Below are 54,430 nucleotides of genomic sequence, written 5' to 3'. Positions count from 1 at the left end.
GGCGGGGAAGGACACGGTCACGATATGCGGCGCGCGCAGGCTGCGCTTCGGCAGAACCGCGCCGGCCGACGCCAGGCCTTCCTCCAGCCGCGCCGTCAGCATCGCGCAGCGCTGCCCGATCGCGGCGTGTCCCCAGGACGCCATCAACTCCATTCCGACAGCGGCCATTTCCAGCCCGACGAAATGGTCGCGCTCGCCCATGTCGAAGCGGCGCGCGGTGGGTGCATAGGACAGGTCGGACAGGTACGGCACGCGGTCGTTCAGCACGCCCTTGCGGCCGAAGCCGGTCTGCTCGAGCGGCACCCCGTTCTGATGGCGCTTCGCAATATAGATGAAGGCGCGGCCATACGGACCGAGCACCCATTTGTAGGTCGGGAAGATCAGGAAGTCGGGGTCGATGCGTGCGACGTCGAGGTCCATCATCCCCGCGCCATGCGTCGCGTCGATCAGCAGCGCGGCGCCCTTCGCCTTCAGAGCCGCGGCGATGCGGTCCATGTCGAGCACCGCGCCATCGGCCCAATGCAGGTTCGAGATCGACGCGATGGCGATCGGTGCGCCGGGCTTCGCGACCGCCTCCTCCACGGCCGCGGTCCAGTCCCCGTCGGCGGGGCGCTTCACGGTCTCGACGGTGAAGCCCTGCGCCGGGGCGCGATGCAGCCATTCGAGAACAGGCGAGGAATGGTCATCCTCGAAGACCAGCACGCGGGACCCGGCCGGTGGGGCGAAGATCTTGCCGGCCACGGCCACGCCATACGAGACGGAGGAGATCACCGCCACATCCTCCGCGGCCGCGCCGATCAGGGCCGCCGCGGCGGCGCGGGCGCGCTCGATGACCTGTCCGGGCAGCGCCGCATCGACATTCCAGGGGTGGGTCTTGCGCGCGGCGCCCATCTGGCCGGCCTGCTGCACCGCCAGCGGCAGCGGCGACCAGGCGGCAGCGTTGAGGTAGGCGACCTCCCGCGGGATGTCGAACAGGTGGCGCTGCGATGCGAGCATGGCTGGTGTCCTTGGAACGCTGCGCGGCAGCCTAGCCGGACTCGGAGGCCGGCGCGAACTGGCGGGCGTGCCCGCATGGCGCTGCGGCTGGCCTGGACGCAACACGGAAATGCTCGCCCGCCCCGCCACGGCTCGAACGACCTGCATGGACAGCAGACGCTTGTGCGGGCTGGCCGGTCGATGTCCGCTCGCGGCATGATGCCGCCGCCATCAGGAGTTCTGCCGCATGTCGCAGCCCGTCCTCATCGCCGGCGCCGGTCCCGTCGGGCTGACGCTCGCGGCCGAACTGGCCCGGTACGGCGTGCCGGTGCGCATTGTCGACCGCGCCGCCGAACGGACCGACAAATCCAAGGCGCTCGTGCTCTGGAGCCGCAGCCTGGAACTGATGGACCGGCTGAACTGCACCCCGGCATTCCTTGACGCCGGCCGGCGCGTGACGGGGGCCAGCATTCTCACCGCCGACCGCACCATCGGCCATCTGAGCTTCTCCGACGAGCCAACGCCCTATCCCTTCGCATTGATGATCCCGCAGAGCGACACCGAACGCCTGCTGGAGGAGCATTGCGCCGGCCGTGGCATCCGGGTGGAACGGAGCGTGGACCTGCTGAGCTTCAAGGATGAGGGCGCCACCGTCACGGCAATGCTGCGCCACCCCGACGGCGCCGAGGAGACGCTGACCACCCCTTGGCTGATCGGCTGCGACGGCGCGCACAGCACGGTCCGCAAGGGCCTCGGCATGACCTTCGAGGGTGACACGCTGCCGAGCCAGTGGGTATTGGCGGATGTGCACCTCGCCGGCGCGACGAGGCCGGAGGACGAGATCTCCATCTTCTGGCATGCCGACGGCGTGCTGGCGCTGTTCCCCATCACGCCTGGCCGCTACCGCGTCATCGCCGATATCGGGGAGACAACGGACGCCGCGGCACGCCACGATCCGACGATGGCGGAGGTGCAGGCGCTGCTCGATCGCCGCGGCCCCGGCGGCATCCGCGCGTCCGATCCGGTCTGGCTCGCCGGCTTCCGCATCAATGAGCGGAAGGTGAAGGCGTACGGCGCGGGGCGCGTCTTCCTCACCGGCGACGCCGCCCACATCCACAGCCCGGCCGGCGGCCAGGGCATGAACACCGGGATGCAGGATGCGTTCAACCTTGCCTGGAAGCTGGCGCTGGTGATGCAGGGTAGGGCGGCGGAATCGCTGCTGCGCAGTTACGGCCCGGAGCGCAGCGCCGTGGGCGACATGGTGCTCGCCAATGCCGGGCGACTGACGGCGGCGGCGACGCTGCGTGGCGATGTGAAGCAGGCGGTGCGGAACGCCTTCGTCTCGCTGGTTCTGCATGTACCCGCTGTGCGCCGCACCATGGGGCAGACGATGACGGAACTCAGCATCGCCTATCCCGACAGCCCGCTGACGGCGCCGGGCGGCCGCCACAGCGGTGGGCCGGCGGCGGGTGAGCGCATGCCGCCGCGTGCCGGGGAACCGCCGGTCGGCGCGGGTGACTCGCCGCGCTTCGCGCTGTTCGCCGCGCCCTCGCCCGAGGCGGATGCCCTTGCCGCGCGTCATGCCGCCCTGCTGGAGCCGACGCCGCGCGCGCCGGTCACGCCCGGTGCGATGTGGCTGGTGCGGCCGGACGGCTATGTCGGGCTGGTCGCCCGCGCCGGGGACTGCGCGGCCGTCGAGGATTACTTCACCAGGCTCACCTGACATCGGCGCTCGCGTTCGTCGACGGCCGGGACCGCCCCCGATGTCCTGAGATGCCGGCCGCGAGGCTACGGTTTGCCTGGCAGGGTGCCGCCGGTGCTATCCCACCGCGCGCTTCACCGCCGCACCGAGCCGCCGCGCCGCCGTCATCAGCGCGGCGTCGTCATGGCCCGAATAGCCGATGACGAACCCGTCCGGCCCGTCCGGTACGAGCCGCGTCTCGGACAGCAGCCAGCCTTCGACCTTCGCCGCTGCCTGGATTTCCCGCGCTGCCCCTGGTCGCAGGCCCTCCGGCAGCGTCGCGAGCAGATGCAGCCCGTGGTCCGGCACGGTGATAGCGAGCCGCCCGGACGATTCCCGCAGCAGGGTGGTCACGACGAGGTCCCTCGCTGCGCGATACTGTGTACGCATCCGGCGCAGATGCGCCGCGAAGTCGCCGCTTTCCATCACCTCGGCGAGCGCCCCGCCGATGAGCGGGGAGGGGAAGCGGTCCAGCACCGCCCGCGCTGCGACCACGCGGTCCATCAGCGCGGCCGGCACCACGACGAAGCCGATGCGTAGCCCGGGAAACAGCGTCTTGGAGAAGGTGCCGAGGTAGATCACGCGACCCTGTCCATCGATGCCCGCCAGCGCCGTCAGCGGCGCGCCGGCGAAGCGGAATTCACTGTCGTAGTCGTCCTCGATGACCCAGGCGCCTTCCGCCTGCGCCCAGTCGAGCAGGGCGAGTCGCCGCGCCATCGACATCGTCACGCCGGTCGGGAACTGGTGGGACGGCGTGACATAGGCCAGGCGTGCGCCCGGCTCCCTCGCACGACCCGCCGCGACGTCGATGCCCGCTGCATCGACCGGCACCGGCACCAGTCGCGCACCGAGGGCTTCCAGCGTGCGGCGTGCTGTCGGGTAGCCGGGATCCTCCATCCACACGGCGTCGCCGGCGTGCAGCAGAACCTCGGCGCAGAAGCGCAACCCCTGCTGCGTGCCGCTGGTCACGATGATCCGGCTGGGGTCGCAGGCGAAGCCGCGCGTCGCGGCCAGATGCGCAGCGATCGCCCGCCGTAGCGCCGGATGCCCGCGTGGGTCGCCGTAGCCGAGATCGGCAGGATCAGCGCGCACCACGCGGTTTCGCAACGCGCGGCCCAACTGGCGCAGCACGATCGGGTCCGCTGTCGTGCATCCCACGGCGAACGGCCCGCGGCCGGAGGGCGGTGGCGGCGCCGGCACCGGGTCCGGCGCCGCCGGTCCGCGCGGCACCTGGGCTGCGACATAGGTGCCGTCACCCACCCGCGCCTCCGCCAGCCCGTCGCTAAGCAGCTGTTCATAGGCGACGACGACCGCGTTGCGCCGGACCCCGAGCTGGTCCGCCAGCCCGCGGCTGGACGGCAGACGCAACCCCGCGGCGAGCCTGCCCTCCAGGATCGCCGCACGCAGACCGGCATGGACGCGGGCCGACTGGCTGCCCGGCCCGTCGAGCCGCAGGGGCACATCCAGCACCGCGGCGCGGCTTTCACGATTGGTCGGCATGGGGCGCTCCGAATTGGCCCTCGCGGCGACCAATGTTGCGTCGCAAGACTGCAACGTCAACGGAGGGTGCAGCCATGCCCGATACAGCCATCCCGCCCAGCTATCCCGTCACGCCGATGAACCGGGTGAAGCGCCGCCACGACCGCGGCCACTACGACCACGAGACGGTGCACGCGATCCTCGATTCCTCGGCGATGTGCAACGTCTCCTACGTCATCGATGGCCAGCCCTACTGCACGCCGACGCTGTTCTGGCGGGAAGGGACGACGCTGTATTGGCATGGGTCCAGCGCCAGCCGCATGCTGCGCAACCTTTCGAAGGGCGAGCCTGCCTGCCTGACGGTGTCGCACCTCGACAGCCTGGTCATGGCGCGCTGCGGCTTCAATCATTCGGCGGACTACCGCGCCGCGATGTGCTTCGGGCACGCCACGCTGGTCACCGACCTCGAGGAGAAGAAGCGCGCGCTGGTGATGATGGTCGACCGCTTCTTCCCCAACCGCACCGCCGGGTTGCGTCAGAGCACGGCCAAGGAGATCAAGGCGACCTCCGTCATCACGATGGAGATCGAGCGCGCCTCCGCGAAGATCCGCGCCAAGGGCGTCGGCGACGACGAGGAGGACTACGCCCTGCCGATCTACGCCGAGCGGCTGCCGGTGCGCAGCGTGATCGGCGAACCGGAAGCCTGCCCGCGGCTCATGCCGGGTGTTTCGCGCGGCGAGGACCTGAAGGCGTACCAGCCCGGGCGCACGCTGGATGAGGCGCTGCGCGAGGCTTATGCAGAGGCGTATGGCGGGTAGGGGCTGGTGGCGGAACCGGGCGGGGCTCTGCCCCTCCCGGACCCTCCCCGCCAAAGGCCGAAGGGCCTTTGGAAACCTCGACCTAGCGCAGTGCGGGGCAGGCAGGCGGGGCGTCGAAGGGGGTTCTTTGCCCGGCGTCCTGAGCATTTCAGGTGCGGGGCAGAGCGCACGCTCCTCCCCGGCAAGAGGCCGCTCGGCCCGGCGCCAAAGATTGGTTTCCAAAGGCCCTTCGGCCTTTGGTGGGGTGAGGTCCGGAGAGGGGCAAAGCCCCTCTCCGAGGCCCCTCACGCCGCCACAGCGCGCTCGATGCGCGCCGCCAGCCCTGCCGTCACCGCGGTCATTGGCAGCCGCACCTCGGGGCTGTCGATCAGCCCGTCCCGCCATAGCCAGTGCTTGATCGGCGCCGGGCTCGGCTCGGCGAAGAGCAGCGGTGGCAACTCGGACAGCGCATGCCATGCCGCCAGCGCCTTTGCCGCATCGCCAGCGCGCACCAGGTCCCGCACCGCGGCGAAGTCCCGCGTCCGGATGTGGGCCGAGGCGGTTATGCCGCCTTCGGCGCCCTGGTTCAGCATCGGGTGGAAGAATGCGTCCTCGCCGGTCAGCACGGCAAAATCCGCGGGCTTGCGGCGCAGCAGGTCGAATGATTGCGCCATGTCGGCCGAGCAATCCTTCACCCCCGCGATGGTCGGCAATGCGGCGAGCTCCAGCATCGCCGCATTGCCGAGGTTCACGCCGGTCCGATACGGGATGTTGTAGATGACGATCGGTCGCGCCGTGGCGCCCGCCAGCGCCGTGAAGTGCCGCACCATCCCGTCCTGCGATGGCCGCGTGTAGTACGGGCAGGCGATGAGGTAACCGTCGACCGGCCAGCCTGCGGTCGTGTCGAGTGCCTTCGCCATCTTGCGCGTGTCGCTGCCCGACAGGCCCAGGAACACCGGCAGTCGACGACCGGCGGCGGCCAGCGTGTCGGCAGTGATCGCGACCAGCCGTTCGGTTTCGTCGTCGTCGAGGGTCAGGCCCTCGCCCGTCGTCGCCGCCAGGATCAGCCCGTCCAGTGGCTCGGCCGCATAGTGCCGCACCAGCCGGCGCAGCGATGCCTCATCGAGCGCGCCGTCGCGGAAGGGCGTGATCAGCGGCAGCCAGAGGCCGCCGAGGCTGGGGTGAGGGGTCTGCATCATCGTCTCCTTGGTGTGCCGGAGACGGGGAACCGTTGCTGCCCCGTCCGAACCGGCGGGGTGCAACCTGATCCTGGGGCGCAGTGGCTACCGCGCGCGACGATCCGTTGTGCCCCTGACGGGGCACTTCTTCGACGCGACGGGCTTGGCGTTGCGGAGGATCACGGCGGCGACAGCATCGGCTGGCGCGATGCGGGCCGTCAAGCGGCCGCCCAGGCCAAATGCGCCTCCCGCAGACGCGGCGCTTGCCAGATCCTTCCGGCCATGGCCTATCTGGCGCTGCATCAAGAGTTGGGCCGGTCCCAACGCCAACCTGCCTTCCCGGGCAAGGTGGCGCCTCCGCAAGGGGGGATGCGGCCGCTCCGGCAACCAAACGGGAAGCGTCGCCGCGTCGGTTCCGGTCCGAGACACCAGGAGGACCCGATGCTGGACGCGACGCCTGCCCCCGATCTCGATTTGCTGCTCGCCCCGGGCGACCAAGCCGAATTCGTCGCCCTCTGTGCCTGGACGACGCGGCTGGGGCGGGTCGAGACGTCGTGGCTCTATGTCGTCCTGCACCAGGGGCAGGGGGCCTGGACGCATGCCTATCGCGTGGTGCCGGACCGGCGGCCCGGGCACCTTGCCGTCTTCCTTGAGCGGGCCGAGCCCGGCGACTGCCGCGCCGCGCTGCGGGATTGGCTGCGCGGGCGGGCCGTCGGGGCTGATGGCCGCCGGTAGACCCGGCCTGCCATGCGCGGTGGCGGGTTGCTCTTGCAGTGCGAGGCGGGGCAGAACAACCGCCATCGCAATCGTCGGAACGGCGACTCCATGCTCCTTCTCATCCCCGGCCCCGTGCAGACCCGTCCCGAGGTCAAGGCCGCCATGGCCCAGGACATCGCCCCCTGGGACCGCGACTTCCAGAAGGTCTACGCCCGCATCCGCGAGCGCGTCGTCGGCGTTGCCGGCGGCACGCCGGGCGTCCACGCCACCCTGCCGATCCAGGGCGCCGGGCATTTCGTGACCGAGGCCGCGCTGCGCACCTTCGTCGCCCCGGGTGCCAAGGTGCTGATCCCGATGAACGGCGCCTATGCCCAGCGCATGGCGCGCCTGGCGCGTGAGGCCGGCCGCATCGTCGTCGAGCTGCCGCTGACCGACACGCGCGGCGCCACCGCAGCCGACATCATGCCGGCGCTGGAAGCCGACCCGTCCATCGGCACGGTCGCAATGGTCTACAACGAGACAGGCTCGGGCATCGTCAACGACGCCCAGGGCATCGGGCGCGCCCTGCATGCCGCCGGCAAGCGGCTGGTGCTCGACGCCGTCTCCGCCTTCGGCGCACTGCCCTTCCCGCTGGACGACCACCCGGAATGCGATGTGCTGGTCTTCACCTCGGGCAAGTGCCTGGAAGGCATGCCGGGGGTGGGTTTCGCCGTCGCGCGGATCGATCGCGCGGAGGCCTGCGCGGGCAATGCCGGCTCCTGGTCGCTCGACCTGTCGGACGTGCTGGCGCATGCGAAGCGGTCCGGCTGGGGCTCGATCCGCTTCACCCCGCCGGTGCAGACCATCGCTGCCTTCGACGTGGCGCTCGACCTGTATGAGGCGGAAGGCGGCCAGGCCTCCCGCCTCGCGCGCTACCGCACGAATACCGGCATCCTCTACGACGGCATCGTAGCCCTCGGCCTCAAGCCCTATCTGGAACGGGACCAGCAGGGCCCGGTCATCGTCACCATCCATCAGCCTTCCGACCCGCGCTTCGACCTGCTGGCTTTCGTCGAGGCGCTGAAGCACCGCGGCGTGTTGATCAGCAACTTCTATAACACCCAAGCGCCAACGATGCGCATCGGCGCGATCGGCGCCATCACGCCTGAGGACATGCGCCGTGCCGTGGCCGCGATCGGCGCGGCGCTGGAGGATGTGCTGCCGAAGGCAGCGTAACGCCTGGCGATAGCGTCCGGGGCATCGGTGCGATGGTGGATACCGAGGCGAGCGCGCGGGAGTTTGCTCGCGAGCGGATGCCGGCCATGTCCACCCTGCAACGCGACCGGCAGGCCGACTACAAACGAGGCCAAACTTCGTACAGTAGGACTCCCGTTCACGCTGGAGCCCGCCATTGTCCCGGCGCATTCCGCCCCTCAATCCGCTCCATGCCTTCGAGGCTGCCGCTCGCCTTGGCAGCTTCACCCGTGCAGCCCAAGAGCTGCAGGTCACCCAATCGGCCGTCAGCCGCCAGGTCGCGGTGCTTGAAGGCTACCTCAAGCGCCGCTTGTTCAACCGGGACCACCACGGCATCACCCTGACCACGGACGGCGAAAGCTACCGCCGCGAAGTTGCCCCGGCTTTCGCACGTATCGGGACCGCCACCCGCCGCCTGCTGGACGCGGCAGAGGTGCATCCGCTGCGGATCCGATCCTACAGCACGTTCGCCACACGCTGGCTCCTCCCGCGCCTGCCGCGATTCCACCAGCATCATCCGGGCATCGAGGTGCGCCTAAGCACGGGCATTGCGCCGGTGGACTTCATGCGGGAGGAGCTGGACGTCGCCATCCAGTTCGGCGCCGGCGACTGGCCGGGGCTCGACCAGCAGAAGCTCATCGCGGACGTCATCCAGCCGGTGTGCAGCCCCAAGCTTCTGCGTCGGCGCAATGCACCGAGGACCATCGAGGATCTTCGGCACTGCACCTTGCTCCACACGAAGTACCGCAGGAACGACTGGCAGGATTGGCTTGCCGCAGTCGGCGGCCCCGAGATCGCAGATGGCGGCATGGTCCTGCCGGGCTCCGTGCTGGCCTACCAGGCCGCGATGGAAGGGCTGGGCATCGCCATGGGCCAGGTTCCGCTGCTGCGGTCGGAGATCACGACGGGGGTGCTGGTGCCGCTGTTCGACCGGCCGGTTGAACGGAAGCTGGCCCATTACGCCGTCTGGCCCGCGAGACATCCGCCCGACCAACGCCTTCGCCTGTTCCTTGCGTGGTTGGAACGGGAAGTCGGTATCGACTGACGCGCCATCGGAGGGGTGAAGCATTCCATTTTGGAATGCCCATGTGCGGAGAAGGAAGTTGCCCGCGCGCGCCGGCGCGCCGATGAAGCCGTCCCCATGCCCCAGCGGCGTATCGGGGCCGGAGGAAATGGAATGGACACAGCGGGCACTTCCGACATTCGCGTGGAGATGGACGGGCACGTCGCGACGGTGCTGCTCTGCCGGCCGCCGAACAACTTCATCGACCTTCACCTGACGGCGGAGATCGCCGGCGCGCTCGAGGCGCTGGACGCCGATCCGGCCTGCCGTGCCGTCGTGCTCGCCTCCGAAGGGAAGCATTTCTGTGCCGGCGCTGATTTTTCCCGCCACGATCGCCGCGCGGGCGATGCCGAAGCCGGTACCGGGCGGACCATCTACACCGAGGGCGCGCGCCTGCTGCGCACGAAGAAGCCGATCATCGCGGCGGTGCACGGCGCGGCGGTCGGTGCAGGGCTCGGCCTGGCGGTGGTCGCGGACTTCCGCGTGACATGCGCCGAAGCGCGCTTCGCCGCGAACTTCACCCGCCTGGGTTATCATCCCGGCTTCGGCCTGACCGCGACGCTGCCGCGGCTGATCGGCGCGCAGAAGGCGACATTGCTGTTCTTCACGGGGCGCCGCATTCCGGGCGATGAAGCCGTGGCCATGGGCCTTGCCGACGTGCTGGTGCCGCAGGCCGAGGTGCGTTCCGCCGCGCTGGCGCTGGCCCGCGAGATCGCGGAAGCCGCACCGCTCGCCATCGCCGCCACGCGCGTGACGATGCGCAACGGACTGGCCGATGTCTATGAACGCACCACCGCCCACGAGCTCGCCGAACAGGCCAAGCTGCGCGAGACGAACGATTTCCAGGAAGGCGTGAAGGCGATGGCCGAGCGTCGCACGCCGAACTTCACCGGGACCTGATCGGGCAGCAACATGACGGATACTGATCTCTCGCGGGCGCTGTTCGCGCCGCGCGGCGTCGCGCTGATCGGCGCTTCGGCGGATCCCACGAAGAACAATTCGCGCGCGCAGCGCCTGCTGCAGCGCGAAGGCTTCGCCGGCCGCATCGTCCCGGTGAATCCCGGCCGTGCGGAGATCATGGGCCTGCCCGCCGTCGCCGATATCCGCGATGCGGAAGGCCCCATCGACCATGCCTTCATCATGGTGCCCTCGGCCGCCGTGCTTCCCGCGATCGAAGGCTGCTGCGCCATCGGCGTGAAGGTCGCCACCATCTTCAGCGCCGGCTTCGCCGAGGCGGGGGATGAAGGCGCCGCGCTGCAACATCAGATCGTCGCGACGGCGCGTGCCGGCGGCATGCGGCTGATCGGTCCGAACTGCCTCGGGCTGCTCAGCGTTCCCGACCGCCTGACGCTCACGCTCAATGCGGCGATCGAAGCAGAGACCCTCCGTCCAGGCTGGCTCGGCATGGTTTCGCAGAGCGGCAGCATGATGGGGGCGGTCTTCTCGCGCGCCGTGGCGCGCGGGCTGGACTTTTCCCGCATGGCTTCGGTCGGCAATGAGTGCGACCTCGGCGTCGGAGAGCTTGCCGAGATGATGGTGGAGGATCCGCATACCAAGGCGGTGCTCCTGTTCCTGGAAACCTTCCGCGATGCGGATCGCCTGGCGGCGGCGGCGCGGCGGGCGCATGTGCTCGGCAAGCACGTCATCGCCTACAAGCTGGGGCGCTCCGAACTCGGGCGACGCGTCGCGTTGTCGCACACGGGCGCGATGGTGGGCGGGGACGAGCTGGCGGCCGCCTTCTTTCGCGAGCACGGCATCCTGCGCGTGGACACGCTGGAAGCGCTGATCGAGCTGCCGCGGATGATTCTCGGCCACCGGCCACCCCGTGGGCGGCGCTTCGCCGCCATGACCGCGACGGGCGGCGGCGCCGGGATGGTGGTGGATCGGCTCGGCACGCTGGGCGACGAGCTGATCGGCCCGCCGGAGGGCGTGCGCGCGACGCTCGCGGCCAAGGGGATCGTGGTGCCGGATGCGCCGCTGATCGACCTGCCGATGGGCATGGCCGGGGCGGAGCGCTATAGCACTGTTCTCCGCGAACTACTGGCGGCGGACCACAACGAGGCCGTCGTGGCCGTTCTCGGTTCCAATGCGCGCCGCGCACCGGAAAAGACTCTCGAGAACATCCTGCCGGCGATACCGGCGCCGAAGCCCCTGGCGGTCTTTGCCGCCCCGCTGGCGGAAGATCTGCTTCGGCAGGCGCATGAGCGCGGCATTGCCGCCTTCCGCGAACCGGAAGCGTGCGCCGATGCGGTGCATGCCTACCTCACCTGGCGTGAACCGCGACAACGCGACGCGGGGTTGATGCCCGACGAGGCGGATGCCGCTGGCCGGCTGGTGGCGCAGGCTGACGGCAAGTCGCTGAACGAGGTGCGGGCCTGCGAGGTCTTCGCGGCACTCGGCATCGAACCGCCGGGCAGTGTCGTCGTCAGCGCAGCGGAGCAGGTCGGCGATATCGCCGGGCCGGTCGCGGTCAAGCTCCTTTCCCCCGATATCCTGCACAAGACCGATGCGGGAATGGTGCGGTTGAACATCGAGGGCAAGGCCGCCATCCGTGACACCGTGGCGAATCTCCTCGCCGCCGCCCGCGAGCGCTTCCCGAAGGCCCGCGTCGACGGCGTGCTCGTGGCCCCCATGCATCGCGGATTGCAGGAAGTCATCCTCGGCTATCGCGAGGATCCCGAGGTCGGCCCGATGGTCATGCTGGGCATCGGCGGCGTGATGGCGGAGCTGAAGCGGAGCTTCAGCGTGCGCCTTGCGCCAGTCGATGTGGAGGAAGCGCTGACGATGATCGCCGAGCTTCCTGAGCTGCAGCTGATCCAGGGATTCCGCGGCCTGCCGAAAGGCGATGTTCAGGCGCTGGCACGCGCGATCCGCGCGATGTCGCTGCTCGCCACGCTGAAGGACCGCCCCGTGCAGGAGGCGGAGATCAACCCCCTCATCATCCGCGCCGAGGGCAAGGGTGCCGTCGCCGTGGACGGCCTGTTGGCGCTGCGCTGAGAATCGAGAGAGAGGAACGTCGAACATGGCGCAGACCGAAATGCTCGAAGAGCACCGCATGCTCCAGGACCTGGTCCGGAAGTTCGTGGAGCGCGAACTCATGCCGCTGGAAGCGGCTGTGCTGGCGCGGGAAGCGAAGGGCGACTCCTACAGTCTGACGGAGGAGCAGCTTGCGCCGCTGCACGCCAAGTGCCGCGAGCTCGGGCTTTGGGGTCTCGATGTGCCGGAGAGCCTGGGCGGCGCCAACATGCCGCCGATCGCGCTGGTCGCGGTGCAGGAAGAACTGGCGCGCACCGTCACGCCCTTCATCATCCCGCCTGACAGCCCGAACCTGCACATGATGATGGCGGTCGCGGACGATTATCAGCGCGAGCACTACCTCGCCCCCTATGCGGATGGGCGGAAGAACTCCTGCGTGGCGATTTCCGAACCTGGTGCCGGCGGCGATCCGGCCGGGATGCTCACGCGCGCCGTGCAGGACGGCGACGACTGGGTGATCAACGGGCGCAAGATCTGGGTAAGCCGCGTGCCCGCGGCGGACTTCCTGATCGTCATGGCCCGCACCAGCCCGGGCAAGCGCGCGGACGGCGTGACGGCCTTCCTCGTGGACAAGGGCACGCCCGGCTTCACCATCGAACGCCAGATCCAGATGATCGGCGGCCGGCGCACCTACGAGCTGGTCTTCGAGGATTGCCGGGTTCCCGCGCGCAATGTGCTGGGCAAGGTCGGCCAGGGCTATGCGCCCATGCAGCTGCGTCTGAACGTTCGTCGGCTGGAAATGGGCGCCCGCTGCGTCGGCATCGCATCCCGTGCGCTCGAGATGATGTGCGTGCAGGCGAAGCAGCGCATCACATTCGGTGTGCCGCTCGCCGAGCGCCAGGCCATCCAATGGTGGATCGCCGATGCGGCGACCAAGATCCACGCCTGCCGCCTGATGGTGCAGTCGGGTGCCGCGACGCTCGATGCCGGCGGCGACGTCCGCAACGAGGCGTCCATGATCAAGGTCTTCGCGACGGAGATGGCGACCGAGGTCGTGGACCACGCCATGCAGACCTTCGGTGCCATGGGCATGACCAAGGAACTGCCGCTGCAGCTTCTGGCGCAGCAGGTGCGCGTGATGCGGATCTATGAAGGCCCGAGCGAGGTGCACCGCATGGCGATTGCCACGCGCATCCTGAAGCAATACGGCTGAGTTCGAACCGGGGGAAAACGACGATGACGACGACACGAGGATTCGGACGCCGCACGGCACTGGCGACTGGTGCGGGGTTGCTGTGCGCACCGGCGGTCCACGCGCAGCCGCAATTCCCGAACCGGCCGATCCGCATGATCATTCCATTCGCGCCGGGCGGCGCGACCGATCTGCAGATGCGCGCGCTCTGCGATGCGGCATCTCGCCGTCTCGGGCAGTCCATCGTCATCGAGAACCGGTCCGGCGGCGCTGCCATCCTGGGCGCCATGGCGCTTGTGAACGACCGGACACCCGATGGGCACCTGCTGAGCCAGATGCCGTCCAACGTGTTCAGCTATCCGTTGCAGACCCGCAATCCGCCCTTCGACCCGGTGACTGACTTCAGCTGGATCATCCAGATCACGGGCTATGTCTTCGGGCTCGTGGTGCGCGCGGACAGCCCGTTCCGGACCCTGTCCGACCTGGTCGAGCATGCGAGGAAGAATCCCGGGCAGGTCAGCTATGGTTCGACCAGCGTGGGCGGCGTGCCGCATCTCACAACCGAGCGCATTGCCGAGCACTTCGGTGTCGAACTCACGAACATCCCCTTCCGGGGAGGGCATGAGACGGTGACGGCCGTGCTGAGCGGCACCGTCACCGCCATGGCCGGCAGTGGCTGGACGGACCACGTGCGTCAGGGGCAGATGCGCGCCCTTTGCATCTGGGGCTCGCGCCGCCTGGCGGCATTCCCGGATGTGCCGACGCTGCGGGACCTTGGGATCGATATCGTGCAGACCGGTCCCTATGGTTTCGCCGGCCCGAAGGGGCTGCCACGCAGCGTCGTTAACACGCTGCATGATGCGTTCCGTGAATCACTGAATGACCCGGCCCACCTCGCCGTCCTCGCCTCGGCGGAGATGGAGGTGGAATATCTCGGGCCGGATGACTACGCGGCGAGCGTGGCGCAGATCGTCGAGCAGAACAGGGCCGTCCTGGGCCGCCTGGGACTGCTGCCACAATAGAGTACGCGCCCGGGTCCGGCCCGATCGGCGGGCTTGCGATGCCGCGCCGGGCGGGTGGACATCGGGGCGCGGACGGGATCGTGTGCCTTGGCGCGCCCTCGTTCACGAGCTTTGTACGGTGTCGCTGGCAAACCTCCAGCTGCTCACGTGCGCCACGCGCCCTCATCAGATGCGGTCCCCCCATGGGCGCCCCTTGGCATTGCGAAGCAACGCCAATGGAACCCGGTGGCGGGATGGGTCGCAGGCGCCTCCGCGAAACCCGTGGCGCCTACTCCGCCCGGATCCCCGCCGTCTGAACTACCCGCCGCCAGCGCTCGATCTCGGCGCGCTGGAACTGGCCGTATGCCTCCGGGCTGTTCGCGACGACGGTGAAGCCGATCTGCTCCAACCGCTGCGTGCTCTCGGGGTGCTTCAGCGCGGCGGTCGCCTCGGCGTTCAGCCGCGCAAGCAGCGGCGCCGGCACGTTGGCGGGCGCCATCATCGCCTGCCAGGACGTCACCTCGAAGTCGCGGATGCCGTTCTCGATCACGGTCGGCACCTGGGGCAGGATGGGATGGCGCTCGCGGGACGTGACGGCGATCGCCTTCAGCCGCCCGCCCTGGATATGCGCCGCGACGGTGCCGAGGTTCTGGAACGACAACTGGACATTCCCGGCGATCAGGTCGGTCGCCGCCGCCGCCCCGCCCGTATAGGGCACATGCGTCGGGTCCGTGCCGGTCTCCTGCTTGAACAGCTCCATCGTGAGATGGTCCGAGGAGCCGACGCCGGAGGTCGAGTAGGAGGTCCGCCCGGCATTCGCCTTCAGCCAGGCGATCAGCTCCGGCAGCGTGGAGGCCGGTACGCGCTGCGGATTCACCACCAGCACGTTGGGCGTCGTGACAGCGAGTGTGACGGGCGAGAACTCCCGCACAGGGTCGTAGCCGAGGTTGGGACGCAGCGCGGCGTTGATCGCGAAGACGCCGATCGAACCGACGAACAGCGTATGCCCGTCCGGCGCCGCACGGGCGACGGCGCGGCCGGCGACCTCGCCATTCGCGCCGGGGCGGTTCTCCACCACGACCGGCTGGGTGATGCTGGTCCCCATGCGCTGCCCGATGACCCGCGCCACGATATCGGACGGACCGCCGGCCACGAAGGGAACCAGGATCGTGACGGGCCGGGACGGCCAGGAATCCTGGGCGCGGGCGCTGCACGCAAGGACGGTGGCGGGCGCGGCGGCAAGCAGCGCGCGGCGATGGATCGTCATGGACTTCCTCCGGCTTGATTGATCGGGACGGTATCGCGATCTCGCGATTTCGCGAAGCATGTCGTGCGGCGCCGCGCCCGGAAGCGTTGCCGCAGGCCCCAAGCAGCGCGTCCGGGGGCAGGGTTGCAAGGATGCAGCGCCTTCCGTAAGCGCAGGGGACTGCCGCAAGGGGGATGAAGGCATGGCGACTGACCTCGACATCGCGCGTGCCGCGACGCTGAAGCCGATCCGCGAGATCGCGGAAAAGGCCGGAATCCCCGAGGATGCGCTGGAGCCCTACGGCAAGTACAAGGCGAAGGTCGGGCTGGACTTCATCGCCGCCCAGCAGGACCGGCCTGACGGGGCGCTGGTGCTCGTCACCGGCATCAGCCCGACCCCGGCGGGCGAGGGCAAGACCACCACGACCGTCGGCCTGGGGGATGCGCTGAACGCCATCGGCACGCGCACGATGATCGCGCTTCGCGAACCCTCGCTCGGCCCCTGCTTTGGCGTGAAGGGCGGTGCGACGGGTGGCGGCTACGCCCAGGTGCTGCCGATGGAGGACATCAACCTCCATTTCACCGGCGATTTCCACGCCATCACCAGCGCCAACAACCTGCTGGCCGCGATGGTCGACAACAACGCGTATTGGGGCAACGGCGCGGGGCTCGATGCGCGGCGCATCTCCTGGCGGCGCTCGCTCGACATGAACGACCGCGCGCTGCGGTCGATCGTCTCCTCGCTCGGCGGCGTGGCGAACGGCTTCCCGCGGGAGGACGGCTTCGACATCACCGTCGCCTCGGAAGTCATGGCGGTGTTCTGCCTGGCGAAGGACCTCGCCGACCTGCAGGCGCGGCTCGGGCGCATGGTCGTCGGCCAGCGACGCGACGGCAGCTCCGTCACCGCGAAGGACATCAAGGCCGACGGCGCGATGGCCGTGCTGCTGCGGGATGCCTTCGCGCCAAACTTGGTGCAGACCATCGCCGGGTCGCCCGCGCTGGTCCATGGCGGTCCCTTCGCGAACATCGCCCATGGTTGCAACTCGGTCATGGCGACGCGGCTCGCGCTGAAGCTCGCCGATGTGGTGGTGACGGAAGCCGGCTTCGGCGCCGATCTCGGCGCCGAGAAGTTCCTCGACATCAAGTGCCGCCAGGCGGGCCTGAGGCCCGCCGCCTGCGTCGTGGTCGCGACGGTGCGCGCGCTGAAGATGCATGGCGGCGTCGCCAAGGCCGACCTCGGCACCGAGGATGTCGCCGCCGTGAAGCGCGGCGTCGTGAACCTCGCCCGCCATGTCGAGAATGTCGGCAAGTTCGGCGTCCCGGTCGTTGTCGGGCTCAACCGCTTCACCTCCGACACCGAAGCCGAGATCGCCGCCGTGCAGGAGGCCATGCGCGCCCTCGGCACCCGGGCGATCCTCTGCACCCATTGGGGAGACGGGGCGCAGGGCGCGGTCGAACTCGCCCATGCCGTGAAGGCGCTGATCGCCGGCGACGGCCCGGCGTTCGAGCCGCTCTACACCGACCACGTCTCGCTCGCCGGCAAGATCGAGACCATCGCGCGCGAGATCTACCGCGCCGCCTCCGTCTCCATCCCCGCGCCCGTCGCCACGAAGCTGAAGCGGTTCGAGGATGAAGGCTTCCGCGACCTGCCCGTCTGCATCGCGAAGACGCAGTATTCCTTCAGCGCGGACCCGACGAAGCTCGGCGCGCCCGAAGGCCATGTCCTGCCGGTGCGCGAGGTGCGGCTATCGGCCGGTGCCGGCTTCGTGGTGGCGATCTGCGGCGACGTGATGACCATGCCCGGCCTGCCGCGCGTGCCGGCGGCCGAGAACATTCATCTCGACGCCCTTGGCCGGATCGAGGGTCTGTTCTGAGCGCGGCCTGCATCGGCGCCAAGGGTGCTGCGGAACACCGGGTGAAGCTGCGCGGGCCGGACCATCGCGACCGTTGGCGTGGCGCGATGGCGCGGCGGCCGGCGCGGCAGTGGATGACGCCCCGGTTCCTCCCGTAGGCTCGAAGCCTGCCCCTACAGCGACGGCCACTTCGACGCGTCGTTGATCTCGAGCGGCGCCTGCTTCTTCATGTTCGGATACTTTTCGTAGAAGCAGCTGAACGCTCTCGTCTGGATGACGTCGTAACAGGGCATGCCACGGATGAAGGGCGCGCCCGGACCGCCATCGTCGTAAAGATCGCCATTGGCATCGGGCTTGAAGAAGATCTTCTTCCAGGAATTTCCCGGAATATACACGCTGATCTGCTGCCCCTGCGTCATGTAGAAGGAGATGTGGACGTTGGCGCCGCTCTTTGAATCCTCCTTGCAGACCGTGATGTGACATTGCAGCGTGGCATGCCATCCGGTCTGCTCATTGTAGACGAGGCCAAAATCATAGATGCCGTGCGCCCAGTTCGGCGGTGATGCAATCCAGCCAGCCATTCGTGGCTCCCTTCCATCAGCCGCCTGCCGGCCGGGATGTTAGGATTGCAGGATCACACGGAGGCGTGAAAGATAATTCGGCCTAGCGCCGCGCCTCCTCCACCCCGTCCCGGATGAACGCGGCGAGCGCCCGCGCCAGGCAGTCGTTCAGCTTGTCCACCTCGGCCGTCCGGCGCGCCGTCGCCGCGCGCTCCACATCCACCGTGCCGGCATCCACCCAGGCGCGCATGATGTCGTAGCGTGAGAAGAACCCGGCATTCCCGGTCGCGGCGAGCAGCCGCAGCGCGTCTCGATACGGCTCCAGGTCCACATTGGCGCGGAGGAAGCGGCTGAACTGGATGCCCATCAGCACGGCGTCGATGCCGCGGGCGCGCAGCCGTTCCAGGCCTTCTCCGACGATCGTCGCCATGTCGTCGATCGGCAGGCTTCGCAGTGCCTCGGTCGTGCCGGCCTGCCAGATCACCAAGTCGGGCCGGGCGCGGCCGCGCATCGCTTCCTGGATCTGTCGCCACTGGTCGGCGGCCGTGCTGCCGCGTTCGCCGCGCATCTCGAAGCGCAGTTGCAGGTCCGGCCGACGCTCCCGCAGCAGCGCCTCGAGCCGGGCCGGCCACGCGGCCGCCGGGCTGCTGGTGCCGGCGCCGGTGACGGAGGCCGTGCCGACAGCGAGGATGGTGAGCCTGCCGGTGGCGATGCCGGCGGCGGTCGCCGGCAGAGGCGGCGATTGCAGCCATTCCTCCGGCGCACCGCAACCCGGCCCCTGCGATGCCGTCGCCGGCAGCGAAAGGCTCAATCCGACCAGCAGGGCCAGGATGCGTTGCATCTCACTCAAGCGTTATCGATACGGGGCGGCGGCTGCAAGCCCGAAGGCGGCGTCTGCCGGCCGCCGCGCTTCTCCGAGCCGTACCAGGCGGTCAGCAGCGCGAGCCCGATCAGGGCTGCGGCGCCAACGAGATTCACCGCCGACTGCATCGCCCAGCCATCCGATTCCTCAAGCGCGACACGGCCGAGAAAGGACAGCGCGATGCCCGCGCAGAACACCGGCAGCGCCTGCTGGCCCATCAGGTTGAAGGGCTGGGCTGCACGGCTCCGCAGCCACGCGGCGTCCTTCGGAACCAGATGCGCGATCAGGTAGGTCAATGCGAGGATGGTCAGCAACCGCGCCGGATGCAGCGATGCCTTGTCGATCGCTGCCAGGAACGGCGCGAAAGCCGGCAGGCGCGCCTCCGTGAACTCCCAGGCGAAGTAGAGCAGCACCGTCATCACGGCGCCGGCTGCGAGCATCAACCAGCACAGCGCCCCCGCCCAGCGTCGCCATGGCACGCTCAGGGGATGCCCATTCGGCGGCCGGTAGCCCAGCGCGCAGCCGATGAAGAACAGCAGCTGCCAGGCGAGGGGGTTGAAGAACCAATCCTCGCCCCGCCAGGAGGGCAGGGTGATGTCGAATACGCGCGCCGCCGCCCATAACCCTGCCGAGGCACCCAGCATCACCGCCGGCCAGCGCAGCAGCGGCATGGCGACCGCGAACAGCGCCAGCACGGTGATGTAGAGCGGCAGGATGTTGAGGAATGACGGCTGGTAGCGCAGCAGCAGCGCCTCCAGCAGTGCGCGATAGGGATCGGAGGCGAAGGGGTCGAGATGCAGCTCGTCCAGATACGCCGCGCTGTCCAACCGTGCCGCGGATAATCCGACCTGCGCCGTGAACACCACCAGCAGGAAGATGTGCGCCACATACAGCGTGAAGACCCGCCCCATGACGCGCGATGCCGCGAAGAACCACCCCTGGCGGTCCATGATCGACCCGTAGGCGAGCCCGGCCGCATAGCCGGCGAGCAGGACGAAGGATTCGGTCGCGTCCGCCAGCGTGTAGTTACGGGGGGTGATGTGGCCGAGCCAGTTGCCCGGCGTGTGGTTCACGAAAATCGCCCACAGCGAGAAGCCGCGGATGAAGTCAACGCGCAGATCCCGGTCTAGTCGTACCAGTGCCGCCATCGCGCCGGTGAACACCAGACCGGCAGGCGCCGCAAGCGATGAAGCGTTACGGTATGGCAGCGAGTCCGCGCGCGATCGCCTCCACGTCCCGTGCGGCGTTGCACCCCGGGTGACGTGTCAGTAGCGGTGCCTGGTGGCGGATGGCGTCGCGCACCCTGGCATCGCGCCGGATCACCCCGGCGAGCGGCACGTCGCGCTTCAGGAAGGCGGCAGCCGCGCGCGCCAGCGCCCCATGAGTGCGCGTGCCGGCCGCGGCATCGCCCGCGAGGTTCACCACGATCCGTGCATCCCCGCCCGGCCGGTCGCGCGCATGCAGCTTCAGGACGGCATAGGCGTCGGTCAGGCTGGTTGGTTCCTCGGTCGCGACCACCAGCAGCGTGTCGGCGGCCGCGGCGATGCGGCGCTGCGGTGCCTCAAGCCCGGCGCCGAGATCCACCACGACCCGATCCCAAGCCGTGGCCAGCCGTGGCAGCAGGGCGAGCATGGCACTGAGTGCAGCGTGGTCGAGCATCGATAGTGCGCCCGACCCCGACCGACCAGCGAGAATCGCGAAGCCCGCCGGATGCGCGATGGCGGCGTCCTCGGCCGCGACCGTGCCGCCGATCACCGCGGAAAGGTCGCGCGCCGGCTGGAAGCCGAGCTGCACGTCGATATTGGCGAGGCCGAGATCGGCATCGACCAGCAATACGCGCAGCCCGTGCCGCGCCAGCGCATGGGCGAGGGTGATGGCGAACCAAGTCTTGCCGACGCCCCCCTTGCCGGAGGCGACGGCGAGGACCCGCCCGGCGGAAATGGCGGAGCGCGCGGCGACATGGGTCATGATGCAGCTTCCTCGGCGGCAAGTGGGGCGTCGCGGCGCGGCGCGGCGGCGAGCCGCGCCGCAAGCCGCGCGGGGGAAAGCGGTTCGAGCCCATCCACCACTTCCGGGCTGATCCCGGCCTCGGTCAGCAGCAGCGGCCCGGCCTCGGCCGCGGCCAACACGGCGCCGAGCCGCCGCGCGGCATCCAGCCGCGTCGGCAGAAGGTGCCGCGCGCCAAGCGCGGCGAAGGCGCGGGCGAGGTCGGCGGCTTCCTGCGCATCGAGCCCCGCCGGCAGCACCAGCACGAGGTCGGCCTGCGCGGCCGCCGCCAGCGCGTGCAGTGCGACGGCCTGCCGCGTGTCGAAGGGGTCGCAGCCGGCGCTGTCCACCAACGCCGGCTGCCCCGGCATCCGCCGCGCCAGCGCCTTGCCGAGCGCGGCGGCCGAGGGCGCGACCGCCAGCGTCAGCCCCAGCACGCCGGTGAAGGCCGCAAGCTGCGCCGCCGCGCCGGCCCGCTGCCCGTCGGTCGTCGCGATCACCGGCGGCGTGCCACCCAGGACCATCCGTGCCGCGAGCTTCGCGCAGGTGAGCGTCTTGCCCGCGCCCGGCGGCCCGACGAGCATGATGGGCCTGTCCCGCCCATCCGGCATCGGCCCGAATCCCAGCGCGCCGGCGAGCGTCTGGTCCAGCGGCCCTCGCGCGAGGCACCGGCCGAGCGCCTCGGGCAGGTTGTGAAAGGTCAGCGGCCCCGGCGGCGCAGCCATCGTCGGCGCGGCGGGGGGAATCAGCACCGGTTCCTCGGCTTCCAGCGCCGCGGTGATCTCGACGCCGCTCCCGGTGCGGCGCGTGGAGAGGATGATCGCCTCCGCGCCCAGCTCCTCCCGCAGCAGCGACATGGCTTCGTCCATGCGCCGGGCGCTGAAGGTCTTCAGGCGCATGCGGCACCCGTTGCGGCTAGGATGGCGCGATGCAGAACCGAACGATGCGGCGTCGGACGGCGCTGCTCGCCGCCGCCGGCGCGACGCTGTCCGGACCGGCCCGCGCCTGCGGGCCGGTGCAGGATCTGATGCCGTCCTTCTGGGCCGCGTATGACGCGCTGCCGCCGGGCAATGCGGTCGATCGGGCGCGGGCGCTGATCGCCGCCTACCTCCAGCCGAACATCGACGCCTATCGTGCCGCCGGCATCGCCCGCGTGGACGTCGCCGCCTGGCTGCCGCGCTTCGACCCGGTCGCCGGCACGGTGCGGTCGTTGTCCCAGCGCCTGTCGGATCTGTGGTGTGCGCGGCTCGCGCAGTTCCAGCGCCTGCTGCCCGATGCGGAGCCGGATGTGCCGGCGACGGCCTTCGTGTCGTTCTTGTGGTTCGATGGCCGGGCACGGTCGGTGCAGGGACGCATGGCGCTGTTTCTCGGCCTCGACATGATCGTGTTGCTGCATGGGGAGGAGCCCGGACCGCTGCTCGATCACGAGCGCTTCCACCTCTACCACCATCAGGTGAACCCCTCCCTGATCATGGAGGGCGGCGATCCGCTCTGGCTCGGTATCTGGAAGGAGGGGCTGGCGGTCCATGCGACAGCGCTGCTGAACCCGGGAACTCCGCGCGTCACCGCCTTCATGGGCGACGAGATGCTGGCATCGATGGACGCCGCCGTCCTGCGCCGCGTCGCGGCCGAACTGCCGACGCAGCTGGACGCGACGGGCTTGGCGGAACGCTCGCGATACCTCGGCTATGGTTATCGCGGGACCATCCCGGCGCGCAGCGGCTACGTCCTCGGCCTCGCCATCGTGGAACGCGCGGCGCAGGGCAGGGACCTCGCGGCGCTCGCCCGCATCCCGGCACCCGAGATCGCCGCGATCGTACGGCGGGAACTCGCCGCCATCGCGCAGGGCTGAGGCGTCACACGCTGCCAATGGTGCGGATCCTGGCGCGCGGGTGGATCTCGGTATGCGCGAGAACCATCGTCGAGGGGCGAAAGCGCTCGACGATGGCGCGCACATGCGGCCGGATCGGTGCGGAGCAGATCAGCGCCGGCTGCTCACCCGCCGCCGTCGCAGCATCGAAGGCGCTGCGCAGCGTCTCCATGAAATCGGACAGGCGCGACGGCGCCATGGCGAGCTGGCGTTCCTCCGGTGGGCCGATCAGCGCCTCGGTAAAGGCCACCTCCCAATCCGCCGAGAGCGTGATCATCGGCACGTAGCCGTGCGGCCCACGTGCCGCGTCGGAGAGCTGCCGCGCGAGGCGCGCCCGGACGATGGCAAGGATGCCCGGGACGGTCCGCGCCCCGGCCGCGCAGGCTTCCTGGATGCCCTCCAGCACGGTCGGCAGGTCGCGAATGGACACGCGTTCCGCCAGCAAGGCCTGCAGCACCCGCTGGATACCGCCCATGCCGATCTGCGACGGCACCAGATCCGCGACCAGCTTGCGGTGCTCCGCCGGCAATTCGTCGATCAGCTTATGCGTCTCGGCGAAGGAGAGCAGCTCCGCCATGTTCTCCCGCACGAGCTCCGTGAGATGCGTCGCGACGACGCCGGCCGCATCCACCACGGTGCAGCTTCGCGCGAGCGCTTCCTCACGCCGCGTTTCCTCGATCCAGATGGCGGGCAGGCCGAAGGTCGGTTCCTGGCAGCGTTCGCCCGGCAGGTTCGGCACGTTGCCGGATGGGTCGATCGCCAGCAGCAGCGGCGGTCGCAGCTGGCCACGCCCGGCCTCGATCTCCTTCACCCGGATCGCGTAGGTGTCGGCCGGCAGGGCGAGGTTGTCCTGGATGCGGACGGAGGGCAGGACGAAGCCCATATCCTGCGCGATGGTGCGCCGGAGGCCCTTGATCTGCTCGGTTAGCCGCGGCGCCTCCCCGGCCGCGAGCGACAGCAGCCCGTAGCCGAGTTCCAGACGCAGCAGGTCGATGCGCAGCGTCTCGGCGATGGGCGGGTCGGTGATGGCTGGCGCCTGCGCTTCGGGCGGCGGTGCGGCGGCGCGCCGATGCGTCGCCCAGGCCGCGGTGCCGGCAGCGCCTGCGACGGCCAGGAAGGGCAGCATCGGCATCCCCGGCAGCAGGGCCATCACCCCCGCCGCACCGGCGGCGATGGCGAGCGGTTTCGGCCCGGCGCCAAGCTGGCCGAGCATCACCTCATCCGCCGTGCCTTCCGTGCTGCCCTTGGTGACGACGATGCCGGCCGCGACCGAGACCAGCAGTGCGGGAATCTGGCTGACCAGCCCGTCGCCGACGGTGAGCATCGAGAAGGTTTGCGCCGCCTCTCCCACCGACAGCCCATGACGCGCGACGCCGATCGCCATCCCGCCGATCAGGTTGATGAAGGTGATGATCAGCCCAGCGATGGCGTCCCCGCGCACGAATTTCGCGGCACCGTCCATGGCGCCGTAGAAGCCGGTCTCCTCCTCCAGTTCCTTCCGGCGGTTGCGCGCCTCGGTTTCGTTGATCAGGCCGGCGGAGAGATCGGCATCGATCGCCATCTGCTTGCCGGGCAGGGCATCGAGGCTGAAGCGCGCCGCGACCTCCGCGATGCGGCCGGAACCCTTGGTGATGACCATGAAGTTCACCACCAGCAGGATCGCGAAGACGATCAGGCCGACGACGACGTCGCCGCCCATCAGGAACCCGCCGAAGGCCGAGACGACATGGCCGGCCGCCTCCGGTCCTTCCGCCCCATGCGTCAGGATGATGCGCGTGGTCGCGACGTTCAGCGCGAGGCGCAGCAGCGTCGTCAGCAGCAGCAGCGTGGGGAAGGAGGTGAAGTCGAGCGGCCGCCGCAGGAACAGCGCCACCATCAGCACCAGCACGGACACCGTGATCGAGATCGCCAGCGCTGCATCCAGCAGCATGACCGGCAGCGGCACGACCAGCACGACGAGCAGCGCCGCGACGCCGAGCGCCAGCGACATGTCGGTGCCGGGCTGCGCGCGCCGCAGCCAGCCGGGAAGGGCGATGGCGTTCACGCGCTACGCGACCGGCAGCGGTATGGGCATCTGGCCCGGCACCGGCGGCACGGCAGCACCCGCCGCGCGGTACTCGTGCAGCTTGTTGCGTAGCGTGCGGATGGAGATGCCGAGCATTTCAGCCGCCCGCGTCCGGTTGCCGAGGCAGTGCGACAGGGTTTCGAGGATCAGGTCGCGCTCGACATCGTCGACACGCCGGCCGACGAGGGCGGAGACGGGTGGCTTCACCGGCGCCGGGATCGCCACCGATGCCGGCAAGAGCGTGGGCACGGAGGCGGCAACGGATGGCGCCTCGGGCGCGCGGTGCTCGAGCAGGTCGATCGCCTCCGCGCCGATATCATGGCCCTCCGCAAGCAGCACGGCGCGATGCAGCGTGTTCTCCAGTTCCCGCACATTGCCGGGCCAGGGATGCGCCAGCAGCACCGCTTCCGCCGCGACCGACAGCCCGCGCAGCGGCAGCCCGTTCGCACGCGCATAACGTTCGGCGAAGTGCCGCGCGAGCGGCATGATGTCGTCCCGCCTTTCGCGCAGCGCCGGGATGCGGAGCCGGACGACGGCGAGGCGGAAATACAGATCCTCCCGGAACCGGTTGGCCGCGACCTCTCGCGCCAGGTCGCGATGCGTCGCCGCCAGGATGCGCACATCCACCTTCACAGGCGCCGAGCCACCCAGCCGGTCGATCTCCCGCTCCTGGATCGCCCGCAGGATCTTGGCCTGGAGCCGCGGGTCCATCTCGCCGATCTCATCCAGCAGCAGCGTGCCGCCCTCGGCCTGTTCGAACTTGCCGCGGCGTGCCGCGACCGCGCCGGAGAACGCACCCTTCTCGTGGCCGAACAGCTCGGATTCCAGCAGCGCCTCGGGCAGCGCCGCGCAGTTCAGCGCGACGAAGGGGCCGCGTGCGCGCCGAGATGCCACATGGATGTGCCGCGCGAGCACTTCCTTGCCGGTGCCGCTCTCCCCGGTGATCAGCACGGACGCCTCCGCCCGTGCGACCTGTTCCGCACGCGCCAGCAGCAGGCCCATCGCCGGATCGCGCACGATCGGCTTCTCCGGATCGCCCGCCACCGCCTGCAACATCGCCGCGATCAGGTCCGGATCCGGCGGCAGCGGCAGGTAGTCCTTCGCGCCGGCGCGGATCGCCCGCACGGCGCCATCCGCATCATCCGGCCGGCCGCAGGCGACGACGGGGCAGGCGATACGCTCGGCCGCCATCTGGTCGATCAGCCAGGCGACGTCATGCATCACGTCGCACAGGGCGAGGTCCGCCCCTTCCGCCCGCAGCCGCGCGAGCCCCGCCGCCGCCCCTTCCGCCGTCGCCAGCTTCGCCCCGCGCGCGGCGGCGATGCGCGCCGCGAGGCCGAGTTCCGCCTCCATCGAGCCGATGATCAGGATGCGCGCCATGGTCAGACGCCCCGGTCCGACTTCACGATCTCGGTCATCGTCACGCCGAGGCGGTTGTCGTCCACCATCACCACCTCCCCGCGCGCGACGAGGCGGTTGTTGACATAGATGTCGACGGCCTCGCCAAGCTTGCGGTCGAGCTCCACCACCGCGCCGCGCCCAAGCTTCAGCAGCTGCGACACCTGCATGGTCGCCCGCCCCAGCACGGCCGAGATCTGCACCGGAATGTCGTAGACCGCCTCCAGTTCGCGCGCCGGGGCGGGGGCGGCTTGCCGTGCCTCCTCCGACGCCGCCGAGACCGGTTCGAAGCCCTGCGTTCCGCTCATGCGCTACTCCTTCGGCCCAAGGCCGGATGTATCCAGGACGTTGCGGATCGCCTGCGGCGCGCAGCGAGATCGAGCGCCGCACCACCCGCGCGCCACGCCGCGCGAGCGTCGCCCGGCGGCAAGGCGGCATCCTCCTCGACGGCAATCCGCGTCGGCGCGAGCAGCGCCCGTACCGCATCGCCGAACCCCGCCGGCACCAGCAGCCGCGCTTCCGGCACCGCTTCCAGCATTGGCGCGACGCGGCGGGCGAAGGCGGCAGCGAGGGACGCGGCCTGGTCCGCCGCCAGCCCCGGCAGCGCAGCATCCAGCATGGAGAGCACCAGCCGCGACAGATCGTGCGCTGCCGCAGTCGCCGCCGCATGCGCCTGCGCCTCGCCAAGCCGCAGCGCGTCGACGCCTGCCTCGGCAATCCGCACGGCTGCCGCTTCCTGCGACGCGGCGGCGCGGCGCAGACCTTCGGCCAGCCCGTCCTCCCACCCGCCGCGGCGAGCTTCCTCCAGCAGAGGCTCGAGCGGTTCCGGGGCGGGGGGTGGGGGCGGGGCCATGGCTTCGCGCCGCGCGGCATCGAGTGCCGCAATCAGCATGGTCGGCACAAAGGGGGCGGCCGCCGGTAGTTCGGCGGCAGGGGCAAAGGCGTCCGGCATGTCAGTAGACCAGCTCCTCCTCGCGCCCATCCTGCATCTGGATCTGGCCCTGCGCCGCGAGATCCTTCGCCAGCAGCACGATCGCTGCCTGCGCATCGTCCACGTCGCGCAGCTTGACCGGCCCCAGATTGGCAAGGTCGTCCTTCAGCATCTTCGCCGCGCGCTCGCTCATGTTCTTGATGAACAGGTCGCGGAGCGTCTCCGACGCGCCCTTCAGCGCGAGGGTGAGCTGATCCTTCGGCACCGCGCGCATCAGCACCTGCACGCCGCCACCATCCATGCGCGACAGGTCGTCGAAGGTGAACATCAGCCCGCGAATACGTTCCGCCGCATCGCGGTTGCGTTCCTCCAGCGCGGCGAGGATGCGCGTCTCGGACTGTCGGTCGAGATTGTTGAAGATCTCTGCCATCATCTCATGCGCGTCGCGCCGCTGCGCGCGGGCCAGGTTCGACATGAACTCGGCTTTCAGCGTCTTCTCGACGCCGTCCAGCGCCTCCTTTTGGACGGTCTCCATGCGCAGCATGCGCATGATGACCTCCATCGAGAATCCCTCCGGCAACAGGGACAGCACGCGCGCCGCGTGGTCGGCCTTCACCTTGGTCAGCACCACGGCGACGGTCTGTGGGTATTCGTTCTTCAGATAGTTCGCGAGCACGGCCTCATTCACGTTGCCCAGCTTGTCCCACATGGTGCGGCCGGCCGGGCCGCGGATTTCCTCCATGATCTGGGCGACGCGCTCGCGCGGCAGCGTCTTCAGCAGCATGCGCTCGGTGGTCTCCCAGGAACCGACGAGATTGCCGGTCTGGCCGATATTCTCTGCGAACTCGCGGCACAGCTCCTCCACCGCCGAAGCCGGCACGGTGCCGAGGCTCGCCATGGCCTGGGAGATGTCGCGGATCTCGTCCTCATGCATCTTCGCGAACAACCGCGCGGCGTGGTCCTCGCCGATCGCGAGCATGAAGGTCGCGGCCTTCTGGGCGCCGTTCAGATGCATGTCACGGTCCTCACGTCGCGTCCGGCGCCATCCAGCGTCGCACCACGCCGAGCGCGTCGTCCGGATGTCGGTCCACGAGTTCCTGGAGACGGGAGATGGAGGAGGCGCGCATCTGCCCCTCGACATTCGCAAGTGAGATCATCGCGTGATCCTCCTCGGTAGTGCCGGTCAGGGCGGGGTGCTCGCCGGGCTGTCCGGGCAGGGCGGCCGCGCCAACCGGTCCGGCAACCGCCGTCGCACCGCCGGCCGCGGCGATCGCCGGCCGCGCCGCCAGCGTCACCAACCGCCCCACCGCCGGCCGCCCGATCAGCAGGATCGCGACCAGCGCCACCGCCGCGAATATCGCGCTTTCCACCAGCCGCGCGATGGTCGTGCTGCTGAAGCTGAGATCGAACATGCCGGGGCCCGCTGCCTCCCCCACCGGCGGTTCGGCGAAGCGCAGCGAGACCACCTGCACCCGGTCCCCGCGCCGTTCGTCATAGCCGACGGCACCCTGAACCAGGGATGCGATGCGCGCGATCTCCTCCGTCGTTCGCTCACGGAAGCTCGGCGCGCCGCCGGCCGCCGGCGTCTCCCACACGCCATCCACCAGCACGGCGACGGACAGCCGCTTCACCACCGGATGCTCGCGCAGCGTGTTGCGCGTCGTGCGGCCGATCTCGTAGTTCGTCGTCTCCTCCGACCGGTTCTCCTGCGTCGTCGAGGCGCCGCCATTCGGATCAGCATTCGGCACGTTGTTCTGCACCGTGGTCGCGCCGCCTTCCGACCCGCGCGATGATTCCTGGCTGCTCTGCTGGCTGCGCGGCACCTGGTTCTCGGGGTCGAAGCGTTCCTCGGTCGTCTGCACGCGGTCGAAATCCATCTCGACCGTTGCCTCGGCCCGCACGCGGCCCGGCCCTAGCGTGCGTTCGAGCATCTCCTCGACCGCGCGGGCGATGCGCAACTCCTGCGTGCGGCGCATCTCCTCCTGGGAAAGGTTCGCCGCCGGTCCGGCCAGCGCCTGCCCGCCGCGCGCCAGCAGCGCACCGCGGCTGTCCACGATGGAGACGGATTGCGGCCGCAGCCCCGGCACGGCCGTCGCGACAAGATGCAGCACTGCCTGCACCCCTTCGCGGTCCAGGCGCTGCGCACCCTGCATGGTCAGCACGACGGAAGCCTGTGCCTCCCCCCGATCGCGGGAGAAGGCGTCGCGCCGCGGCAGCACCAGATGCACCCGCGCCGCGCGCACGCCAGCGAGTTGCCGGATGGACCGCGCAATCTCACCCTCCAGCGCGCGCAGCCGGTTCACGTCCTGCTGGAAGGGCGTGGTAGTCAGCGACTCACCACGATCGAAGATCTCGTAGCCGACGGACCCGCCCTGCGGCAGGCCTTCCCGCGCCAATGTCAGGCGCAGCCTTGGTACCTGTTCTTCAGGGGCGAGGATGCGCGTGCCGCCGCCCTCTAGCCTGTAGGGCACCCGCGCGCGTTCCAGCGCCGCGACGACCTGACCCGCGTCCCGTGTATCGAGATCGCCGTACAGCAGCGCCATCGGCGGCTGCCCCGCGCGGAGCACGAACCAGGCGAGCAGCCCGAGCATGGCGAGGGCCGCGCCGGCCAGCGCTGCAAGGCGCACGGGGCCCAGCCCGCGCAGCTGCGCGATCAGGCCCTCGCCCATCCGCCCCATCCGAGAGTCGTCGCCTGCCGCATGCGAGGCCGCCTCCTGCCGCCTGCGGCAGACCTTGCCGGGTCAGGATTGCGCGGCCGTTAACGGCGGCGTCGGAGCCTCCGTTGAATGCCGGGAACGGCCCGACTCGCTACTCGACCTTCCATGCCGGGTTGCCGACGGGCCCTCAGCCGTCGGGCAGGATGCTTCGCAGGCTGTCGAAGCTGAGCGACAGCGCGCCAAGGCTCAATGTCAGCCTGTCATGCCCGCGCTGCGCGCCCGTCAGCGTGCCGCGCACGGCGTGGGAGAGCGCCATGGCCGTGCCATTCGCATCGCGCCCCACGACGGCGACGGCGTAGGCGCCATCGGGTTGCTGTGCGCCGTCGCCATTCCGGCCGTCCCAGGTCCAGCTCGTCGCGCCGGGACCGAGTGTCACCGTCTCCCGCCGTAGCGTGCGGCCGGCCGTGTCGGTCACCGTGATCTCCGCGGTGCGGGCGGTGCCGGCGGCCGGCAGCCGGACCTCGGCGCTGCCGTTCTGCAGGGAAACGCGATTCGAATCGACCTCGACCCGCCGCCCGATCATCGGTGCGGCAGCCGTGAGCTGCGTCGATTGCTGCAGCGAGATCAGCGACGTCAGATTCTGGTTCATCGCGATCTGCTGCTCGACCGATGCGAACTGCACGAGCTGATTCGTCATCTGGTTGGTGTCGAGCGGATTGGTCGGATCCTGGTTCTGCAACTGCGTCGTCAGCATGGTCAGGAAGGTGTTGAGGTCCGCGCCGAGCCGCGTCGTGGCGGCGGTTGCGGCGCCGCCGGCGCCGGTGGTGCTGGTGACGGAACCTGACATGACGTCCTCCTCAGACGGCGAGATCGAGCAGCGAGAGCAGCCGGCGCGGCGGCTGTGGCGGTGTATCAGTCGGGCCGACACCCGGCGCGCCAGGCGGGCCCCGCGCCGCACGCCCTGCATCGTCGCCGCGCTGTTGCGCGAAGCCGCCGCCGCCGCCATCCGACAGGTTGAAGGACAGGCTGCGCCCCTCGCTGCCGATGCCGGCCTGGGTCAGCGTGCGGTCCAGTTCGCGCTGGTCCCGCTGGATCAGCGCGAGTGTCTCCGGCCGCTCGGCGACGACGCGGATATCGGTCGCCTCGCCACGACGCTCCACGCTGATCTCGACACGGCCGAGCTCGGCCGGTTCCAGCGTGACGGAGAGCCGCGCGGTGCCGCCGGCGATGGCGACGGCGACGAGTACCGGGGCGATCTGCCGCCCGGGCGTCGCCTGCGGCACCGCGCCGGCGGACCGCGGCGTGCTGAGGTCTTGCGCCGACGGGCTTGAAGGCGCCGGACCGGCAGGCGGCGCCGCGGCACCGACCGGCTCGACCGGTTCGGGAGGTAGGGGCGGGGCGGCCACCGGCCGCGGGCTCGATTCCACCGCAGGTGCCGGCTCGATGCGATCGACGGCCGTCGTCACCGCCGCTGGCTCCGCGGAGGTGTCGGGCATGGTGTCCGGCTTGGCCGTCATCGCGCCGGACGTGGTTGGCTCACCGCCGCTTGCTGCCGGCCTGGACCAAGCCGGCACCGGTGCCGAGGCGTCCGGTCCGGCCGCCCGGGAGGCAGCGCCCCCAACGAAGGAACCGGCTTCCCCGGCGCGAGGGGCGAAGGGCATGGACATCGCGCCGGCCGCAACGGCCGGGGCGGGCGGTTGCGCCGCCGGCGCGCCCGCGTGGAGCGCGAGGATGATTGGCAAGGATGGCAGCGGCGGAACCGGCGCCGAACCCGCCTGCGCGGCTGCAGGTTCCGCCTGCGGCCCGGTGCTGTCAGGCTCGGAACTGGGGGTCGCATCCGCCGGCGCCGGCGTCGCCGGCGCTTGCACATCGACGGGCGGTTCACCGGGTCCGGCCGCGGCTGGTGGTGCAGTTGGCGCGGCCTCCGCCTCGGGTCCGGAGCGCGCAGCAGGCGGTGCGTCGGAGACGGGTGAGGCAGGCGGCACCGGCGATGTCCCGGACGCTGCGGCCGTCGCGACGATAGCCTCCGGCGCGGCCGGAGCCTCAGGCGCCATTCCCAATGCCCAGGACATTGCAGGAGTGGCTGGTGCAAGCGCCGGCACGGCCGTCGCCTCCGTGGTCACGGGCGTGTTCGTGCCGTCGGCCGTCTCGCCCGTAACCACCACCAGCGCCGCCTGCGCCAGCAGCGGCCCGAATAGCTGTCCCCCTGGCACGACGGGCGCCGCGCCGGGCGGGACGGTCATGATCCCCGGCGGCGCAAGCAGGCTGGCAATGCCATCCATCGGCGGCTGATCCTTCGGCGCGAGGCTGCGCCACGGCCGGCCACGCAAGCCCCGCGCCAGTGCCGCGCCGCGGTCGGCCGGGCACCGGCTGCCGCTGCGCCGGCAGCTTCTGCCGCGTTGCGGCACGTCCCGCCGGCACCGCCCCGGCCGGACACTGGCACGCCGGTTGCGCAGCATCGGCCGACTCGCATCGCCCCGCGCGGAGACCCCGATGTCCCTGTTCGCCTCCATGACGACCGCCATCACCGGCCTGAACGCGCAGGCCCGCGCGCTGGGCCATGTCTCGGACAACGTCGCCAACAGCCAGACGGTCGGCTTCAAGCGCACCGACACCAACTTCGTGTCCTACCTGACGGAAAGCACCGCCTCGGTGCACCGGCCCGGTTCGGTGGTGGCGCGGCCCGACTACACGAACACCGTCGCCGGCACGATCTCGCAATCCGAGAACCCGCTCTCGATGGCGATCTCCGGTCAGGGCTTCTTCTCGGTTTCGCTGCCGACAGGTTCGGCCAATGGCCAGGTCACCTTCGATGAGCGGCAGTTCTATACGCGGGCCGGCGACTTCCAGCTCGACCGCACTGGCTACATGGTGAACGGCGCGGGCTACGTTCTCCAGGGCTGGGCGTCGAACGCGGCGGGGGATCCGGACCGCACCCAGATCCAGCCGATCCGCGTCAGCGAACTGGTGTTCAACCCGATCGCGACCAGCAACATCGAGATGTCGGCCAATCTGCCCGCCGGCGGCACCGAGGCCGTCAGTACGCCGCGCAGCGTCTATGATTCCCTTGGTGCCCTGCAGGAGATGACGTTCAGCTGGACCCCCAACGGGCCGAACACTTGGACGCTCGACATCTCATCGCCGAACGGCGGCGGATCGCTCGGCACCATCGACGTGCAGTTCGGCCAGGCGGCGACCCCCGCAGTGCCGGACGGCACCATCGGCGGCTTCGCCAACGCAACCGGATCGCTCGCCGGCGCCCTTGCCAATACGGGCGATCCCGCGCTGATCTCCTTCAGCGCCGATTTCGGGCAGGGCCCGCAGGCCATGACGCTGAACCTCGGCGCCTTCGGCGCCGCGCGTGGTGTCACGCAGTACGCCGACCAGGAATACGTCGTGCGCAACTTCGCACAGGACGGCGTGCCGCTCGGTGCCTTCTCCTCGGTCGGCATTCGCGAGAATGGTGACGTCGCCATCAACTATGACAACGGCCAGTCGCGCGTCATCGCGCGCGTGCCGATCACCACCTTCAATGCGCCGGATGCTCTGCAGCGGCTGGACGGCCAGGCCTTCATGCGCACGGTGGAAAGCGGGGAGGCCCGCACCTCCGACCCTGCCTCCAACGGGGCAGGGCGGCTCGCGACAAGCTCGGTCGAAGGATCGAACGTCGACATCGCGGCCGAGTTCTCGAAGCTCATCATCGCGCAGCGCGCCTATACGGCGAACACCAAGATCGTGACCGCGACGGACGAGATGCTCCAGGACACGATCAACATGCGGCGCTGAAGCACCGCTAGGAACACCCTGCCATGAGCCTCGAAGCCGCCCTGCTCACCGCGCGTTCGGGCCTGCTTCAGACGCAGCGGGCGCTGACGGCGGCGGCGAACAACGTCGCCAATGCCGACACCGCCGGCTACACGCGCAAGACCGCCGCGGCCACCGCCGTCGAGACCGGCGGCGTACGCACCCTGCCGAGCACGCGCGACGTGGATGAGGCGCTGGTCACCGAGCTCAACAGCCGCCGCGCCGCGGCCGCCGGTGCCGGGCTGCGCAGCGACCTGCTTTCGGGCATCGAGGCTGCGCATGGCAGCCCCGAGGCTGGCGACGGCATCGGCGACCTCGTCGCCATGCTGCGCAACAGCTTCGAGACGCTGCTTGCCGACCCGTCCCAAGCCGGTCTTCAGGGTGCTGCGGTCGTCGCCGCGCAGGACCTCGCCGGTCGGCTGAACGAGGTGGCGCGCGCGATCGGCACCACGCGCCAACGCGCGCAGGACACGATCGTCGCCGAGGTCTCCTCCATCAATGCCGGGCTGCGCGACATCGCCGCGCTGACCCTGCGCATCAGGGAACAGATCGCCCTGACGGGGGAGGCCGCCGCGCTGGAGGACCAGCGCGACCTCGCCATTGCGACGCTGTCGGAGTCGATCGAGGTGAAGGCCCTGAAGCGGGAGGATGGCGGCCTCGTGCTCGTCGCGCGCAACGGCCTCGTCCTGCCGCTCGACCCCAACAAGGACGCCTTCTCGACCGCCGAGGCGACGCTCGACCCGTCATCCTTCCATGGCAGCGGCGGCACCATTCCGGCCATCACGTTGAACGGCCAGGACGTCACGGGACGGCTGATCGGCGGGCGGCTCGCCGAGGCCGTGGCGCTGCGCGATCAGACCCTGCCGCGCTACCAGGCGGAACTCGACCTTACCGCCGCGACCCTCGCCACGCGCTTCGACGCGCAGGGGCTGACGCTATTCACCGATCCGGCCGGCGCGGTGCCGGACAGCTCGGTCCCCTATGCCGGTAGCGCGATGATCGGCTTCGCCGGCCGCATCACGGTCAATGCCGCCGTCGCCACCAATCCGTCGCTGATGCGCGACGGCACGCGCGCCGTGACGGCCGACCCGTCCGGCGCCGCCGACTTCACGCCGAACGCACCCGGTGGCCCGGCCTCCTTCACCACGCTGATCTCGCGCATCGTCAGCCAGACCTTTGGAAGCGAGGCGCAGCCCGGCACGGCCTGGTCCGCCATCGCGACCGGCGGCCTCGGGCCGGATGGCACGCTTTCCAGCCCTTTCGGTGCGCCTGCCACGATCGACGGTTACGCCGGCATGGTCACCGCGACGCAGACGGCCGATGCCGCCGCCGCGGAATCGCGGGCGACCAGCGCCCGTGCCGTGGTGGAAGGGCTGGCGGAACGCTTCGCCCAGCGCTCGGGCGTCGATGTGGATACGGAGATGGCAGCCATGGTCACCTTGCAGAACGCCTACGCCGCCAATGCCCGCGTCATGTCGACCGTGCAGGCGATGTGGGACACGCTGCTGAACGCGGTGCGCTGAACCATGGCGACGGTCAGCACCCTCTCGCGCCTCGATGCCGGGTCGCTCGCGCTCCGTATGCGGCTCGACGCGCTGACGCGCCAGGTCGCTGATGGCCGCAAGGGCCCGCATTACGGAGACATCGCGCCGCAGGCCCGCCTTGCGATCGACCTGCGCGCCGACCTCGCCCGGCGGGAGGCCTGGCAGGGCAATATCGACACCGCCCAGGCGCGGACTTCGGTGACGCAGAATGCGATGCAGCGCATCGCCGACATCGCGACCGACTTCTATGAGAAGGCAACGAAGCTCGACGGCACCAGCGCGACGCTGATCAGCGCCGTCGCGACCCAGGCGCGGGCGGCGATGACCGAGATCGCCAACCTGCTGAACGAGACCCATGCCGGGCAATACGTCTTCGGCGGCACCGACAGTGCCAACCCCCCGGTTCCCGACGCCGCGGGCATCGCATCCTCCGGCATGGCGGCCGACATCGCGGCCGCCGTGGCCGGCCTCGCCCCCGGGAATGCCGCGACGGTTGCCGCGGCGACCCTCGCCGCCGCCGCCTCGGACGCGGCTGGCACGACACCCTTCTCGGCCTTCCTCTCCGATCCCGCCCGCGGGCTTTCCGAATTGCGGCAAGCCGTACCGACGGGGGAGGGGCAGTCGATCGACTACGGCATCGTCGCCAACCGTAACGCGGCAGCGACCAGCGGCGGCGCGCAGACCACCGGATCCTGGTCGCGCGACATCCTGCGCGGGCTTGCCACCCTGGCGGCGCTCGACCCGTCGCAGGCCGCATTGGGCACCGATTTCACCGACCTCGTGGCCAGCGTGCGCGTCGGGCTCCGCGGTGCCATCGATACGCTCGGCGTGGAACAGGGCGCGCTTGGCGCGACGGAGGAGCGACTGCAGTCGATCTCGCGTCGGCACGACGACCTCACCATCACGCTCAAGACGCAGCTCGCCTCGGTCGAGGAGGTGGATATGGCCGAGACGCTGAGCCGGCTGGATGCCACCAAGACGCAGCTCGAAGCCTCGTATCGGGCGATCGCGCTGGTCTCCTCCCTGAGCCTGACGAACTTCCTCTGAACGGCTCGGATTCAGCGCTTCTTAATGCCCACCGGGCATGATCGCCCCGATACCGCAAGACGCGGCGTGCAACCCGGCCCCTGTCGCCATGAACGGGCAAGGGCCTTCGCAACCAGGGGAAGACCCCGATGGCACTGAATTCCGTCAACACCAATGCCGGCGCGATGGTCGCGCTGCAGTCGCTCAATCGCACCAATGATGCGCTGAACGTCACCCAGAAGCGCATCTCCACCGGCTATCGCGTCAACGACGCGAAGGATGACGGTGCGGCCTTCGCCGTGGCGCAGTCGGTGCGCGCCGACGTTGCGGGCCTGTCGGCGGCGAATGAGCAGCTTGGCGGCGTGAAGGGCATTCTCGACACTGCGCTGTCTGGTCTCGGCAAGGTGTCCGAGACGATGACGAAGGTGCGCGAGACGCTGGTGCGCCTGGCCGACGACACGCTGAACGCCGATCAGCGCTCGCAGTACGAAGCGCAGTACACCGCGCTGCAGACGCAGATCACCAACTTCATCACCGATGCGACGTACAATGGCCGCACGCTGCTCTCGACGACCGCGCCGGCCGGCGGCGACATCGCCACCACCCGCAATGAATCCGGCACCACCTATACCCTCACCGCGGTCGACGGTGCGGCGACACTGATCGTCGCGGCGGCGCCGACGGATGCGGCGGGCGCGCAGGCGGCGCTTGCCGCGGGCGGGGATTTCGAGACGGTACAGTCTGCGATCAGCGATGCGCTGAACACCTTCGGTTCTGACTCGCGCTACATCGACAGCCAGATCGCCTACAACAAGGACAAGTCGGATGCGCTGGAATCCGGCCTCGGCGCGCTGATCGACGCAGATCTCGCGAAGGAATCCGCGCGGCTGCAATCGCTGCAGATCCGCCAGCAACTCGGCACCCAGGCGCTCGGCATCGCCAACCAGGCGCCGCAGACCCTGCTGAGCCTGTTCCGCTGATCCCGGCGGCGGCCCCCCCGCGAGGCGGGGGCCGCGCCCTTTCATGATGGCCGGGAGGACAGGATGTCCACTTTGGTGCTTGAACTGCGTCAGGGCGACCTGATGGTCGTCAACGGCGCGCCGATCCGCTTCCGTAATCGCGCGCGCATCGAGCTCACGGCAAAGGCGCGCTTCCTTTTCGGCAAGCAGCTGATGACGCCGGAGACCGCTTCCACCCCCGCGCGCCGCATCTATTTCGCCCTCCAGACCGCCTATATCGGGGACGACGATGAACGCGAGGCTGGCCTCGGCCTGGCGCGCCGCCTGATCGCGGATTTCCAGGCGGCGACGACCTCGACCCTGGCGCGGGATCTGCTGGAACGTGCGCTTGCCTCGGCCGAGGCCGATGAGTGCTACCAGGCGCTGAAGCTGGTCCGCCGCGTGATGCGGCATGAGGAGGTGGTGCTCGGCATGGCCGCCCCCGGCATTGAGGCGGAGGACTGACCCGATGACGCAATCCCCCATCGCCCGCGCCTATGGCGCTGCGCGTGCAGCGCGCGACCCGCGCGAGCAGGAGGCGGAGGTGATCCGTCGTGTCACCTTTGGCCTGCGTGCCGCGCTGGACGACACCGGGCCGGCGCGCATGCGCGCCGTCGCGGACAATCGTCGCCTCTGGCTCGCGATGGAATCCGCGCTTGTCGATCCGGCGAACCGCCTGCCAGCGGCGATGCGCGCCGGGCTGGTGTCGCTCGGCCGCGCCGTGCAGCGGGAGATGGACGAACCATCACCCGACTTCGCCTTCCTGATCGAGGTGAACGAGCAGGTGGCGACGGGGCTGCTCGGCGCCTGATCTCAATCCACCGGGGCGGCCGGCGCGGCGAGCGGCTCCAGCCGCGGCGCCACGCCGATCGGCATTGGGGTGTCGGAGATCGCGGCAGCGCGATACGCCTCGATAACGCGGGAGGAGGGGAAGCTGTTGGCGACCTCACCATCCGGCCCACGGAATTCCAGCACGACCATGCCGAGGCTGCCATCCAGGCGCAGCCGTGGATTCGGCGTGGCGACGACCGGCACCTCCGGCGCCGCCACCGCCGGCTCCGCAGCACGCGGGGCGCCCCTGGCGGGTTCGATGGTCGTGACGGTGCGAAGCGGATCGGTCAGCATGACGCCTGTCTCCGCGTCCATATTGCGCGACCGTTTCTGAACGCCAGGTAAACGCGACCGACTTTGACGCCTGCGGGCCGGCGCGCGACGCTGGCACCCTGTGACCGCCTCCACCCCTTCGCCCGACGCCTATCTGCGCACGCTGCTGCTGTGCCTGCTCGCCGGCGGGTTGCTGTCGCTGCTGGGCCTGCCGCTTGGCTGGATGATCGGGGCTATGATCGCGACCGGCTACCTGGCGCTGCGCAATGCGGCGGCCGTGCCGGCTCTGGCCCGGCCGGCGGGGCTCGTCGTGCTCGGGCTCGCCCTCGGGCAGGGCTTCACGCGGCCGGTGATGGAAGCGACCGCGGCGGCGCTCCCCGCCATGCTGACAGGCGCGGTCCTCGTCCTCGCTGCCGGGATCGCTGTCGCGCCGCTTTATCGGCGTCTGTCCGCCAGCGACGGCCGCACCGCCTTCTTCGCCACCATTCCCGGCGGCGTCGTGGTCATGGCGGCGCTGGCCGGGCAGGCGGGTGCTGCGGTGCCGGCGGTGATGGTCGCCCAGTCGCTTCGCATGGCGCTCGTCGTGCTGGCCTATCCGCTGCTGGCAGGGCTCCTCGCGGGGCGCGGTGGCGGCGCCTCGCCATTCGGTGCGGCGCTGCCGGGCACGCATGCGCCCGCCCTTGCGCTGCTGCTCGTTGCCGGCGCCATGGTGGCGCTGCTGGCGGCGAGGATTCGACTGCCCAATGCGGCGATGCTCGCACCGTGCCTGCTCGCCATGGCGCTGTCGGGCAGCGGCGTGCTGCCGTCATCCGTCCCGCGCTGGTTGGTGGATGCGGCGCAGGTCGCCATGGGGGCGAGCCTAGGCCTGCACTTGGCGCGAGATGGGCTGGGCGGGGCGCCGCGGCGCGCGATGATGGCCTCCCTCGTCGCCGGCCTCACCGTGTCGCTGCTGCTCCTCCTGGCGGGGCTTGCGCTGGGCTGGGGCGCGGGCCTGCCCGTCGCGGCCGTCGTGCTGGGCCTGGCGCCGGGCGGCATGCCGGAGATGACGGTGACGGCACAGGCGCTCAACCTCGCTGTGCCGCTCGTGCTCGGCTTTCACCTGACGCGGATGGTGCTGTGCAACCTGTTCGTTCTGCCGCTGTGGCGCGGCTTGGCGGCGCTTGGGCTGTTCCGATAGGGGCCGGGCTTTCGCCTCGCGCGGCTGCCGCGGGCGCCGTTACTCGTCGTAGGCCGCCAGCGATTCGAAATGCGTATCGATCCGCGAGCGCCCGTTCAGGAAGCTCAGCTCGATCAGCGCGGCCGCGCAGGGCACCTCGGCGCCTGCCTGGCGTAGCAGGCTGATGCCCGCCGCCATCGTCCCGCCCGTCGCCAGCAGGTCGTCCAGGATCACCACGCGCTGGCCCTTCTGTACGGCGTCCGCCTGCATCTCGATGCGGTCCGTGCCGTATTCCAGGGCGTAGTTGAGCCCGATGGTCAGCCCCGGCAGCTTGCGCGGCTTGCGCAGCATGATGAAGCCGAGCCCCAGTTCCAGCGCCAACGGTGCCGCCACGAGGAAGCCGCGGCTCTCGATGCCCGCCAGCAGGTCCGGCTTGTGCGGGGCGATCAGCGCGGCGAGCCGCGACATCGCCGCCTTCCAGGCCGGTCCGTGCCGCAGCAGGGTCGAGATGTCGTAGAAAAGGATGCCGGGCTTCGGGAAATCCGGGATGCCGCGGATATGGTTCTTGAGGTCGAGGGTCTCGCTCGTCACGTCGTCACTGCCGTTCATGGGGTGGGGAATGCCGGGCCGGACATTGGCCGATCGGCGGCGGCGCTGTCCAATCGCGGTGGCCGGGGCTTGGCGTCGGCGCCGGAAGCCGGCAATTGCAGGCCATGTCGCGCAACCTGATCGCTTCGCTCGCCGGGATCGGCGGTTTCCTGGCCTATGTCGTCGTCATCCTGCTGCTGTCGGACCATGTCCGTGAGCTGCACTGGGTCGTCGAGCTGCTGTTCTATGCCGCCGCCGGCATCGTCTGGGTGTGGCCGGCGAAGTGGCTGATCGCCTGGGCGGTGCGCGGCGGAAAGCGGGTCTGAATCCCCAGGCCGGGCCTCCCGCGTTCCGGACCAGGCAAAGAAAAAGGCCGCTGATCGCTCAGCGGCCCGATCTTCGGCGGCAGACCCTCCGGATGGTCGGAGTGAGAGGATTCGAACCTCCGGCCCCTGCGTCCCGAACACAGTGCTCTACCAGGCTGAGCTACACTCCGGTGCCGGGTCTGCCGCGGAGGCGGCGGTATAGCGGCAGGTTAGCGGCACCGCAAGACGGCGTCGCCCGCATGTCGCCATTGCGGAAGTAACGGGTCAGACCGCACCCTGCCTTGGCCCGCCACTGGCGGAACAAGGGGGAGGTGGGAACCAACGACGATGAAGACCGTATTGTTCGCAGGAATGGCCACGGCGCTGATCGGCCTGGCCGGCGCGGCGGCCGCGCAGGACGTGATCGCTCAGCGCCGGGAAGGCATGCGCACGGAAGGGCGCCAGATGGAGGCCATCAAGGGCGTCCTCGATGCGCGAGGCGACACTCGGCCGCTGGTGGAGCGCGTCGACACTATCGCCGCCTTCTACCGGGATCTGCAGGCGCTGTATCCGCCTGGGACCCAGACCGGGGAGACTCGCGCCCTGCCGGCGATCTGGTCTGACCCCGCAGGCTTCGAGGCGGCGCGGACGACGATCGTCGCCGCCCTGGGCACGCTGCGGGTGGCGGCGGCGTCGGGCGACCTTCCGGCGACGACGGCGGGGTTCACCCAGGTCGGTGCGGCCTGTGCCGCCTGTCACCGCGCCTATCGCGGCCCGGCGCGATAGGCGCGGTGGGCATCACGCGCCGATGCGTGTGATGCCCCACACCGCGGCCGCGGCGGCGGCGAGCAGCGCCAGCGCGCGCAGCGGCGGCGCATGCCGGGGCGCGTGGGCGGCAGCGGGCGGCAACCGCTTCACACCGGTCAGCATCGGCCGCACCAGGTCCTGCCGTTTCACCGCCGCATAGGCGAGGACCGCCACCACATGCACCCCGATCGCGATCAGAAGTACGTCGATGATGCGGCGGTGCAGGCTGGAGAACCATTCGGAGGTCCCCTCCGCCACCGCATTGGCAAGCGGCCCATGGGCGGAATAGGTGAAGCCGACATCGTGGTTGGTGAATAGCCCACTCACCGCCTGCGCCAGCAGCAGCGCGAACAGCAACAGCACCATCCAACCGCCGGCGGGGTTGTGCGTGGTCCCGGTATCCACCTCGCGGAGAGGGAAGCGTGCCAGTTCGCGCAGCGCCGCGAGCGGCGATCGGACGAAGCCGGCGAATCGCGCATTCTCCGACCCCGCCAGCCCCCAGCCAACGCGGAACAGCAGCAGCGCGAGCAGCGTATAGCCCGAGGCATAATGCACCGCCCACGCCTCCCGCTGCGCGCTGACATAGGACACGGCGACGCAGGCCACGGCGCCCCAGTGGAACAGGCGCACCCAGGCGTCCCAGACACGCACGGCAACTCTCGGTTCGGCCATTGCCATCCTCCCGCCCGAACCCGGCCAGCCTGCCACGCACACGCCTTCCGCGCGAAGCCGGCTGGTTGACCCCGCGCCTGCGGCAGTGTCGCCAAGCCATGACGTGCGAAGCGTTTTTCGTCTGCACAGCCGGGGGCGATCGGCGGTATGGATCACCGGACACCGGCGGAATCCGCGATGCGGCCTGTTGCTTTCCTCGGCCTAGGCGGGCTCACCCTGCTCTCGGCCGTTACCTATGTCCTTTGGCCTGCGGCGGAAGCGCCGCGGTCTGTTGCTGTGCCCGCCGCGCCGCCTGCCATCTCCACCCGGGCCGTCTCATCGCCCGCGGTCGCCGCCGCGGCGGTGACCGAGGCTGCGCCGGCGGCCGCGACGTCGGTTGCCATGGCCGATCCCCCTGCCGCGAGTCCGGTGCCGCGCTTTGACGTGGTGCGCGTGGGTGCGCGGGGTTCCGCCGTCATCGCCGGCCGTGCCGCGCCCGGCGCCGAGGTCCTGCTAATCGTCGATGGCGGCCGTGAACTCGGCCGAGCCCGGGCGGATGGCCGGGGCGAATGGGTCATCCTGCCAGCCGATCCGCTGCCTTCCGGCGCGTGGGAACTGTCACTGCGCGCGCGCCTCGCGGGGGAGGAGACGGCCGGCCCCGACGCCGTCGTGGTGGTTGTCCCCGACGCCGCGCCGACCCAGCCCGTCCGCACGGCCGCGACCGAGGCTCAGCCGCGGACCGAGCAGCCCGCCGAATCCGCCTCTGGCCCCATTGCCGTCCTGATCCCGCCGGCCGCGTCCGGTGCCGCGCCGCGCATCCTGCAGGGGCCGCAGGTGGCGCCGCCATCCGCGCAGGCGCGCGCCACCCCACCCCGCCTCGCCATGGATTCGGTCGATTACGAGGAGGGCGGCGCCATCCGCTTCGCCGGCAGCGCCCCGCCCGGGGCCTCCGTCCGCGTCTATGTCGACGACCGGCACGCGGGCGATGCCGTCGCCGATGCCGGCGGTCGTTGGGTGCTGGCGCCGGAACGTCAGCCGCCGGTCGGGCGCAACGCCCTGCGGGTGGACCAGCTCGGCGCCGGCGGCCAGGTTGCCGCGCGCATCGAAGTGCCGTTCCAGCGTGACGAACTGCCCCCTGGTGCCCTGGAAGCCCGCCGCGTCGTCGTTCAGCCGGGCGCAAATTTGTGGCGCATCGCCCGCAGCACCTATGGCCGCGGCACCCACTTCACCGTCATCCACCGCGCCAATACGGAACAGATCCGTGATCCGCACCGGATCTTCCCGGGCCAGATCTTCGAACTGCCGGGGGCGGAACCGGCCAGCGTGATCCGCTGACCGCGCATCAGTCGGCGCCGCCGGCTTCCAGCGCGTCCAGATAGGGGTCGAGCGCAAGCGCGAAGCGGACCAGCGCCGCCACCAGAGCGATAGCGTTGGACGGGCTGTCCATCGGCGCCTCGGCCTCGATGCGAATGCGGTGGTCCGGCAGCAGCCGCGCCCGCCAGCCCGCCGGCAGGCGCTGCGGCAGCGCGGCCGCAGCGGTGAAGGCCCGCTTCCGGTCGAAGGCTCGGATCGCCGTTGAGGGAATCCGCGCCGCATCCGCCGCCAGCCGGATCGATTCCGGGTCGAACCGCGCCTCGACGGCTCGGCCACGCCAGGCGAAGCGCAGCGCCGGGGTGTCCGGCGCCGCGCGCGGGGTCAGGGCGCCGTCCGGCGCGACCGCGAAGCGGCCGAGTTCGATCACGTCCATGGCTGCGCAGGGTTGTCCGGAAGGAGTGAACACACCATAACCGCCGCGTCATGGCCCTCGAGCAAAGCCTTCGCATGGTGCTCGCGCCTCCGCATCCGGCGGCGCGACCTTTCCTGATCGGCGGCGGCGCTGCGGCGCTGCTCGGCCTGATCGTTCTTGGCAACTGGCTGTTCTGGCTCGGGGTGATCTTCGTCGCCTTCTGCCTGTACTTCTTCCGCGACCCCGAGCGCGTGCCTCCCGATCGGCCCGGCATGGTGCTCGCCCCCGCGGATGGCCATGTCGTCTCGGTCGGCATGGCGGTCCCGCCGCTCGAACTCGGCTTGGGTGACGCGCCCCGCTGGCGCGTCGCGATCTTTCTCTCGGTGCTCGACGTGCATGTGAACCGCATGCCGACCGACGGCACGGTCACGCGCATCGCCTACCACCACGGCAAGTTCGTGTCGGCCAACCTCGACAAGGCGAGCGACGAGAACGAGCGCAACGCACTCGCCATCGCCCTGCCTGACGGTCGGGACCTCGCCGTCGTGCAGATTGCCGGCCTCGTCGCCCGCCGCATCCTGTGCGACGCCAAGGTCGGCGATTCCGTGCAGGCCGGCGAGCGTTTCGGCATCATCCGCTTCGGCAGCCGCACCGACGTCTATCTTCCCCACGGCGTGCTGCCGCTGGCGCGAGAGGGTCAGACCATGATCGGTGGCGAAACGGTCATCGCGGAGCTCGGCGCGTGAACGGGGAGGAGGGCCGGGTCCGGCGCCTCCGTCGCCGCTTCAGGCCGCGCACGCGCCCGCGGGTGGAGGGCCAGTCCTTCAACCGGCTGATCCCCAACATCATGACCATGCTCGGCCTGTGCTGCGGCCTGGTCGCGATCCGCTTCGCCTTTGAGGGCCGCTTCGAACAGGCGGCGACGCTGATCCTGGTCGCCGGCGTGATCGACGGGCTGGACGGTCGGCTCGCCCGGCTGCTGAAGGCGACCTCCCGTTTCGGGGCGGAGTTCGACAGCCTGTCGGACTTCCTCTGCTTCGGCGTTGCGCCGGCGATGGTGCTGTACCTCTGGACGATGCACGACTATCGCGCGCTCGGCTTCGGGCCGTGCCTGCTGTTCGCGGTGTGCATGGCGCTGCGCCTCGCGCGCTTCAACGCCGCGATCGATGTCGGGCCGGCCGTGAAACCGGCCTACACCTACAACTTCTTCACCGGCGTGCCGGCGCCGGCGGGGGCGGGCTGTGTGCTCTTCCCGCTGTTTCTCGGCCTGTGGTTCACCCAGGCGGGCTGGACGATGCTAGCGGACGCGGTGCGTCACCCGGCCTTCGTGGGTGTGGTGATGGTCGTGATGGCCGGGCTGCTGGTCAGCACCCTGCCGACCTGGTCCTTCAAGAACTTCCGCGTGCCGCGCATCTACGTCCTGCCGCTGATGCTCGGCGCCGGCATGTTCGTCGCCGTGCTGCTCGCCGAACCCTGGGCGGCGCTGGCGCTCGCCGGGCTTTTCTACCTCGGCATGCTGCCCTTCTCCGTGCGCTCCTACCTGCGGCTGAAGAAGGAGGCGGAAAGCCTCCTCGAGCCCGTGGTGGTGGGGGGCAGCGGCACGACGGCCAATCACTGAGGCCCGCATGACCGTCCAGCCACGGCGCCCGCGCGACAGCAACTGAGAGAGGCTGCCGGTGCCGCGCACCATCATCCCCGACCGCCGCAGCGGACGCCTGGCCTGGAGCCTGGCTGCCATCGCGCTCCTGGCGGCGCTCGGCCTCGTCGTGATCGGGGCGCCTCGCATCGCCGGCCTTGCCACGACGGCCCAGCGCGCGCGTGACGCGGCGATCGCCGCCGATGCGCTGTTCGCCGGCCTGCTGAACGCGGAGACCGGCCAGCGCGGCTACCTGCTCACCGGGGAGGACAGCTACCTCGCGCCTTACCGCGATGCGCAGGGGACACTGGCTGGGGCGATGGCCGGCCTCACGGCGCAGAGCACCGAGTGGCCGGCCGACCAGCCTGTCGCGGCCGCGCTGAGGCAGCTTCTGGACACCGCCGCCGCCAAGCAGGCGGAACTCGACACCACGATCCGGCGCTTCGCGGAAGCGGGACGGGAAACGGCGGTCGAAGAAGTGCGTTCCGGCACCGGCAAGCGGCTGATGGACGAGGCGCGGGACCTGGTCGAGCGCATTCACGTCATCACCGACGTGCTGGCCGAGCGCTCGGCCGAGGAATCGGAGCAATTGCTGCGCTGGGGCGGCATGTCGGTCGTCGCCCTGCTCGCCATCGCTTTCGCCGCCGGCCTGCGCGGCCAGCGCATCGGCCGCGAGCGGGAGGCCGAGGTTGCCGCGCGGACGCGCTCCATCGTCGAGACCGCGCCGCTCGGCATCGCCATGCTGGATGCCCGGCTGTGCTTCCTCGTGGTGAATGAGGCGCTGGGGCAGGTGGTCGGCCGCCCAGCCGAGGAAATGCGCGGGCGGCGCGTGACGGAAGTGCTGCCGCCTGCCCTGGCGCCGGCCGTGCAGGGTCTGCTGGAGACGGCGCTCGCCCGCCCCGGCGCACCCACGGACGCGACGATCGACGGCCCCGGCAGCCCGCGCGAGCGGCAATCCTGGCACGGCATTGCCCGCGCCGATGCCGAGAAGGGGCGGGCGCCGCGGCTTGTCCTGCTGATGCAGGACATCACGACCCGCCGCGCCGCCGAGGCCGAGCGCCTGCTGCTGATCCGCGAGTTGAACCACCGCGTGAAGAACGTCATCGCGACCGTGCAGGGGCTCGCGAACCAGAGCTGGAGCGGGGCGGAGGGCGACGGCGAGCTGTTCCTCGACATGTTTGGCGCGAGGCTGCGCAGCCTTGCCGCCGCCCATGGGCTGCTGTTCGAATCCGCCTGGCAGAACGCACCACTGACCGAGGTGCTGCGCGTCGCCCTCGCTCCCTGGCTCGGCCAGGCCGAAGGCGGGCTGGTGGTGAACGGGGAAGCGGGGCCTGCACCGCTGCTCGGTACCAGCCAGGTGCTCAGCCTCGCCCTCGTACTGCACGAACTCGCGACGAACGCGGCGAAGTACGGAGCGCTGTCCATGCCGGGCGGCAAGGTCTCGCTCGATTGGCGCCACGAGGCCGATGGCGTCGTGCGGCTCACCTGGCACGAGGAAGGCGGCCCGCTCATCGCCGAGCCGCCATCCCGCGAAGGCTTCGGTTCCTTCCTGATCAGCCGCGCCTTCGACAGCGATGCCGTGCCCGGCGAGGTGACGCGGGAGTACACGTCCGGAGGCCTGGTCGCGACCTTCCGCTTCACGCCCGAGCAGACGGCGTGACGCTCGGCGGCCTGACGCTGTTCCTCGACGGCAGGAAGACCCGCGTGACCGGCGGCCCGTTCGACGGCCTACCGGACGGCGCGCGCGGCCTGTGCCTGGAAGCCAGCGCCCGCCGCGCCGGGTTGGCGGAATGGCGGCTCGACATCCCCGATTTCGGCGTGCCCGACGACGAGGCCCTCCGCACGGTGCTGCTGTCGATGCTCGCGGCCATGCGGGAGCGGCCGGCGGACGCCTACCACATCGGTTGCCGCGCGGGGCTCGGGCGGACGGGCCTGGCTCTCGCCTGCCTGGCGAAGCTCGCCGGGGCGGTCGAAGGCGATCCGGTCGCCTGGCTGCGGGCGCGATACGTCCCCGAGGCGATCGAGACCGAGGCGCAGGCGGCCTTCGTGCGGGGCTTCTGAGAGGGGCGTGCGCCCCTCTCGAACCGGAAGCGTGCTGCTACTTGCGTCGCGCGCCGACGATCACCCCGTCGTTCTCGAGCGAGGCGATCTCCGCCTCGCTGAACCCACGGGCAGCCAGCACTTCCCGGCCGTGCTGGTTAAAGCGCGGCGGTTCCGATCGCGCACCGCCCGGCGTGCGCGACAGCTTGATCGGCGTGTTCAGCGCGCGGAAATCGCCGATTTGCGCGACCATGTTGCGGAAGGCGGTGTGTTCCGCTGCCATCGCCTCGTCCACATGCAGCACCGGACCGGCGGGCAGGCCGGCGGCGAGCATCCGGCGGGTCAGGTCATGCCCGTCCTCGGAGGCGAAGCGCGCGTTCAGCACTTCGGTGAGCGCCGCCTTGTTGATCACGCGCTGGCCGTTGGTCGCGAAGCGCTCATCCTTCGCGATCTCGGGGATGCCGAGGAAGTCGCAGAACTTGCGGAAGGCGGGGTCGTTGCCGGCGGCGACGAAGATCTCGCAGGTCTTCGTCGTGAACTTGGAGTAGGGGGCCAGGTTCGGGTGCGGATTGCCCGTCGCCTTGGGGCGATTGCCCGACAGGAAGAAGTTGGCGGCATGCGGGTGCAGCAGCGCCATGCCGCAATCATGCAGCGTCATGTCGCAATACTGGCCGCGGCCGGAGCGCTCGCGCTCATGCAGCGCCATCAGGATGGCGATGGTGCTGAACAGGCCGGTCGCGATGTCCACGATCGGGTTGCCGAGGCGCGTTGGGCCGGAATCCTCGGTGCCGTTGATCGACATCAGCCCGACCATCGCCTGCAACACGGCATCATAGCCGGGGAAGCCGCCGAGCGGTCCCTCGCCGCCGAAGCCCGAGACGCGGCAATGGATCAGGCGCGGGAACTTCTTCGACAGCACCTGTTCGTAGCCGAGGCCCCACTTCTCCATGGACCCCGGCTTGAAGTTCTCGACGAGGATGTCGGCACCTTCCAGGAGGCGCATCAGCACCTCGCGCCCCGCCGGCTTCGACAGGTCGAGACCGACCGACCGCTTGTTGCGGTTCACGCCGACGAAATAGGAGGCATCGCCATCCGCGTTGAAGGGCGGGCCCCAGTCGCGGACCTCATCGCCCTGGGGCGGTTCCAGCTTGATGACCTCGGCGCCGTGGTCGGACAGCACCATGGTGCAGTAGGGACCGCCAAGGACGCGGGTCAGATCCACCACGCGCAGCCCGGCGAGCGCCCCGGCGGAAGGGGTGCGGGCAGGGCCCGTCGCTTCGGAGAGTTTCGGCGTGCCGTCCATGCTGGGGTTTCCTCGATCGTCCCGTTCGCGCTGGAAACTGCCCCAGGGCGGGTCGAAAGTCGATTGCGTTACGACGCCCCGCCGCCCGTCAGGCGAACAGCAGGTAGAGCGCCAGCCAGAGCAGCGCGACGGCGCCATAGGTCGCCGCGGCGAGGACCGGATAGCTGCACCAGGCGACGGCCGGCCGCGCGCCGCGGAACAGCGTCAGCCGCTGCCCCGCCGGCGGCGCGCGCCGCGATGGACGCTCGAGCAGCGCCGTGCCCGCGCCGCCACCCGGCTCCTGCGTGTCCAACTCCACCAGCACCTGCCCGTCGGACCCGGGCCGGACCAGGCGGACGCGGGCCGGGATGAAGGACGGCTGCAGGATCCCCAGCACACGCCACGCGAGCCACAGCAGCGTCAGCAGCAGGACGAAAGGCGATACGGCGACGAAGGCATGCACACCCTCAGGCCGCCGCGGCGTCGCTTCCCCAGACGCGGGCGCAGAAATCGGGATAGGTCTCGACCATTTCCGCCTTCACGGGGCCGCGCAGCAGGGCGTGCTCGGCCTCGGTGGGGTCCGGCGTGGCGGGGATGTCGCCCGTCGCGTCGAAATCGAAGCCGGTCGCGTCACGCACGCTGTCCACCGTCTCGCCGGGATGCAGCGATTCCAGCGAGAAGCGGGCGCGGTCCGGATGGAAGCGGAACACGCATTTGCCGGTGACGAGAGCTTGCGCCGTGCCACGGCGAAACACGCCCGGCGGCGAGACGCCGGGGGCGGAGATGTTGTCCACCTTCTCGACCAGGACGCGCGGGGAATGTTCCTCGCGGAACAGGATGGTGCGCGGCGTCATGAAGTACATGAAGGCGGAGCCGAAGCTGCCCGGGAAACGCACCGCGCGGCCCGGCCATTCACCCGTGCCGACGAGGTTGAGGTTCGCCTGCCCGTCGATCTGCCCGCCGCCGAGGAAGAACAGGTCGATCCGCCCCTGGCCGGTCAGGTCGAACAATTCCCGCGTGCCTTCGGTGAAGGGGTTGCCGGACCGCTTGTGCAGCAGGGAAAGCCGCACCGGATGGCCCATCAGCTTCACCAGCCAGCAGGCCGCGGCCGGGATGGGGGAGGCGGCGCCGACCGCGATGTGGCGTGCCGGCGGCGCATCGGGGTCCAGGATCAGCCGTGCCAGCGCGGCGGCGATGCGTTCTTCGGGCGCGATGGCGGTGTCCAGCCCGCTCACGGACGGGCTCATTCCGCGGCGACCTTCTGCGCGGTGCCGAACACCTCGCGGTCGAGCCAGGCGCGGAAGCCGTCCTCGGTCTTCGCGGCGCGAGCGTAGTCCGACACATAGGCCTGGTCGAAGCCGTACTCGTCGAGCAGCGCGGCCGGGCGTGCGCCGCGCTCGGCGATGGCGGTCGCGGTGATGTAGGTCGCGCTGATCGCGCCCGGCGCCATGCGCTCGTCCTCGAGGAAATTGCCGTCCACGACGCGCTCCACTGTGACCAGCGCGGCCTTCGACGCATGGGCGATCGTCGCGCATTCGCGGCGCCGGCCGAGCCAGACATTGCCCTCGCTGTCGGCAAGCGCGGCGTGGAAGACCGCGAAGTCCGGCTGCTTCGCCGGCAGCAGCACGATCGGATCGGCGCCGTACTGCCCGTCCTGCCCCTCCGCAGCGGGCGCGAAGGGGTTCGGGATGACCTTCCAATCCGGCCGGTTGGCGAGGATGTCCGACCCGATGATCCCGCGCAGCGGCATGAAGGGGATGCCCTTCTCGGCAGCCTGCAGCATTGAATGGATCGCCGGGCAGGTGGCGTCCCGCACCACGACGCTGCCTGCCTTCAGCGCGGCGGTGAAGCGCGGCGCGAAGCCCGCTTCGCCGAGCGAGACGGCGGAGGTCTCGATCTCGGCAACGCAGCCGGCACCGACCAGGATGTCCGTCGCGAAGCCCGAGACCGGCACGCCGAGCAGGCGGAGGTTGCGCGCCCCCTTGCGGATCAGTGCCTTGGCGAGCGCCACCGACGGCAGTGAATTGTCCGGCGGCATCGCCACCAGCGCCCCATCGGGCACCTGGGCGGCGAGCGCATCCACGGATGGCAGCATCATCGGGCAGTTCCTCCGGCGGGCGATGCTACAGGCTGGCTGGCGGAGTGACCAGAACGGCAGGGCTTGCGGGGCTGACCCCGCCATGGTGAGGAGAAGGGATGCCGCACGCCCCGAACGATCGCCGCAGTGCCGCGACGCTCCGCACGCCGCGCCTGATCCTGCGGCCGTGGCGGGAGGCGGATCTCGCCCCGCTGTTCGAGATCAACGGCGATGCCGACAGCATGCGCCACTTCCAGTCGATGATGACGCGCGCCGAAAGCGACGCCTGGGCCGCGCGGCTGCGCGCGCATTTCGACGAGCATGGCTGGGGCTTCTGGGCAGTCGAGGAAGACGGCGGCGCGCCCTTCGTGGGTGTGGTCGGGCTGCTTACCATTCCGTGGCAGGCGCGCTTCACGCCGGCGGTCGAGATCGGCTGGCGCATCCACCCACGCCATCGCCGGCGCGGCTTCGCCGAGGAAGCGGCCCGCGCGGCGCTGGATTTCGGCTTCGGCACGCTGCGGCTCGACGAGGTCGTCGCCTTCACCATCCCGGCCAACGAGCCGTCCTGGCGGTTGATGCAACGGCTCGGCATGCGGGCCGATGGCCACTTCGACCACCCGCGCCTGCCGGTGGACCACGCGATGCGCCAACACCTGCTCTATCGCCTGGCGGCCCCGGGGCGGTAGGATCAAGGACGACCATTCGCGAGACGGCAGGAGGATCCCGTGTCCCGCACCAAGACCATTGCCTATGTGACGATCTTCGGCCTGGCGGCGCTGCCCGCCATGGCGGCCTCGGTATCCACCGCCTGGGTGGAGCTGCGGTCAGCCAACCAGGACGAGTGCATCGATGTCGGCCAGCGCGCCGTGCAGGGGGTGGGCTTCCAGGCGAGCGTCTCGCAGGACCGCCAGACCGTGTTCGGTTGGCGCGGCGATGAGGCGCTGACCGTCCGCTGCATCGGGTCGCAGCGGGTGGCCGCGGTCTTCGCCTGGGTAAATGACCGGTCGAACGACAGCGCGCAGCTCGTCGAGGCCGTCACGAACGCCTATCGCAACCGGCAGCGGCCCGGCGGCGGCAACCTGACGGGCGGCGGCGGCGGCGGCAACTTCGGCGGTGGTGGCGGCAATCTCGGCGGCGGCACGCTGGGTGGTGGCGGTGGCGGGAACTTCGGCGGCGGCGGCAATTTCGGGGGCGGCGGCCCGGTGAAGTGACCGCTGCCGCTCGTGGCGCAGGCAGCCGGGCCCATCGAACGGGCAAGCAGCGCGTGAACAGGCCGGCGGCGGCGTCGCCCGGGGTTGCGCCGCACACCGCAGGCGCGCAGGTGTTGCTCGCTGTTTTTCATCATCAGGCGGCCAGGGCGTGCCCGGCCGGTAAGGGACCGTTTGCATGTCGGTGACGCGCCAGGAATTCCGTGATGCCATGGCGCGCCTGGGGGCTGCGGTGAACATCGTCACCACCGACGGGCCAGCCGGGCTCGGCGGGCTGACGGTCAGCGCCGTCTGCTCGGTGACTGACGATCCTCCGACGCTGCTGGTCTGCCTCAACCGCGGCAGCCCGCAGAACCGGCTGTTCAAGGACAACGGCGTGCTCTGCGTGAACAGCCTGGCGCCGGGGCAGGAGGAACTGTCGGGCCGCTTCGCCGGCCGCTCGGCGGAGGCCGACATGACCGAACGCTTCTCCCACGCGAGCTGGGGGCTGCTGGAGACGGGGTCGCCGGTGCTGGACGGGGCGGCTGTCTCCTTCGACTGCCGGATCGCCGAGGTGGTGGAGCGCGGGACGCACAGCGTGATCTTCGCCGAGGTCGTGGCCGTCCGGCAGGGTGCAGCGTCGCGCGGCCTGATCTGGTTCAGCCGCGACTATCACGCGATCGGCGCTGGGTGAGCGGGACAGCACCTCCTTTTGGGACAATGTGATCCAGCGCATTGCTCCCATGCGAAGGTCGCAAAGGCACCACAAATGGTTTGCACCCTATCCTTTCTTCGCAGGTGCAACCGAAGGAGCGTGCCCGAATGACTGAAGTGACGGTGGAACTGCCTGACACCCTCGCCGAGGAGATCGGCCGCCGGGCTGCTGCGCTCGGCATCACCACCGAGGCATGGGTATCGGCCGTCGTGCAGGACGTCGCCGCCGACCTGCCTGAGGAGACCTGCGAGGGTCCGGACTGCTGGATCGCCCGCTAGGTCCTGCCCACCGCGCCGGCGAAACGCCGGCCCCCTTTGCGGCCAGCGTGACGTTTCAGCCTCGACCCGACGAGCACCGCCGACGCGTCAGCCCGAAACCGGGCAAGGACGCGTCGTCCGTTTCAACGGGCGGGGCCTTGGCGTGATTCGTCATTTACTTAATTAAGCAGATGATGAATTATTAGCGCATGGAGAGCATCGCTGCCCTCGCCGACCCGACGCGCCGCGCCATCCTCGAAATGCTCGGGGAGGGGGATCGTCCTGCCGGTGCCATCGTCGCCCGCTTCGCCATCAGCGCCCCTGCCATCTCGCAGCATCTGAAGGTGCTGAAGACGGCGGGGTTAGTGCGTGTGCGGGTCGAGGGGCAGCGGCGCATCTACAGTCTCGACCCGTCGGGGCTGGAGGAGATCGAGGCCTGGACGCGCCGTGTCCGTCGTCACTGGGCGACGAGGCTCGACGCCCTGGAACAGGCGCTGGCTAACGATCGGGAGGACGATTTATGAGCGACTATGGCGACGTGACCGAGGCCGGCACTGTGCGGTTCCGACGGGTCCTGCCCGGCCCGGTCGAACGGGTCTGGGCCTTTCTGACGGAACCCGAAAAGCGCGCCACCTGGTTCGGCGGCGGCCCGATGGAATTGCGGGCCGGCGGCGCCGCGCGGATGCACATTCGCCACGCCAACCTGTCGCCCGGCGAAACGCCGCCGGAGAAGTACCGCAAGGCCAATGAAGGGATCGAGTTCGACTACTGCATCCTCGCCGCCGAGCCGCCGCGGCTGCTGGCCTTCACCTGGCCGGGCGAGGAGGGCACGCCAGATTCCGAAGTGACCATCACGCTGACCGAGCAGGGCGACCGCGTGCTGCTCGAACTGACGCATCGGCGCCTGGACCGCCCTGGCATGATCGACGTGTCGGGCGGCTGGCACATCCATCTGGACCTGCTGCGGGCAAAGCTGGAAGGAACGGCGGCGCCGGCCTTCTGGGCGAGCGTCGCACGCTACGAATCCGAATATCCGCAGCGAATCCCCTGAAACGCAGAAGGCCCCGGCGGTATCCCGCCGGAGCCTTCACATCGCGTGGCCGAGGCACGGCCCGCGAAACCCTGGTGACCTGCCGGTCAGTGACCGGCAGTGATCCGGGCCACGGGCGCGACTGCCCGATTGATGCGATGAGACACCGGATCACCTCCTTTCGGTTGTTGACGACGAAGACGCAATCTGGGGCGTCGATGTCGCCTTCGCAAGCGGAATGCGAGGGGAGCGTGCGCAAGTTCCTGCGCACGTTCCGGCGCGGTTACGACAGCTCGGCGTAGGCGCCGTTGCGCCAGACGTAGAAGACGTAGTCGGGCACGGTGACGTCGCCCTTCGCGTCGAAGCTGATCGGCCCGAGCACCGTCTGCCACGGGCCATCCGACTTGATCACCTGCGCGAGCCGGCGCGGATCGGTGCTGTTCGCCTTCTTCGCCGCGTCGGCGAAGATCTGGATCGCGGCGTAGGTGTAGAGCACGTAGCCCTCGGGATCGATGTTGCGCGCGCGGAAGCGCTGCACGACTTCCGCGGCCGTCGGGCGGCGGCGGGGGTCGGAGGAGAAGGTCATCAGCGTGCCTTCACCCGCCGCGCCGCTGATCTGCCAGAACTCGTTCGTCACCAGCGCGTCGCCGCCAATCAGGGTGACGTTCATCCCCTGCTCCTTGGCCTGGCGGATGATCAGGCCGCCTTCGGTATGGTA

At 70.3% G+C, this 54,430-nt stretch carries 57 protein-coding genes, 1 tRNA gene and 1 riboswitch (2 of these 59 running past the window's edge); of the genes, 31 read left to right on the top strand and 27 right to left on the bottom strand.

Going from position 1 to position 54,430, the window contains the following annotated elements; all coding sequences use genetic code 11:
* A protein-coding gene (locus tag GXW78_RS12830; protein ID WP_211869208.1) for an aminotransferase class V-fold PLP-dependent enzyme crosses the window boundary here: on the bottom strand, positions 1 to 996 show its 5' portion. Its footprint begins 165 nt before the window's first position; 996 of the gene's 1,161 nt are visible here — the first part of the coding sequence; the start codon lies at positions 994 to 996; the stop codon falls past the left edge of the window.
* A gap of 226 nt (positions 997 to 1,222) precedes the next feature.
* Between GXW78_RS12830 and GXW78_RS12825 the strand changes: the two genes are divergently transcribed.
* A complete protein-coding gene (locus GXW78_RS12825; protein WP_211869207.1) occupies positions 1,223 to 2,698 on the top strand; it encodes an FAD-dependent monooxygenase in 1,476 nt (491 codons plus the stop codon).
* Between the two features lie 96 nt (positions 2,699 to 2,794).
* On the opposite strand, the gene pdxR is transcribed toward GXW78_RS12825, so the two are convergent.
* Positions 2,795 to 4,216 carry a MocR-like pyridoxine biosynthesis transcription factor PdxR gene (pdxR, locus tag GXW78_RS12820; RefSeq protein WP_211869206.1) on the bottom strand — a complete coding sequence of 474 codons (1,422 nt, stop codon included), beginning with the start codon at positions 4,214 to 4,216 and terminating at the stop codon, positions 2,795 to 2,797.
* Positions 4,217 to 4,290: 74 nt separating this feature from the next.
* On the opposite strand from pdxR, the gene GXW78_RS12815 reads away from it, so the two are divergent.
* A complete protein-coding gene (locus tag GXW78_RS12815) occupies positions 4,291 to 5,013 on the top strand; it encodes a pyridoxamine 5'-phosphate oxidase family protein (protein ID WP_211869205.1) in 723 nt (240 codons plus the stop codon).
* Positions 5,014 to 5,297: 284 nt separating this feature from the next.
* Here the strand turns inward: GXW78_RS12815 and dapA are convergent, their stop codons facing one another.
* The gene (gene dapA / locus GXW78_RS12810) at positions 5,298 to 6,191 is read right to left on the bottom strand and encodes a 4-hydroxy-tetrahydrodipicolinate synthase (RefSeq protein ID WP_211869204.1); all 894 of its coding nucleotides are present in this window, start codon (positions 6,189 to 6,191) and stop codon (positions 5,298 to 5,300) included.
* A gap of 273 nt (positions 6,192 to 6,464) precedes the next feature.
* Positions 6,465 to 6,571: riboswitch (SAM-I-IV-variant riboswitch) on the top strand.
* 40 nt (positions 6,572 to 6,611) lie between these two features.
* Between dapA and GXW78_RS12805 the strand changes: the two genes are divergently transcribed.
* From GXW78_RS12805 to GXW78_RS12775, 7 genes are all read left to right on the top strand, one after another.
* Entirely contained in the window at positions 6,612 to 6,905 is a 294-nt protein-coding gene (locus GXW78_RS12805) for a hypothetical protein (protein ID WP_211869203.1), read from the top strand.
* 90 nt (positions 6,906 to 6,995) lie between these two features.
* Entirely contained in the window at positions 6,996 to 8,102 is a 1,107-nt protein-coding gene (locus tag GXW78_RS12800) for a 2-aminoethylphosphonate--pyruvate transaminase (protein ID WP_211869202.1), read from the top strand.
* 175 nt (positions 8,103 to 8,277) lie between these two features.
* The gene (gene gcvA / locus GXW78_RS12795) at positions 8,278 to 9,165 is read left to right on the top strand and encodes a transcriptional regulator GcvA (protein ID WP_211869201.1); all 888 of its coding nucleotides are present in this window, start codon (positions 8,278 to 8,280) and stop codon (positions 9,163 to 9,165) included.
* Positions 9,166 to 9,297: 132 nt separating this feature from the next.
* Entirely contained in the window at positions 9,298 to 10,083 is a 786-nt protein-coding gene (locus GXW78_RS12790; RefSeq protein ID WP_211869200.1) for an enoyl-CoA hydratase/isomerase family protein, read from the top strand.
* A 12-nt stretch (positions 10,084 to 10,095) separates the two neighbouring features.
* A complete protein-coding gene (locus GXW78_RS12785; protein WP_211869199.1) occupies positions 10,096 to 12,180 on the top strand; it encodes an acetate--CoA ligase family protein in 2,085 nt (694 codons plus the stop codon).
* Between the two features lie 25 nt (positions 12,181 to 12,205).
* Positions 12,206 to 13,372, top strand: coding sequence for an acyl-CoA dehydrogenase family protein (locus GXW78_RS12780; RefSeq protein ID WP_211869198.1), 1,167 nt, complete (start codon positions 12,206 to 12,208; stop codon positions 13,370 to 13,372).
* Positions 13,373 to 13,395: 23 nt separating this feature from the next.
* Complete coding sequence (locus GXW78_RS12775) at positions 13,396 to 14,373, top strand: Bug family tripartite tricarboxylate transporter substrate binding protein (RefSeq protein WP_211869197.1); 978 nt, start codon at positions 13,396 to 13,398, stop codon at positions 14,371 to 14,373.
* Between the two features lie 268 nt (positions 14,374 to 14,641).
* Here GXW78_RS12775 and GXW78_RS12770 read toward each other — a convergent pair whose 3' ends face one another.
* A complete protein-coding gene (locus GXW78_RS12770; RefSeq protein ID WP_211869196.1) occupies positions 14,642 to 15,619 on the bottom strand; it encodes a Bug family tripartite tricarboxylate transporter substrate binding protein in 978 nt (325 codons plus the stop codon).
* Between the two features lie 181 nt (positions 15,620 to 15,800).
* On the opposite strand from GXW78_RS12770, the gene GXW78_RS12765 reads away from it, so the two are divergent.
* On the top strand, positions 15,801 to 17,471 hold the full coding sequence (locus tag GXW78_RS12765) for a formate--tetrahydrofolate ligase (RefSeq protein WP_211869195.1): 1,671 nt from the start codon (positions 15,801 to 15,803) through the stop codon (positions 17,469 to 17,471).
* Positions 17,472 to 17,623: 152 nt separating this feature from the next.
* On the opposite strand, the gene GXW78_RS12760 is transcribed toward GXW78_RS12765, so the two are convergent.
* The 5 genes from GXW78_RS12760 to GXW78_RS12740 form a co-directional block, all read right to left on the bottom strand.
* Positions 17,624 to 18,031, bottom strand: a complete 408-nt coding sequence (locus tag GXW78_RS12760) for a hypothetical protein (RefSeq protein WP_211869194.1) — start codon at positions 18,029 to 18,031, stop codon at positions 17,624 to 17,626.
* An 82-nt stretch (positions 18,032 to 18,113) separates the two neighbouring features.
* The gene (locus tag GXW78_RS12755; protein WP_338147743.1) at positions 18,114 to 18,851 is read right to left on the bottom strand and encodes an SGNH/GDSL hydrolase family protein; all 738 of its coding nucleotides are present in this window, start codon (positions 18,849 to 18,851) and stop codon (positions 18,114 to 18,116) included.
* 5 nt (positions 18,852 to 18,856) lie between these two features.
* On the bottom strand, positions 18,857 to 20,035 hold the full coding sequence (locus tag GXW78_RS12750) for an OpgC family protein (RefSeq protein ID WP_211869192.1): 1,179 nt from the start codon (positions 20,033 to 20,035) through the stop codon (positions 18,857 to 18,859).
* Positions 20,036 to 20,066: 31 nt separating this feature from the next.
* On the bottom strand, positions 20,067 to 20,840 hold the full coding sequence (locus GXW78_RS12745) for a nucleotide-binding protein (protein WP_211869191.1): 774 nt from the start codon (positions 20,838 to 20,840) through the stop codon (positions 20,067 to 20,069).
* Positions 20,837 to 21,757 (bottom strand): hypothetical protein, encoded by a 921-nt coding sequence (locus GXW78_RS12740; protein ID WP_211869190.1) that lies wholly within the window; start codon positions 21,755 to 21,757, stop codon positions 20,837 to 20,839. Before GXW78_RS12740 ends, GXW78_RS12745 begins: the two co-directional genes overlap by 4 nt.
* Before the next feature lie 29 nt (positions 21,758 to 21,786).
* Here GXW78_RS12740 and GXW78_RS12735 point away from each other — a divergent pair, with 29 nt between their 5' ends.
* Positions 21,787 to 22,710, top strand: a complete 924-nt coding sequence (locus GXW78_RS12735; RefSeq protein ID WP_211869189.1) for a hypothetical protein — start codon at positions 21,787 to 21,789, stop codon at positions 22,708 to 22,710.
* 4 nt (positions 22,711 to 22,714) lie between these two features.
* On the opposite strand, the gene flhA is transcribed toward GXW78_RS12735, so the two are convergent.
* The 8 genes from flhA to GXW78_RS12695 form a co-directional block, all read right to left on the bottom strand.
* Positions 22,715 to 24,718 (bottom strand): flagellar biosynthesis protein FlhA, encoded by a 2,004-nt coding sequence (flhA, locus tag GXW78_RS12730; protein WP_211869239.1) that lies wholly within the window; start codon positions 24,716 to 24,718, stop codon positions 22,715 to 22,717.
* 57 nt (positions 24,719 to 24,775) lie between these two features.
* Positions 24,776 to 26,173, bottom strand: a complete 1,398-nt coding sequence (locus tag GXW78_RS12725) for a sigma-54-dependent transcriptional regulator (protein WP_211869188.1) — start codon at positions 26,171 to 26,173, stop codon at positions 24,776 to 24,778.
* Positions 26,174 to 26,175: 2 nt separating this feature from the next.
* The gene (gene fliN / locus GXW78_RS12720; protein ID WP_246522097.1) at positions 26,176 to 26,499 is read right to left on the bottom strand and encodes a flagellar motor switch protein FliN; all 324 of its coding nucleotides are present in this window, start codon (positions 26,497 to 26,499) and stop codon (positions 26,176 to 26,178) included.
* Positions 26,496 to 27,143 carry a hypothetical protein gene (locus GXW78_RS12715; protein ID WP_211869187.1) on the bottom strand — a complete coding sequence of 216 codons (648 nt, stop codon included), beginning with the start codon at positions 27,141 to 27,143 and terminating at the stop codon, positions 26,496 to 26,498. The genes fliN and GXW78_RS12715 overlap by 4 nt, the downstream gene beginning before the upstream one ends.
* A 1-nt stretch (position 27,144) precedes the next feature.
* Complete coding sequence (fliG, locus tag GXW78_RS12710) at positions 27,145 to 28,137, bottom strand: flagellar motor switch protein FliG (RefSeq protein ID WP_211869186.1); 993 nt, start codon at positions 28,135 to 28,137, stop codon at positions 27,145 to 27,147.
* Between the two features lie 10 nt (positions 28,138 to 28,147).
* Complete coding sequence (gene fliF, locus GXW78_RS12705) at positions 28,148 to 29,791, bottom strand: flagellar basal-body MS-ring/collar protein FliF (RefSeq protein WP_246522095.1); 1,644 nt, start codon at positions 29,789 to 29,791, stop codon at positions 28,148 to 28,150.
* A gap of 175 nt (positions 29,792 to 29,966) precedes the next feature.
* Positions 29,967 to 30,626, bottom strand: a complete 660-nt coding sequence (locus GXW78_RS12700) for a flagellar hook assembly protein FlgD (protein ID WP_211869184.1) — start codon at positions 30,624 to 30,626, stop codon at positions 29,967 to 29,969.
* Positions 30,627 to 30,636: 10 nt separating this feature from the next.
* Positions 30,637 to 32,061, bottom strand: coding sequence for a flagellar hook-length control protein FliK (locus tag GXW78_RS12695; RefSeq protein WP_211869183.1), 1,425 nt, complete (start codon positions 32,059 to 32,061; stop codon positions 30,637 to 30,639).
* A 211-nt stretch (positions 32,062 to 32,272) separates the two neighbouring features.
* Between GXW78_RS12695 and flgE the strand changes: the two genes are divergently transcribed.
* The 6 genes from flgE to GXW78_RS12665 all read left to right on the top strand — a co-directional run bounded on the left by flgE (position 32,273) and on the right by GXW78_RS12665 (position 37,962).
* A complete protein-coding gene (gene flgE / locus GXW78_RS12690) occupies positions 32,273 to 33,565 on the top strand; it encodes a flagellar hook protein FlgE (RefSeq protein WP_211869182.1) in 1,293 nt (430 codons plus the stop codon).
* A gap of 23 nt (positions 33,566 to 33,588) precedes the next feature.
* Entirely contained in the window at positions 33,589 to 35,106 is a 1,518-nt protein-coding gene (locus GXW78_RS12685; protein ID WP_211869238.1) for a flagellar hook-associated protein FlgK, read from the top strand.
* A gap of 3 nt (positions 35,107 to 35,109) precedes the next feature.
* Positions 35,110 to 36,174, top strand: a complete 1,065-nt coding sequence (locus GXW78_RS12680; RefSeq protein ID WP_211869181.1) for a flagellin — start codon at positions 35,110 to 35,112, stop codon at positions 36,172 to 36,174.
* A 128-nt stretch (positions 36,175 to 36,302) separates the two neighbouring features.
* Positions 36,303 to 37,133, top strand: a complete 831-nt coding sequence (locus GXW78_RS12675; RefSeq protein WP_211869180.1) for a flagellin — start codon at positions 36,303 to 36,305, stop codon at positions 37,131 to 37,133.
* Between the two features lie 63 nt (positions 37,134 to 37,196).
* Positions 37,197 to 37,616, top strand: a complete 420-nt coding sequence (locus GXW78_RS12670; RefSeq protein ID WP_211869179.1) for a flagellar biosynthesis repressor FlbT — start codon at positions 37,197 to 37,199, stop codon at positions 37,614 to 37,616.
* 4 nt (positions 37,617 to 37,620) lie between these two features.
* On the top strand, positions 37,621 to 37,962 hold the full coding sequence (locus GXW78_RS12665; protein WP_211869178.1) for a flagellar biosynthesis regulator FlaF: 342 nt from the start codon (positions 37,621 to 37,623) through the stop codon (positions 37,960 to 37,962).
* A 2-nt stretch (positions 37,963 to 37,964) separates the two neighbouring features.
* On the opposite strand, the gene GXW78_RS12660 is transcribed toward GXW78_RS12665, so the two are convergent.
* Positions 37,965 to 38,276 carry a hypothetical protein gene (locus GXW78_RS12660; RefSeq protein ID WP_211869177.1) on the bottom strand — a complete coding sequence of 104 codons (312 nt, stop codon included), beginning with the start codon at positions 38,274 to 38,276 and terminating at the stop codon, positions 37,965 to 37,967.
* A 100-nt stretch (positions 38,277 to 38,376) separates the two neighbouring features.
* Here GXW78_RS12660 and GXW78_RS12655 point away from each other — a divergent pair, with 100 nt between their 5' ends.
* A complete protein-coding gene (locus GXW78_RS12655) occupies positions 38,377 to 39,432 on the top strand; it encodes an AbrB family transcriptional regulator (protein ID WP_211869176.1) in 1,056 nt (351 codons plus the stop codon).
* Between the two features lie 39 nt (positions 39,433 to 39,471).
* Here the strand turns inward: GXW78_RS12655 and GXW78_RS12650 are convergent, their stop codons facing one another.
* The gene (locus GXW78_RS12650) at positions 39,472 to 40,020 is read right to left on the bottom strand and encodes an adenine phosphoribosyltransferase (protein ID WP_211869175.1); all 549 of its coding nucleotides are present in this window, start codon (positions 40,018 to 40,020) and stop codon (positions 39,472 to 39,474) included.
* A 104-nt stretch (positions 40,021 to 40,124) separates the two neighbouring features.
* Between GXW78_RS12650 and GXW78_RS12645 the strand changes: the two genes are divergently transcribed.
* Positions 40,125 to 40,325, top strand: a complete 201-nt coding sequence (locus GXW78_RS12645; RefSeq protein ID WP_211869174.1) for a DUF2842 domain-containing protein — start codon at positions 40,125 to 40,127, stop codon at positions 40,323 to 40,325.
* Between the two features lie 93 nt (positions 40,326 to 40,418).
* On the opposite strand, the gene GXW78_RS12640 is transcribed toward GXW78_RS12645, so the two are convergent.
* Positions 40,419 to 40,495, bottom strand: a tRNA-Pro gene (locus GXW78_RS12640).
* A gap of 157 nt (positions 40,496 to 40,652) precedes the next feature.
* On the opposite strand from GXW78_RS12640, the gene GXW78_RS12635 reads away from it, so the two are divergent.
* Positions 40,653 to 41,090, top strand: a complete 438-nt coding sequence (locus GXW78_RS12635) for a c-type cytochrome (RefSeq protein ID WP_211869173.1) — start codon at positions 40,653 to 40,655, stop codon at positions 41,088 to 41,090.
* Positions 41,091 to 41,102: 12 nt separating this feature from the next.
* On the opposite strand, the gene GXW78_RS12630 is transcribed toward GXW78_RS12635, so the two are convergent.
* Complete coding sequence (locus GXW78_RS12630; protein ID WP_211869172.1) at positions 41,103 to 41,783, bottom strand: cytochrome b/b6 domain-containing protein; 681 nt, start codon at positions 41,781 to 41,783, stop codon at positions 41,103 to 41,105.
* A gap of 177 nt (positions 41,784 to 41,960) precedes the next feature.
* Between GXW78_RS12630 and GXW78_RS12625 the strand changes: the two genes are divergently transcribed.
* A complete protein-coding gene (locus GXW78_RS12625; RefSeq protein ID WP_211869171.1) occupies positions 41,961 to 43,097 on the top strand; it encodes a LysM peptidoglycan-binding domain-containing protein in 1,137 nt (378 codons plus the stop codon).
* Positions 43,098 to 43,104: 7 nt separating this feature from the next.
* Here the strand turns inward: GXW78_RS12625 and GXW78_RS12620 are convergent, their stop codons facing one another.
* The gene (locus GXW78_RS12620) at positions 43,105 to 43,509 is read right to left on the bottom strand and encodes a hypothetical protein (RefSeq protein ID WP_211869170.1); all 405 of its coding nucleotides are present in this window, start codon (positions 43,507 to 43,509) and stop codon (positions 43,105 to 43,107) included.
* Between the two features lie 50 nt (positions 43,510 to 43,559).
* Between GXW78_RS12620 and GXW78_RS12615 the strand changes: the two genes are divergently transcribed.
* The 4 genes from GXW78_RS12615 to GXW78_RS12600 are packed head-to-tail and all read left to right on the top strand — an operon-like array spanning position 43,560 to position 47,185.
* The gene (locus GXW78_RS12615; protein ID WP_211869169.1) at positions 43,560 to 44,234 is read left to right on the top strand and encodes a phosphatidylserine decarboxylase; all 675 of its coding nucleotides are present in this window, start codon (positions 43,560 to 43,562) and stop codon (positions 44,232 to 44,234) included.
* A complete protein-coding gene (locus GXW78_RS12610; protein ID WP_338147742.1) occupies positions 44,231 to 45,106 on the top strand; it encodes a CDP-alcohol phosphatidyltransferase family protein in 876 nt (291 codons plus the stop codon). Before GXW78_RS12615 ends, GXW78_RS12610 begins: the two co-directional genes overlap by 4 nt.
* A gap of 58 nt (positions 45,107 to 45,164) precedes the next feature.
* Complete coding sequence (locus GXW78_RS12605; protein WP_211869168.1) at positions 45,165 to 46,784, top strand: sensor histidine kinase; 1,620 nt, start codon at positions 45,165 to 45,167, stop codon at positions 46,782 to 46,784.
* Entirely contained in the window at positions 46,781 to 47,185 is a 405-nt protein-coding gene (locus tag GXW78_RS12600) for a protein-tyrosine phosphatase family protein (RefSeq protein ID WP_211869167.1), read from the top strand. Before GXW78_RS12605 ends, GXW78_RS12600 begins: the two co-directional genes overlap by 4 nt.
* Before the next feature lie 37 nt (positions 47,186 to 47,222).
* Here GXW78_RS12600 and GXW78_RS12595 read toward each other — a convergent pair whose 3' ends face one another.
* The 4 genes from GXW78_RS12595 to GXW78_RS12580 form a co-directional block, all read right to left on the bottom strand.
* Positions 47,223 to 48,467, bottom strand: coding sequence for a CaiB/BaiF CoA transferase family protein (locus GXW78_RS12595; RefSeq protein ID WP_211869166.1), 1,245 nt, complete (start codon positions 48,465 to 48,467; stop codon positions 47,223 to 47,225).
* 88 nt (positions 48,468 to 48,555) lie between these two features.
* Positions 48,556 to 48,909 carry a hypothetical protein gene (locus GXW78_RS12590; RefSeq protein ID WP_211869165.1) on the bottom strand — a complete coding sequence of 118 codons (354 nt, stop codon included), beginning with the start codon at positions 48,907 to 48,909 and terminating at the stop codon, positions 48,556 to 48,558.
* 4 nt (positions 48,910 to 48,913) lie between these two features.
* Positions 48,914 to 49,681: a CoA-transferase gene (locus GXW78_RS12585; protein WP_338147741.1), complete on the bottom strand. Its 768-nt coding sequence runs from the start codon at positions 49,679 to 49,681 to the stop codon at positions 48,914 to 48,916.
* Positions 49,682 to 49,689: 8 nt separating this feature from the next.
* Positions 49,690 to 50,544, bottom strand: coding sequence for a CoA transferase subunit A (locus GXW78_RS12580; RefSeq protein WP_211869163.1), 855 nt, complete (start codon positions 50,542 to 50,544; stop codon positions 49,690 to 49,692).
* A 98-nt stretch (positions 50,545 to 50,642) separates the two neighbouring features.
* On the opposite strand from GXW78_RS12580, the gene GXW78_RS12575 reads away from it, so the two are divergent.
* The 6 genes from GXW78_RS12575 to GXW78_RS12550 all read left to right on the top strand — a co-directional run bounded on the left by GXW78_RS12575 (position 50,643) and on the right by GXW78_RS12550 (position 53,733).
* Entirely contained in the window at positions 50,643 to 51,209 is a 567-nt protein-coding gene (locus tag GXW78_RS12575; RefSeq protein WP_211869162.1) for a GNAT family N-acetyltransferase, read from the top strand.
* Positions 51,210 to 51,248: 39 nt separating this feature from the next.
* The gene (locus tag GXW78_RS12570) at positions 51,249 to 51,734 is read left to right on the top strand and encodes a hypothetical protein (RefSeq protein WP_211869161.1); all 486 of its coding nucleotides are present in this window, start codon (positions 51,249 to 51,251) and stop codon (positions 51,732 to 51,734) included.
* Between the two features lie 175 nt (positions 51,735 to 51,909).
* On the top strand, positions 51,910 to 52,404 hold the full coding sequence (locus GXW78_RS12565; protein ID WP_211869160.1) for a flavin reductase: 495 nt from the start codon (positions 51,910 to 51,912) through the stop codon (positions 52,402 to 52,404).
* A 128-nt stretch (positions 52,405 to 52,532) separates the two neighbouring features.
* Complete coding sequence (locus GXW78_RS12560; RefSeq protein ID WP_211869159.1) at positions 52,533 to 52,703, top strand: hypothetical protein; 171 nt, start codon at positions 52,533 to 52,535, stop codon at positions 52,701 to 52,703.
* Positions 52,704 to 52,891: 188 nt separating this feature from the next.
* Positions 52,892 to 53,206 (top strand): metalloregulator ArsR/SmtB family transcription factor, encoded by a 315-nt coding sequence (locus tag GXW78_RS12555; protein WP_211869158.1) that lies wholly within the window; start codon positions 52,892 to 52,894, stop codon positions 53,204 to 53,206.
* On the top strand, positions 53,203 to 53,733 hold the full coding sequence (locus GXW78_RS12550; protein ID WP_211869157.1) for an SRPBCC family protein: 531 nt from the start codon (positions 53,203 to 53,205) through the stop codon (positions 53,731 to 53,733). Before GXW78_RS12555 ends, GXW78_RS12550 begins: the two co-directional genes overlap by 4 nt.
* 262 nt (positions 53,734 to 53,995) lie before the next feature.
* On the opposite strand, the gene GXW78_RS12545 is transcribed toward GXW78_RS12550, so the two are convergent.
* Positions 53,996 to 54,430, bottom strand: the 3' portion of a protein-coding gene (locus tag GXW78_RS12545; RefSeq protein WP_211869156.1) for a branched-chain amino acid ABC transporter substrate-binding protein. 699 nt of this gene lie beyond the right edge of the window; the window shows 435 of its 1,134 coding nt (coding positions 700-1,134); its start codon lies beyond the right edge, outside the window — the gene reads right to left on this strand; the stop codon is at positions 53,996 to 53,998.

This window comes from Neoroseomonas terrae, assembly GCF_018129025.1.
Taxonomy (GTDB): Bacteria; Pseudomonadota; Alphaproteobacteria; order Acetobacterales; family Acetobacteraceae; genus Neoroseomonas; species Neoroseomonas terrae.
Note: the sequence above shows the minus strand (reverse complement) of the source record. Positions and strands in the feature narration are given on the sequence as shown.

Bases quoted from the DNA above. Each gene is read 5' to 3' on its own strand.
- GXW78_RS12735 (WP_211869189.1), top strand. From the start codon at position 21,787: ATGCAGAACCGAACGATGCGGCGTCGGACGGCGCTGCTCGCCGCCGCC.
- GXW78_RS12670 (WP_211869179.1), top strand. From the start codon at position 37,197: ATGTCCACTTTGGTGCTTGAACTGCGTCAGGGCGACCTGATGGTCGTC.
- GXW78_RS12650 (WP_211869175.1), bottom strand. From the start codon at position 40,020: ATGAACGGCAGTGACGACGTGACGAGCGAGACCCTCGACCTCAAGAAC.
- GXW78_RS12615 (WP_211869169.1), top strand. From the start codon at position 43,560: ATGGCCCTCGAGCAAAGCCTTCGCATGGTGCTCGCGCCTCCGCATCCG.
- GXW78_RS12565 (WP_211869160.1), top strand. From the start codon at position 51,910: ATGTCGGTGACGCGCCAGGAATTCCGTGATGCCATGGCGCGCCTGGGG.
- GXW78_RS12770 (WP_211869196.1), bottom strand. From the start codon at position 15,619: ATGACGATCCATCGCCGCGCGCTGCTTGCCGCCGCGCCCGCCACCGTC.
- GXW78_RS12775 (WP_211869197.1), top strand. From the start codon at position 13,396: ATGACGACGACACGAGGATTCGGACGCCGCACGGCACTGGCGACTGGT.
- GXW78_RS12805 (WP_211869203.1), top strand. From the start codon at position 6,612: ATGCTGGACGCGACGCCTGCCCCCGATCTCGATTTGCTGCTCGCCCCG.
- GXW78_RS12575 (WP_211869162.1), top strand. From the start codon at position 50,643: ATGCCGCACGCCCCGAACGATCGCCGCAGTGCCGCGACGCTCCGCACG.
- GXW78_RS12665 (WP_211869178.1), top strand. From the start codon at position 37,621: ATGACGCAATCCCCCATCGCCCGCGCCTATGGCGCTGCGCGTGCAGCG.
- GXW78_RS12755 (WP_338147743.1), bottom strand. From the start codon at position 18,851: ATGCAACGCATCCTGGCCCTGCTGGTCGGATTGAGCCTTTCGCTGCCG.
- GXW78_RS12645 (WP_211869174.1), top strand. From the start codon at position 40,125: ATGTCGCGCAACCTGATCGCTTCGCTCGCCGGGATCGGCGGTTTCCTG.
- GXW78_RS12625 (WP_211869171.1), top strand. From the start codon at position 41,961: ATGCGGCCTGTTGCTTTCCTCGGCCTAGGCGGGCTCACCCTGCTCTCG.
- GXW78_RS12560 (WP_211869159.1), top strand. From the start codon at position 52,533: ATGACTGAAGTGACGGTGGAACTGCCTGACACCCTCGCCGAGGAGATC.
- GXW78_RS12780 (WP_211869198.1), top strand. From the start codon at position 12,206: ATGGCGCAGACCGAAATGCTCGAAGAGCACCGCATGCTCCAGGACCTG.
- GXW78_RS12685 (WP_211869238.1), top strand. From the start codon at position 33,589: ATGAGCCTCGAAGCCGCCCTGCTCACCGCGCGTTCGGGCCTGCTTCAG.
- GXW78_RS12680 (WP_211869181.1), top strand. From the start codon at position 35,110: ATGGCGACGGTCAGCACCCTCTCGCGCCTCGATGCCGGGTCGCTCGCG.
- GXW78_RS12715 (WP_211869187.1), bottom strand. From the start codon at position 27,143: ATGCCGGACGCCTTTGCCCCTGCCGCCGAACTACCGGCGGCCGCCCCC.
- GXW78_RS12675 (WP_211869180.1), top strand. From the start codon at position 36,303: ATGGCACTGAATTCCGTCAACACCAATGCCGGCGCGATGGTCGCGCTG.
- GXW78_RS12695 (WP_211869183.1), bottom strand. From the start codon at position 32,061: ATGGATGGCATTGCCAGCCTGCTTGCGCCGCCGGGGATCATGACCGTC.
- GXW78_RS12825 (WP_211869207.1), top strand. From the start codon at position 1,223: ATGTCGCAGCCCGTCCTCATCGCCGGCGCCGGTCCCGTCGGGCTGACG.
- GXW78_RS12635 (WP_211869173.1), top strand. From the start codon at position 40,653: ATGAAGACCGTATTGTTCGCAGGAATGGCCACGGCGCTGATCGGCCTG.
- GXW78_RS12745 (WP_211869191.1), bottom strand. From the start codon at position 20,840: ATGACCCATGTCGCCGCGCGCTCCGCCATTTCCGCCGGGCGGGTCCTC.
- fliG (WP_211869186.1), bottom strand. From the start codon at position 28,137: ATGCATCTGAACGGCGCCCAGAAGGCCGCGACCTTCATGCTCGCGATC.
- GXW78_RS12630 (WP_211869172.1), bottom strand. From the start codon at position 41,783: ATGGCCGAACCGAGAGTTGCCGTGCGTGTCTGGGACGCCTGGGTGCGC.
- dapA (WP_211869204.1), bottom strand. From the start codon at position 6,191: ATGATGCAGACCCCTCACCCCAGCCTCGGCGGCCTCTGGCTGCCGCTG.
- GXW78_RS12790 (WP_211869200.1), top strand. From the start codon at position 9,298: ATGGACACAGCGGGCACTTCCGACATTCGCGTGGAGATGGACGGGCAC.
- GXW78_RS12595 (WP_211869166.1), bottom strand. From the start codon at position 48,467: ATGGACGGCACGCCGAAACTCTCCGAAGCGACGGGCCCTGCCCGCACC.
- flhA (WP_211869239.1), bottom strand. From the start codon at position 24,718: ATGTCGCTGGCGCTCGGCGTCGCGGCGCTGCTCGTCGTGCTGGTCGTG.
- GXW78_RS12555 (WP_211869158.1), top strand. From the start codon at position 52,892: ATGGAGAGCATCGCTGCCCTCGCCGACCCGACGCGCCGCGCCATCCTC.
- pdxR (WP_211869206.1), bottom strand. From the start codon at position 4,216: ATGCCGACCAATCGTGAAAGCCGCGCCGCGGTGCTGGATGTGCCCCTG.
- GXW78_RS12660 (WP_211869177.1), bottom strand. From the start codon at position 38,276: ATGCTGACCGATCCGCTTCGCACCGTCACGACCATCGAACCCGCCAGG.
- GXW78_RS12740 (WP_211869190.1), bottom strand. From the start codon at position 21,757: ATGCGCCTGAAGACCTTCAGCGCCCGGCGCATGGACGAAGCCATGTCG.
- GXW78_RS12620 (WP_211869170.1), bottom strand. From the start codon at position 43,509: ATGGACGTGATCGAACTCGGCCGCTTCGCGGTCGCGCCGGACGGCGCC.
- GXW78_RS12580 (WP_211869163.1), bottom strand. From the start codon at position 50,544: ATGATGCTGCCATCCGTGGATGCGCTCGCCGCCCAGGTGCCCGATGGG.
- fliF (WP_246522095.1), bottom strand. From the start codon at position 29,791: ATGGGCGAGGGCCTGATCGCGCAGCTGCGCGGGCTGGGCCCCGTGCGC.
- GXW78_RS12765 (WP_211869195.1), top strand. From the start codon at position 15,801: ATGGCGACTGACCTCGACATCGCGCGTGCCGCGACGCTGAAGCCGATC.
- GXW78_RS12815 (WP_211869205.1), top strand. From the start codon at position 4,291: ATGCCCGATACAGCCATCCCGCCCAGCTATCCCGTCACGCCGATGAAC.
- flgE (WP_211869182.1), top strand. From the start codon at position 32,273: ATGTCCCTGTTCGCCTCCATGACGACCGCCATCACCGGCCTGAACGCG.
- GXW78_RS12725 (WP_211869188.1), bottom strand. From the start codon at position 26,173: ATGGCGCGCATCCTGATCATCGGCTCGATGGAGGCGGAACTCGGCCTC.
- GXW78_RS12700 (WP_211869184.1), bottom strand. From the start codon at position 30,626: ATGTCAGGTTCCGTCACCAGCACCACCGGCGCCGGCGGCGCCGCAACC.
- GXW78_RS12785 (WP_211869199.1), top strand. From the start codon at position 10,096: ATGACGGATACTGATCTCTCGCGGGCGCTGTTCGCGCCGCGCGGCGTC.
- GXW78_RS12800 (WP_211869202.1), top strand. From the start codon at position 6,996: ATGCTCCTTCTCATCCCCGGCCCCGTGCAGACCCGTCCCGAGGTCAAG.
- fliN (WP_246522097.1), bottom strand. From the start codon at position 26,499: ATGAGCGGAACGCAGGGCTTCGAACCGGTCTCGGCGGCGTCGGAGGAG.
- GXW78_RS12760 (WP_211869194.1), bottom strand. From the start codon at position 18,031: ATGGCTGGCTGGATTGCATCACCGCCGAACTGGGCGCACGGCATCTAT.
- GXW78_RS12550 (WP_211869157.1), top strand. From the start codon at position 53,203: ATGAGCGACTATGGCGACGTGACCGAGGCCGGCACTGTGCGGTTCCGA.